This window comes from Xenorhabdus cabanillasii (assembly GCF_003386665.1).
Classification (GTDB): Bacteria; Pseudomonadota; Gammaproteobacteria; order Enterobacterales; family Enterobacteriaceae; genus Xenorhabdus; species Xenorhabdus cabanillasii.
Window position 1 is genome coordinate 2477565 of record NZ_QTUB01000001.1, and the last position, 57671, is coordinate 2535235.

At 43.5% G+C, this 57671-nt stretch carries 43 protein-coding genes and 1 pseudogene (2 of these 44 cut by a window edge); 34 read left to right on the plus strand and 10 right to left on the minus strand.

All coding sequences use genetic code 11. The features are described from left to right. Positions 1-564: the 5' portion of a long-chain fatty acid transporter FadL gene (fadL, locus tag BDD26_RS11995; RefSeq protein WP_038266876.1), read on the minus strand. Its footprint begins 780 nt before the window's first position; 564 of the gene's 1344 nt are visible here — the first part of the coding sequence; it begins with the start codon at positions 562-564; the stop codon falls past the left edge of the window. A gap of 789 nt (positions 565-1353) precedes the next feature. On the opposite strand from fadL, the gene fadI reads away from it, so the two are divergent. The 3 genes from fadI to sixA all read left to right on the plus strand — a co-directional run bounded on the left by fadI (position 1354) and on the right by sixA (position 5627). Beyond that, positions 1354-2664 carry an acetyl-CoA C-acyltransferase FadI gene (gene fadI, locus BDD26_RS12000; protein ID WP_115826649.1) on the plus strand — a complete coding sequence of 437 codons (1311 nt, stop codon included), beginning with the start codon at positions 1354-1356 and terminating at the stop codon, positions 2662-2664. Beyond that, the gene (fadJ, locus tag BDD26_RS12005) at positions 2664-4832 is read left to right on the plus strand and encodes a fatty acid oxidation complex subunit alpha FadJ (RefSeq protein WP_115826650.1); all 2169 of its coding nucleotides are present in this window, start codon (positions 2664-2666) and stop codon (positions 4830-4832) included. Before fadI ends, fadJ begins: the two co-directional genes overlap by 1 nt. Positions 4833-5129: 297 nt before the next feature. Further along, entirely contained in the window at positions 5130-5627 is a 498-nt protein-coding gene (gene sixA / locus BDD26_RS12010; protein ID WP_115826651.1) for a phosphohistidine phosphatase SixA, read from the plus strand. 37 nt (positions 5628-5664) lie between these two features. Here sixA and smrB read toward each other — a convergent pair whose 3' ends face one another. Both smrB and BDD26_RS12020 read right to left on the minus strand, forming a co-directional pair. Beyond that, on the minus strand, positions 5665-6207 hold the full coding sequence (gene smrB / locus BDD26_RS12015) for an endonuclease SmrB (protein WP_115826652.1): 543 nt from the start codon (positions 6205-6207) through the stop codon (positions 5665-5667). 91 nt (positions 6208-6298) lie between these two features. Beyond that, a complete protein-coding gene (locus tag BDD26_RS12020) occupies positions 6299-6919 on the minus strand; it encodes a hypothetical protein (RefSeq protein ID WP_170140400.1) in 621 nt (206 codons plus the stop codon). A gap of 111 nt (positions 6920-7030) precedes the next feature. Here BDD26_RS12020 and hutI point away from each other — a divergent pair, with 111 nt between their 5' ends. The 13 genes and pseudogenes from hutI (at position 7031) to BDD26_RS12085 (ending at position 20978) form a co-directional block, all read left to right on the plus strand. Continuing rightward, entirely contained in the window at positions 7031-8296 is a 1266-nt protein-coding gene (gene hutI / locus BDD26_RS12025) for an imidazolonepropionase (protein WP_115826654.1), read from the plus strand. Between the two features lie 60 nt (positions 8297-8356). After that, complete coding sequence (gene hutG / locus BDD26_RS12030) at positions 8357-9316, plus strand: formimidoylglutamase (RefSeq protein WP_115826655.1); 960 nt, start codon at positions 8357-8359, stop codon at positions 9314-9316. A gap of 51 nt (positions 9317-9367) precedes the next feature. Next, positions 9368-10099, plus strand: coding sequence for a histidine utilization transcriptional repressor HutC (gene hutC, locus BDD26_RS12035; RefSeq protein ID WP_425330424.1), 732 nt, complete (start codon positions 9368-9370; stop codon positions 10097-10099). A gap of 294 nt (positions 10100-10393) precedes the next feature. Beyond that, positions 10394-12118 carry a urocanate hydratase gene (gene hutU, locus BDD26_RS12040; protein ID WP_038266904.1) on the plus strand — a complete coding sequence of 575 codons (1725 nt, stop codon included), beginning with the start codon at positions 10394-10396 and terminating at the stop codon, positions 12116-12118. Between the two features lie 14 nt (positions 12119-12132). Then, positions 12133-13692, plus strand: a complete 1560-nt coding sequence (gene hutH, locus BDD26_RS12045; protein ID WP_115826657.1) for a histidine ammonia-lyase — start codon at positions 12133-12135, stop codon at positions 13690-13692. Between the two features lie 79 nt (positions 13693-13771). After that, positions 13772-15142, plus strand: a complete 1371-nt coding sequence (locus BDD26_RS12050; RefSeq protein ID WP_115826658.1) for an amino acid permease — start codon at positions 13772-13774, stop codon at positions 15140-15142. Between the two features lie 180 nt (positions 15143-15322). Further along, positions 15323-16255 (plus strand): 50S ribosomal protein L3 N(5)-glutamine methyltransferase, encoded by a 933-nt coding sequence (gene prmB / locus BDD26_RS12055; protein WP_115826659.1) that lies wholly within the window; start codon positions 15323-15325, stop codon positions 16253-16255. 162 nt (positions 16256-16417) lie between these two features. After that, positions 16418-17503, plus strand: a complete 1086-nt coding sequence (gene aroC / locus BDD26_RS12060) for a chorismate synthase (RefSeq protein ID WP_115826660.1) — start codon at positions 16418-16420, stop codon at positions 17501-17503. 104 nt (positions 17504-17607) lie between these two features. Further along, positions 17608-18409 (plus strand): annotated as a pseudogene (locus BDD26_RS12065) (sulfite exporter TauE/SafE family protein). A gap of 36 nt (positions 18410-18445) precedes the next feature. Then, a complete protein-coding gene (locus tag BDD26_RS12070; protein ID WP_038266918.1) occupies positions 18446-18997 on the plus strand; it encodes an elongation factor P hydroxylase in 552 nt (183 codons plus the stop codon). Positions 18998-19020: 23 nt separating this feature from the next. After that, the gene (locus tag BDD26_RS12075; RefSeq protein ID WP_038266921.1) at positions 19021-19308 is read left to right on the plus strand and encodes a YfcL family protein; all 288 of its coding nucleotides are present in this window, start codon (positions 19021-19023) and stop codon (positions 19306-19308) included. Between the two features lie 541 nt (positions 19309-19849). Continuing rightward, entirely contained in the window at positions 19850-20347 is a 498-nt protein-coding gene (locus tag BDD26_RS12080; RefSeq protein WP_147299016.1) for a hypothetical protein, read from the plus strand. 112 nt (positions 20348-20459) lie between these two features. Next, on the plus strand, positions 20460-20978 hold the full coding sequence (locus BDD26_RS12085; RefSeq protein WP_115826662.1) for a GNAT family N-acetyltransferase: 519 nt from the start codon (positions 20460-20462) through the stop codon (positions 20976-20978). 200 nt (positions 20979-21178) lie between these two features. Here the strand turns inward: BDD26_RS12085 and mnmC are convergent, their stop codons facing one another. Beyond that, positions 21179-23224 carry a bifunctional tRNA (5-methylaminomethyl-2-thiouridine)(34)-methyltransferase MnmC2/FAD-dependent 5-carboxymethylaminomethyl-2-thiouridine(34) oxidoreductase MnmC1 gene (mnmC, locus tag BDD26_RS12090; RefSeq protein WP_115827550.1) on the minus strand — a complete coding sequence of 682 codons (2046 nt, stop codon included), beginning with the start codon at positions 23222-23224 and terminating at the stop codon, positions 21179-21181. A gap of 215 nt (positions 23225-23439) precedes the next feature. Here mnmC and fabB point away from each other — a divergent pair, with 215 nt between their 5' ends. Then, positions 23440-24654 (plus strand): beta-ketoacyl-ACP synthase I, encoded by a 1215-nt coding sequence (gene fabB / locus BDD26_RS12095; RefSeq protein ID WP_038264653.1) that lies wholly within the window; start codon positions 23440-23442, stop codon positions 24652-24654. Positions 24655-24705: 51 nt separating this feature from the next. Here the strand turns inward: fabB and BDD26_RS12100 are convergent, their stop codons facing one another. Genes BDD26_RS12100 through BDD26_RS12110 form a run of 3 tightly spaced genes read right to left on the minus strand, consistent with a single transcriptional unit; the run spans position 24706 to position 27659 of the window. After that, positions 24706-26229, minus strand: a complete 1524-nt coding sequence (locus tag BDD26_RS12100; protein WP_038264649.1) for a tripartite tricarboxylate transporter permease — start codon at positions 26227-26229, stop codon at positions 24706-24708. Positions 26230-26239: 10 nt separating this feature from the next. Continuing rightward, complete coding sequence (locus tag BDD26_RS12105) at positions 26240-26671, minus strand: tripartite tricarboxylate transporter TctB family protein (protein ID WP_115826663.1); 432 nt, start codon at positions 26669-26671, stop codon at positions 26240-26242. A gap of 13 nt (positions 26672-26684) precedes the next feature. Then, positions 26685-27659 carry a Bug family tripartite tricarboxylate transporter substrate binding protein gene (locus BDD26_RS12110; protein ID WP_115826664.1) on the minus strand — a complete coding sequence of 325 codons (975 nt, stop codon included), beginning with the start codon at positions 27657-27659 and terminating at the stop codon, positions 26685-26687. A 478-nt stretch (positions 27660-28137) separates the two neighbouring features. Here BDD26_RS12110 and BDD26_RS12115 point away from each other — a divergent pair, with 478 nt between their 5' ends. Continuing rightward, positions 28138-29106: a hypothetical protein gene (locus BDD26_RS12115; protein WP_038264640.1), complete on the plus strand. Its 969-nt coding sequence runs from the start codon at positions 28138-28140 to the stop codon at positions 29104-29106. A 203-nt stretch (positions 29107-29309) separates the two neighbouring features. Here BDD26_RS12115 and BDD26_RS12120 read toward each other — a convergent pair whose 3' ends face one another. Beyond that, positions 29310-30212 carry a DMT family transporter gene (locus BDD26_RS12120; protein WP_115826665.1) on the minus strand — a complete coding sequence of 301 codons (903 nt, stop codon included), beginning with the start codon at positions 30210-30212 and terminating at the stop codon, positions 29310-29312. A 164-nt stretch (positions 30213-30376) separates the two neighbouring features. Between BDD26_RS12120 and BDD26_RS12125 the strand changes: the two genes are divergently transcribed. The 11 genes from BDD26_RS12125 to BDD26_RS12175 all read left to right on the plus strand — a co-directional run bounded on the left by BDD26_RS12125 (position 30377) and on the right by BDD26_RS12175 (position 40988). Beyond that, a complete protein-coding gene (locus BDD26_RS12125) occupies positions 30377-31135 on the plus strand; it encodes an AraC family transcriptional regulator (RefSeq protein WP_115827551.1) in 759 nt (252 codons plus the stop codon). A gap of 130 nt (positions 31136-31265) precedes the next feature. Continuing rightward, positions 31266-32393: a 4-phosphoerythronate dehydrogenase PdxB gene (gene pdxB, locus BDD26_RS12130; RefSeq protein ID WP_115826666.1), complete on the plus strand. Its 1128-nt coding sequence runs from the start codon at positions 31266-31268 to the stop codon at positions 32391-32393. Between the two features lie 72 nt (positions 32394-32465). Beyond that, positions 32466-33476: an aspartate-semialdehyde dehydrogenase gene (locus BDD26_RS12135; protein WP_115827552.1), complete on the plus strand. Its 1011-nt coding sequence runs from the start codon at positions 32466-32468 to the stop codon at positions 33474-33476. After that, on the plus strand, positions 33476-34315 hold the full coding sequence (gene truA / locus BDD26_RS12140) for a tRNA pseudouridine(38-40) synthase TruA (protein ID WP_038264866.1): 840 nt from the start codon (positions 33476-33478) through the stop codon (positions 34313-34315). The genes BDD26_RS12135 and truA overlap by 1 nt, the downstream gene beginning before the upstream one ends. Before the next feature lie 45 nt (positions 34316-34360). Then, positions 34361-35050 carry a DedA family protein gene (locus tag BDD26_RS12145; protein ID WP_370700442.1) on the plus strand — a complete coding sequence of 230 codons (690 nt, stop codon included), beginning with the start codon at positions 34361-34363 and terminating at the stop codon, positions 35048-35050. A gap of 152 nt (positions 35051-35202) precedes the next feature. Beyond that, positions 35203-36147 (plus strand): acetyl-CoA carboxylase, carboxyltransferase subunit beta, encoded by a 945-nt coding sequence (gene accD / locus BDD26_RS12150; protein WP_115826667.1) that lies wholly within the window; start codon positions 35203-35205, stop codon positions 36145-36147. Next, positions 36140-37453, plus strand: coding sequence for a bifunctional tetrahydrofolate synthase/dihydrofolate synthase (folC, locus tag BDD26_RS12155; RefSeq protein WP_115826668.1), 1314 nt, complete (start codon positions 36140-36142; stop codon positions 37451-37453). Before accD ends, folC begins: the two co-directional genes overlap by 8 nt. After that, complete coding sequence (gene dedD, locus BDD26_RS12160) at positions 37443-38126, plus strand: cell division protein DedD (protein WP_115826669.1); 684 nt, start codon at positions 37443-37445, stop codon at positions 38124-38126. The genes folC and dedD overlap by 11 nt, the downstream gene beginning before the upstream one ends. Positions 38127-38319: 193 nt before the next feature. Beyond that, a complete protein-coding gene (cvpA, locus tag BDD26_RS12165) occupies positions 38320-38808 on the plus strand; it encodes a colicin V production protein (protein WP_038264857.1) in 489 nt (162 codons plus the stop codon). A 32-nt stretch (positions 38809-38840) separates the two neighbouring features. Beyond that, entirely contained in the window at positions 38841-40358 is a 1518-nt protein-coding gene (gene purF / locus BDD26_RS12170; RefSeq protein WP_038264855.1) for an amidophosphoribosyltransferase, read from the plus strand. A 48-nt stretch (positions 40359-40406) separates the two neighbouring features. Continuing rightward, on the plus strand, positions 40407-40988 hold the full coding sequence (locus tag BDD26_RS12175) for a UbiX family flavin prenyltransferase (protein ID WP_038264852.1): 582 nt from the start codon (positions 40407-40409) through the stop codon (positions 40986-40988). Here BDD26_RS12175 and BDD26_RS12180 read toward each other — a convergent pair. After that, the gene (locus tag BDD26_RS12180; protein WP_038264849.1) at positions 40985-41899 is read right to left on the minus strand and encodes a TIGR01777 family oxidoreductase; all 915 of its coding nucleotides are present in this window, start codon (positions 41897-41899) and stop codon (positions 40985-40987) included. The genes BDD26_RS12175 and BDD26_RS12180 overlap by 4 nt on opposite strands. Before the next feature lie 196 nt (positions 41900-42095). Beyond that, positions 42096-42710 carry a glutathione binding-like protein gene (locus BDD26_RS12185; protein WP_115826670.1) on the minus strand — a complete coding sequence of 205 codons (615 nt, stop codon included), beginning with the start codon at positions 42708-42710 and terminating at the stop codon, positions 42096-42098. A gap of 212 nt (positions 42711-42922) precedes the next feature. Here BDD26_RS12185 and yfcD point away from each other — a divergent pair, with 212 nt between their 5' ends. The 5 genes from yfcD to BDD26_RS12210 form a co-directional block, all read left to right on the plus strand. Next, positions 42923-43444, plus strand: coding sequence for an NUDIX hydrolase YfcD (yfcD, locus tag BDD26_RS12190; protein ID WP_038264843.1), 522 nt, complete (start codon positions 42923-42925; stop codon positions 43442-43444). A gap of 471 nt (positions 43445-43915) precedes the next feature. Then, the gene (locus tag BDD26_RS12195; protein WP_038264840.1) at positions 43916-44926 is read left to right on the plus strand and encodes a DUF6347 domain-containing protein; all 1011 of its coding nucleotides are present in this window, start codon (positions 43916-43918) and stop codon (positions 44924-44926) included. Positions 44927-45117: 191 nt separating this feature from the next. Then, positions 45118-51171, plus strand: a complete 6054-nt coding sequence (locus BDD26_RS12200) for a type I polyketide synthase (RefSeq protein WP_115826671.1) — start codon at positions 45118-45120, stop codon at positions 51169-51171. A gap of 203 nt (positions 51172-51374) precedes the next feature. Next, complete coding sequence (locus BDD26_RS12205) at positions 51375-55835, plus strand: hotdog fold thioesterase (RefSeq protein WP_115826672.1); 4461 nt, start codon at positions 51375-51377, stop codon at positions 55833-55835. Then, positions 55832-57671, plus strand: the 5' portion of a protein-coding gene (locus BDD26_RS12210; RefSeq protein ID WP_038264834.1) for a PfaD family polyunsaturated fatty acid/polyketide biosynthesis protein. The gene runs 1196 nt beyond the window's last position; the window shows 1840 of its 3036 coding nt (coding positions 1-1840); the start codon lies at positions 55832-55834; its stop codon lies off the right edge, out of view. Before BDD26_RS12205 ends, BDD26_RS12210 begins: the two co-directional genes overlap by 4 nt.

The following is a 57671-nucleotide window of genomic DNA, read 5'->3' on the forward strand; positions in this document are numbered from 1 at the left end:
AATAATTTCAGCATCAGCATAAACTGCATTCACACCTAAACCAAAACTGAACTGATCATTCAGCTTATATGCACCGCCCAGATTAAAGTTCACCGTCTTGAGCGAGGTCTTCCCACCAAGCGAACCCGCAGTATAGTTATTACTGAAATTTGTGGCTAAGCCAAAGTTACTCGTGGCTGATGCACCAACAAACCATTGTTCAGTGATTGGTGTAATAAAATGCAGGTTTGGTATCGGAGCATTTGGCGCAATATTTTTTGCATCAGTGCTGTTGTATGTTTTAGTTGCCGGGTTAGGAATTGGAGATCTGCCCGTAATATCAACACTTGGTTTGACGTAAATAAGGCCGCCAGAAAATGATGGACGATCAAATAGGGTCATTGCTGCAGGGTTGCGGCTACCTTCAGAAGCATCTTCTGCAACGACCCCTGCTCCAGAAAATGCTCGGCCTAGTCCTGATGATGAATATTCATTCAATTGAAAACCGGCAGCACTAGCGTTGGATGAAATAATTGCAACCGCCACTGCTAATGCTGAACGTGTAAATAGGTTTTTCTGGTTCATAACCAAAACCTCATTGTTTAATTATTATTTAACATGCTACTCAATGTAGCTGAGAGCGCGGAATTGTAGAGTCAGTTTATCATAATGACAAATCAGACCAGTGTGGGAAGTATAGGCCCGATATCATAATGTGTTGCAAGAATGTTTTTAAAATATGATGAAATTGATTACAGAAATGGGACTTGCTTAACAAAAAAGAGACAACTCAGATTGATAAATTGTAAATAAAAGACCTTTGGCATGCTGAGATCAATAAATAGTGAGATAAATGATATTAAACAGTGTAATTACTGGTTATCCAAGGAAAAGATAACGTAAAATCGGTCGCAGATTTTCATAGTCGGAGAAATAAAATGACTGATGCAATTAAACGTTGTGATGCAGAAGAAACTACCGCCTGTTGCTGTGTCGATGATGTATTGTAACTGACAGTGGAGCTTACGTTTAGTTATCAGGCAGAAGTAATGATATTCCGGTCAGGATTGCGTTAGTTTTATCTTGAGTCAAAGTTTTGGGCAACTGTTTTCCACTGTAGTCTAAAGCAGTAGAAAAACTGACTCTTATCTGTGGGAATAAATGATTATTTCTTTATCTTTTCTTCACATGCTATCTGTTCAAGTTGTGTAGATTATAAATATATTAAAGTTGCGTTTGCTCGCATTTTTAGTTTATTCCTGTTTGCTATTCTCAAACATTGCGTTAACAATGCTTCATCAGGTCTGACCTCTTATGAGGTGAGTAAATATTTTTAATCAATTGATTTATTTAATGATTATTTCAGGAGTTGCTATGAGTCGTTCTTCAACAAAAGTGGCACAACAAAAGGAACGAGTGGCTATTGTCAGTGGGTTGCGCCTTCCTTTTGCGAAACAGGCGACTAACTACCACGGTATTCCGGCTGTTGATTTAGGAAAAGCTGTTGTCAGTGAGTTGGTTATCAGAAGTGGGCTGCCACCAGAGAAGATCGACCAATTGGTTTTTGGGCAAGTTGTTCAAATGCCGGAAGCACCGAATATTGCAAGGGAAATCGTATTAGGTGCTGGCTTAAGTGTCAGTACAGATGCGTATAGCGTTTCCCGGGCCTGTGCGACCAGTTTTCAGGCAATAGCGAATGTAGCAGAAAGCATTATGGCCGGGACAGTGAATGTGGGGATCGCGGGTGGTGCTGATTCTTCTTCAGTCTTGCCAATCGGGGTAACCAAATCATTGGCTCGCACGCTGGTTGATATGAACAAAGCTAAAAGCCTGTCACAACGCCTTAAATTACTTAGTAAATTGAAGTTAAAAGATTTACTGCCTGTATCACCTGCTGTTGCTGAGTATTCAACGGGGTTACGAATGGGAGATACGGCTGAGCAAATGGCGAAAACCTATCATATCAGTCGTAAAGAGCAGGACGAATTGGCTCACCGTTCTCATGTATTAGCTGCTAAAGCCTGGGAACAGGGATTATTGCGTAATGAAGTGATATCAGCACATTTTCCGCCATACCATGAATCTCTGCTGGAAGATAATAATATCCGAAAAAATTCAGAACTCACCTCTTACACTAAATTGCGTCCTGCCTTTGACCGCAAATATGGTTCAGTAACTGCCGCGAATAGTACACCGCTGACGGATGGTGCGGCGGCGGTTATTTTGATGAGTGAATCTGCGGCTAAAGAGCTTGGTATGACTCCGTTAGGTTATTTACGCAGTTACGCCTTCTCAGCAATTGATGTTTGGCAGGATATGTTATTGGGGCCATCTTATGCGACTCCGTTGGCGTTGGACAGAGCTGGTATTACTTTGAATGAACTTTCGCTCATAGATATGCATGAAGCGTTTGCTGCCCAAACCCTCACGAATTTAAAAATGTTTGCCAGTGACAAGTTTGCCCGCGAGAAATTAGGGCGCTCTCAGGCAATTGGTGAAGTGGATATGGATAAATTCAATGTATTGGGCGGTTCAATTGCTTATGGTCATCCGTTTGCTGCGACTGGGGCCAGAATGGTGACTCAGACACTGAATGAGTTGCGCCGTCGTGGTGGTGGGCTTGGATTGACAACAGCTTGTGCTGCCGGTGGATTGGGTGCAGCGATGGTATTGGAGGTAGAATAATGGCTCAGGCTGAAAAAGAAACAATCATGTCAGAGACACAATCGGTATTCAGTTTTTCTGTCAGAGATGACAAGATTGGTGTTATTACTATTGATGTCCCGGGTGAGAAGGTCAACACGCTGAAAGCGGAGTTTGTTGAACAATTTTTGACAGTTTTTGAGAAGGCACAACAAGTTTCCGGCTTAAAAGGTTTGGTCATTGTGTCCGGCAAACCCGATACATTTATCGCTGGCGCAGATATCACTATGATCGCAGGCTGCCAAACTCAACAAGAAGCAACGAAATTGGCTGAAAAAGGTCAGGAATTGTTTGCCCGGATTGCCAATTATTCTTTACCGATTGTTGCCGCCATTCATGGTGCATGCCTGGGGGGCGGGCTGGAGTTAGCATTAGCCTGCCATGCGCGTGTTTGTTCTCTGGATGATAAGACCCGTCTTGGTTTACCGGAAGTGCAGCTCGGGTTATTACCCGGTTCGGGGGGAACTCAGCGATTACCTCGTCTGATAGGTGTCAGCTCTGCTTTGGATATGATGCTGACAGGCCGCCAGCTGAAGGCAAATCAGGCAAAACGTCTGGGCGTTGTAGATGATGCGGTTCCCTTGGATATTTTGCTGGATGTCGCTGTTCAATATGTCAAAAAAGGAATAATTAAGCGTAAGCCGTTAGCATGGTCACAGCGTTTGTTGGCAAGTGCCTTGGGCAGGCCACTGTTGTTTCAGATGGTTCAACAAAAAACACGGGCAAAAACTCACGGTCATTATCCGGCACCAGAGCGGATTATTGATGTCGTTCGTACCGGACTGGAGAAAGGGCAAAAGACGGGTTTTCGGGCGGAGGCCAAAGCATTTGGTGAACTGGCTATGTCGCCAGAATCGGAAGCATTGCGTAGCCTGTTTTTTGCCGCTACTTCATTAAAAAACGAAACGGGTTCTTCAGAACAGCCAGCTAAGATCAAACATGTTGGGATTTTGGGTGGTGGTTTGATGGGGGGCGGAATTGCCAGTGTTACTGCAACTCGCGGTAATTTACCTGTTCGTATCAAAGATATTAATGAAAAAGGTATCAATCAGGCGCTTAAATATACATGGGATCTGCTTTCTAAACGAGTCAAACAACGGCGTTTGAAACCGTTGGAGTGTTCCCGTCAGATGTCTCTGCTTTCCGGATCAACTGATTATATTGGTTTTAAACAAGCTGATATCGTGGTAGAAGCCGTGTTTGAAGATCTGGTACTGAAACGTAAAATGGTTTCAGAAATTGAGACACACACAAAACCGGAAACTATTTTCGCCTCCAACACCTCTTCATTGCCAATTCACCAAATTGCAGAGGTTGCTAAACGCCCAGAGCAAGTTATCGGTCTCCACTATTTCAGTCCGGTTGATAAAATGCCGTTGGTGGAAGTGATCCCGCATGCAGGAACCAGTGAAAAAACAATTGCGACGGCGGTAGCGCTGGCGAAAAAACAGGGTAAAACAGCGATTGTTGTTGGTGATAAAGCAGGGTTCTATGTTAACCGAATTTTATCCCCTTATATCAATGAAGCAGGTTATTGTTTGGTAGAAGGTGAACCTGTTAACCATATCGATAAAGCTTTGGTTGATTTTGGTTTCCCGATTGGGCCAATCAATTTGCTGGATGAAGTTGGTATTGATGTTGGAACAAAAATAATTCCTGTCCTGGTAGAGCAGTTAGGTCGCCGATTTACTCCACCGGCAATTCTGGATGCAGTATTGAATGACAACCGTAAAGGCAAGAAAAACGGCCGGGGGTTTTATTCCTATGAGGTCAAAAAGAGTAGATTTTGGTCATTCGGAAAAAGCAGCAAAGAGGTTGACTCTTCCATCTATTCTCTGTTGAAAATTAAGCCCAATGCCAGGATATCTCCATCAGACATTGCTCAGCGTTGTTTAATGCCGATGTTAAATGAAGCTGTTCGCTGTTTGGATGAAGGTATCATCCGAAGCCCCCGTGATGGCGATATTGGCGCCGTATTTGGTATCGGCTTCCCGCCATTCCTGGGAGGACCATTCCGTTATATGGATAAACTAGGTAGTAATAAAGTTGTAGAAATTTTACGTCGCCTGGAGCAACAACATGGAGAAAGATTTGCACCTTGTGAACGCCTGGTTCAGATGGCTGAACAGAATGAAAAATTCTATGAATAATTTATAGTTTTTGTGGAATCAATTATATCGGCTCTTTTAATTCAAGAGCCGATTTTTTATGCTAAATAATTTCTTATTATTATAATATTTTTACTTGTTGGGTAAATGAAATAATAACAATCAAACAAGACATATATAATTCGTCATTAGTGATTTTATTTGTTTTTATTTTGAGGCAGAATGCCTATCAATCCTGATTGACTCCCTTTTGTTTAGGTGTAGTCAATAATATGATTTTGTTTTCATAATTAATTAGCTAAAAGCGATGTAATCTAAAATTTAACTCAACGGTGAATTATGTTCGTTTTTATTATGCGTCACGGTGATGCCGCTTTCGACTCAATCAGCGATGCAATGCGAGAATTAACACCACGTGGTTGTCAGGAATCACAAAAAATGGCTCTTTGGCTTGCGCAACAGTTGCCTGATATTGATTGTGTCTTAGTCAGCCCCTATATCCGGGCAGAGCAGACTCTGAAAGTCGTTCGTGAGAATCTGACATTGCCTGATAGTGAGGAAGTGTTAGAGGAATTAACACCAGCGGGTGACGCGGCACTGGTAGCAAGCTACTTACAAGTTTTGGCAATTCAGGGGAAAAAAGCAGTATTGTTAGTTTCCCATTTACCTTTGGTTGGTTATTTAGTGTCTGAGCTTTGTCCTGCACAAACTCCGCCTATGTTTACAACATCCGGCATTGCTTGTGTGGAGTTGGATCACCAGACAGAGAAAGGCCGCCTGTTATGGCAAACCTCTCCAGCACACTTAGTGACAAACAATATTAGTAATAAACAATAAGTAACAAAACCCTGGTTGATCAAAGGCGAGTTCACATTTAACGCTGTATAAACTCATCCTGTTCTACCAAAATGAGCAATGCAGCGTTTCCTCCCCACTCTTTGGGAGCTTGATGAAAAGCAATAATATCGGGATGTTGAGCGAGCCATAATGGTGTTTGTTGCTTAAGGATATGCTTACCGTGGCCATGCATAATACAGGCACAATAGACGTTTTCACGGCGACAGGCGGCGATCAAAGCCCCAATTTCCTGTTTAGCCTGCAACTGAGTTAATCCGTGTAAATCCAGAAAGAATTCAGGGGGATAATCCCCTCGGCGTAACTTCTTCAGTTCATAATGATTGGCTCCTTCACGTACATAACGGGTCGGGCCTTCCATATCGAGATTGGGCTGGAACTCATCAGAAAAATAGTAACTGGCATCGGCCTGTTCTTGCATCAGACGCTCAGGAGCAATCTGTCTGATTTTTTTTCTTCTGGGGGAGTGTAAGACTTTATCTTGAGCAATGCGACGGGTTCCCGCAACAGACGTTCTAAATAAGCTGATGTCTTCTTCATTTAATGTTATTTTCTTCTTCATTACATACTAATTTTATTAACAACTTTTGGTCAGTGTACCTGATTTTCTATCATTTTGCTTAAATGCTATTACATAATATAACCATGTATATTTAATGGTTATTTGTTGTTTTCTTCAATATGGCTTGCCAGTGTTTTAGTTTCTTTTGAAGAGCCTGTGGAAAATGTTTCTTTTCTCTGGCTCTGGGGAAAAGGCTATTGATCGTATTTTGATCGTGCTTCTCCCAAAGTGCGGGATTCTGGGTTAATCTTTCATACCACATTGGTTTATTGATAAGAACGTCTTTTTTGAAATCAGAAGGAAGGGCGAAAAGAAAGTTATCCATAAAATTTTTAGCCAAATTACTTGAGGGGTATTCTTTTAAGATAATGAGCTTATTTGAAAAAGTATTTTTTAAATAATTTTGCCATTCTTGCCTTTCGCCAAAAAAGGGTTCTATTGGTTTAGAGGACCAGTCAGTATTTTTGAACTGTATGATAGTCGGATCAAGAATAATTCTCTGGCCTTGATAGTAAGCTTCAATGACAAGATGAGTTGTAGGGCAACTATCATCCACGCCGCGCCAGACGAATACGCCAATTGCCCGATGTGGTATATGCACTCTATGAAGATATTCACTGACGTAATCGGCACATCTAAAACAGGCTGCTTTAGGTGATTTAATAAAATCTAATATATTTTCATCATTACGAATTTCATCTAAAAAATTCACAATTGCTCCTTTATTCATAAAATGGATTGACAAATTTTTTTGGTTATAAAATAAATGTATATACAACATATGAGCTGACATTGACAAGAAAAAAGTAACGGAGAAAAACTAATGTCAATTGGACTGAAAGAGAGTGATATTATTTGGCACAATGCCAGACTTGCCACAATGAACCCTACAATCAACAACATAGATGGTAAACACAATTACGGCATTCTGGAACGACATGATTTAATCATACGGGATGAAAAAATTCTGGCGATTTTACCAACAGAAAGTGTGCCGGCTAATCGTTGTAAGGTGATTGATGTAAAGCAACGATTAATCACTCCCGGCCTGATAGATTGTCATACTCACTTGGTTTTTGGTGGCAATCGGGCATCGGAATGGGAACAGCGTTTGAATGGCGTTTCTTATGCAGAAATCAGTGCTAAAGGTGGTGGAATTAACGCTACAGTCAATGCAACCAGACTAAGTTCAGCCCAACAATTGGAAATTGCCGCTCAAAAGCGACTTAATGCTTTAATATCTGAAGGTGTAACGACAATTGAGATGAAATCGGGTTATGGATTGGATCTGAAAAATGAAGAAAAACAATTGCAAGTTATTCAAACGCTAAAGCGAAAAAACCCCGTTGAAATCAGTCCGACTTTACTCTCAGCTCATGCAGTTCCTGCTGAATATAAACATAATCCTGATGCTTATATCGATTTAGTTTGCGATACCATTCTTCCTGCCCTTTGGCAAAATCAATTATTTGAATCTGTGGATGTTTTTTGTGAAACCGTTGGATTTAGTCTCCAGCAAACTAAGCGGGTCTTTGATACAGCCAAAAAACTCAATATTCCCGTCAGGGGCCATGTGGATCAGCTTTCTAATTTAGGCGGCTCTGAATTGGTGGCGGATTATCAAGGATTATCCGTTGATCATATTGAATATCTGGATGAAAAAGGAGTTGAAGCGATCAGCCGCAGTGGGACTGTCGCCGTATTATTGCCGGGAGCATTTTATTTCCTGAGAGAGACTAAACGCCCTCCTGTTGCCTTATTGCGTCAATATCGTGTACCGATGGCTATTTCGACGGATTTTAATCCGGGAACCAGCCCTTTTATATCTTTGCGTATGATGATGAATATGGCCTGTGTCCTGTTTGGTTTTACGCCAGAAGAAGCATGGCAGGGAGTGACTATCCATGCGGCACGTGCATTAGGGCGGGCAGATAGCCATGGTCAATTAACAGCAGGTTATATGGCTGATTTTGTTGTCTGGGATGCCAGGGAACCCGTTGATATATTGTATGAACTTGGACATAACCCATTGGTTTACCGTGTTTATCGTGGAGCAATCACACATAGCTCTATACATCGTGATTCATAAGTAGTATCGCTTGGAAAACAAAACATTATTTAGAGAACAATAAATAGTGAGGGGTATAACATGAAATTATGGCATCCGACATCAGAAAATATTTGGCAAGGACGGAATGATCTCGCAGAAGCAACCAATGCACTACGGGTATTCCAGACAATAAAACAACCCACCCATTTTTCTCCGGAACAATTTCCGAACCATATTGCATTGTTGGGATTTGAATGTGATGAAGGGGTAAAACTCAACCAAGGGCGACCGGGAGCTAAATTAGGGCCTGAATATCTGCGCCAGTCATTGGCAAATATGGCAAGTCATGATGGACACGAATGGCTGGTGGATTTGGGTAATATCCGGGCTAATAGTGGACAATTAAGTGAAGCCCAGAGTGCTCTGAGTGATGCTGTCTATGAGTGTCAGAATCAGAAAATGCGGACGTTAATTTTTGGCGGCGGACATGAAACGGCATTTGCTCATGGCATGGGTATTTATCGTGCGTTTCCAACTCAACGGGTAGGGATTATTAACTTTGATGCGCATCTGGATCTGCGGAATGCGTCACAGCCCACATCGGGAACCCCGTTTCGTCAGCTTGCTGATTATTGTCATCAGCAACAACGTCCATTTAATTACACTTGTGTAGGTGCCAGTCTGGCCTCGAATACGCAGGCTCTATTAGACGAAGCTAATCACCTTGATGTCACAATTATTTGGGATACTCAATGTATTGATTCCATGTTGGATAAAGTACAGCAACAAATACAAGATATTATTAATCAGGTTGAAATCATTTACATGACTATTGATTTGGATGTGTTGCCAATCTGGCAAATGCCATCAGTATCGGCTCCGGCTGCGTTGGGCGTTCCGTTAGAGCGCTTATTATCATTGATTCAACCCATTTGTCAGAGTAAGAAATTACAGTCTATTGATTTAGTTGAGCTTAATCCGTTGTATGATATTCAGGATATGGGCGGTAAAGCAGCGGCTCGTCTTGCATGGCAATTAGTGCATTGGTGGGATGGTTAATTCGTGAAATAGATAATTTGTGAAATAAATAGGAGTGAGAAGGAATTTATTGTGACCATTGATTTATCAGATAAAGCGGCTAAGCCTGTGCCTCTGTATGCAAAAGTTAAACAAGCAATTGTTGAAAAAATCTATACAGGAGAGTGGAAGCCACATGACAGGGTTCCTTCAGAATCTGAATTAGTTAAACAATTTAACTGTAGTCGCATGACAGCAAACAGGGCATTACGGGAGCTGACAGCAGAAGGATTTCTGTTCCGTTTGCAAGGGGTGGGTTCATTTGTTGCAGAGCCTAAAGGACAATCTGCCTTGTTTGAAATACACAGTATTGCTGATGAGATTGAGGCCCGATCCCACCGGCACAGTTGCAAGGTGCTGAAATTTGCAGAAGTGACGGCTAATATGACTCAGGCCGCAGAGTTGGCAATCGAGATTGGCGCACTTATTTATCATTCAATTATTGTTCATTATGAAAACGATATTCCTGTGCAAATTGAAGATCGTTATGTCAATGCGTTGGCGGTGCCAGAGTATCTGCGGCAGGATTTCAGTCAGCAAACTACTCATGATTATTTATCGATAGTGGCTCCTCTTACGGAAGGAGAGCACATTGTAGAAGCGGTTGCAGGTGATGCCCGCTCTTGCCGTTTGCTGCAAATAGAGGAAAACACGCCTTGTTTGTTGATCAGCCGACGAACCTGGTCGAAAGAGCATATTGTTTCCAGCGCTAAGTTATTATTTCCTGGTAACCGTTATAAACTGAAAGGGTGTTTTAGTTCGTGATTCGGAGCTTATGATTTGGTTAAGACATCTCCTCTTTGCTTTAGGCATAGAGGAGAGAAGAAAAAGTATGTTGTGACAACAATGTAAATAATATGTGATATAAAACACAAAACCAGCAAAAATACGCTTCTGCCAGCCTGAAAATAAATCATTATCATCTTATTGATCTTCCTAACAAAAGAAAACACACAAAATTATTGACTTTATCTTCGTCACATTTTTGCCTATTGAATATACATGTATATACAACTATACAATTAATAAATTTTCATAAAGGTGAAAAAGGAAAAAACCGTGACAACGCAAAATAATAAATTCAGTAACGCGGTCATTCGTGCTCCCAGAGGAACGCAACTCATAGCCAAAAGTTGGCTGACGGAAGCACCGCTCCGTATGTTGATGAATAATCTTGACCCTGACGTAGCAGAAAATCCCCATGAGCTGGTCGTTTATGGTGGAATTGGTCGTGCAGCCAGAAATTGGCAATGTTATGAAAAAATCGTTGAGACTCTGAAAAATCTGGAGAATAACGAAACATTACTGGTGCAATCAGGTAAGCCTGTCGGGGTTTTCAAAACTCATGAGAATGCGCCCCGTGTATTGATTGCAAATTCAAATTTGGTTCCACATTGGGCAACGTGGGAACACTTTAATGAACTGGATGCCAAAGGGTTAGCAATGTATGGCCAGATGACTGCCGGTAGTTGGATATACATCGGTAGTCAAGGAATTGTACAAGGCACTTATGAGACATTTGTTGAAGCCGGACGCCAGCATTATAACGGTGATCTGACAGGTCGCTGGGTATTGACTGCTGGTTTAGGTGGCATGGGAGGGGCACAACCTCTGGCAGCGACGTTGGCGGGGGCTTCATCACTCAATATTGAATGTCAGCAAAGCCGTATTGATTTTCGTCTGCGTACTAAATATGTGGATGAACAAGCAACTGATCTGGATGACGCACTGGCACGTATTAAGCGCTACACCGAGGAAGGTAAAGCGGTATCGATAGCATTGTGCTGTAACGCAGCAGAAATTTTGCCGGAGTTAGTTCGCCGCAATGTTCGTCCTGATATGGTAACAGATCAAACCAGCGCCCATGATCCATTACATGGTTATCTGCCAGCGGGTTGGACATGGGATGAATATTGTCGCCGTGCTGAAACAGAGCCAGAAGTGGTGATTCAGGCTGCGAAAGCTTCAATGGCAATACATGTTGAAGCGATGCTGGCTTTCCAGAAACAGGGTATTCCTACTTTTGATTACGGCAATAATATCCGGCAAATGGCAAAAGAAATGGGTGTTGAACATGCCTTTGATTTCCCCGGTTTTGTGCCTGCTTATATTCGTCCGCTCTTTTGCCGCGGGATTGGGCCTTTCCGTTGGGCTGCTCTTTCCGGTGATCCTGAAGATATTTACAAAACCGATGCCAAAGTCAAAGAGCTGCTGCCAGATGACACCCATTTACATCGTTGGCTGGATATGGCACGGGAACGTATCAGCTTCCAGGGCTTGCCTGCACGTATTTGTTGGGTTGGTCTGGGAGATCGGGCCAAATTAGGTTTGGCATTTAATGAAATGGTACGCAGTGGCGAACTTTCGGCACCAATCGTGATTGGGCGTGATCATCTCGATTCCGGTTCAGTGGCAAGTCCCAATCGTGAAACGGAATCAATGAAAGATGGTTCTGATGCTGTTTCTGACTGGCCATTACTCAATGCGCTATTAAATACAGCCAGTGGTGCAACATGGGTATCTCTGCATCATGGTGGTGGTGTGGGCATGGGATTTTCTCAACACTCAGGCATGGTGATTGTTTGTGATGGTTCGGATCAAGCAGCAGAACGTATTGCCCGGGTACTGCACAATGATCCGGCGACGGGGGTTATGCGTCATGCTGATGCGGGTTATGAACTGGCGGTTCAATGTGCAAAAGAGCAGGGATTGAACTTACCCATGCTGAATACACAAGCAGTAGAAAGTTCATCAATAGACACAAAAACAGCAGAAACGAAATAAGGAGCGTTATTGATATGAAACATATTATTATTCATCCGGGAAAAATGACGCTTGAAGAGTTACGCCATGTTTATCAGCATCCCGTACAAATAACTTTGGATACACAATGCTTCCCGGCTATTGAGAGCAGTGTTGAATGTGTTAACTGTATTATCAGCGAAAACAGAACCGCTTACGGAATTAATACGGGTTTCGGCTTGCTGGCAAATACCCGAATTGCAGAGCAGGATTTAGAAGAGTTGCAGCGCTCTATCGTAATGTCACATGCAGCAGGTGTTGGTGAGCCTTTATCGGATGAGATCGTTCGGCTGATTATGGTCTTGAAAATCAACAGCCTGGCTCGTGGTTATTCTGGTATTCGTTTGGAAGTTATTCAGGCACTGGTAACATTGGTAAATGCCGAAGTTTACCCTTGCATTCCAAGTAAAGGCTCGGTCGGAGCTTCTGGTGATTTGGCTCCACTGGCGCATATGAGTCTGTTATTGTTGGGAGAGGGCAAAGCCCGTTATCGTGGTGAATGGTTGCCGGCAAAAGAAGCCTTGGCAAAAGCCGGACTGAAGCCAATTCAACTGGTGGCAAAAGAGGGGCTGGCACTACTTAACGGTACACAAACCTCAACTGCATTTGCCTTGAAAGGGCTTTTTGCGGCGGAAGAGTTATTTGCATCTGCCATTGTTTGTGGTGCCCTGTCTGTTGAAGCGGCATTGGGGTCCCGCAAGCCATTTGATGCGCGTATTCATGAAGTGCGTGGGCAGCAAGGGCAAATTGATGTTGCAGCTTTATACCGTTTCGTACTGGAAGAACAAAGTGACATTTCTGCCTTCCACGAAAACTGCACGAAAGTGCAGGATACTTATTCGTTACGCTGTCAGCCACAGGTAATGGGAGCTTGTCTGACCCAAATTCGCCATGCTGCTGATGTCATTATGGTTGAGGCTAATGCTGTTTCTGACAATCCACTGGTCTTTACTGAACAGGATGAAGTGATTTCTGGTGGTAATTTCCATGCAGAGCCTGTCGCAATGGCATCGGATAATCTGGCTATCGCATTGGCGGAAATCGGCGCGTTGTCAGAACGCAGGATTGCTCTGCTGATGGATAGTAATATGTCTCAGTTACCCCCGTTTCTGGTCAAAAACAGCGGAGTTAATTCCGGTTTTATGATTGCTCAGGTGACCGCGGCTGCTCTGGCAAGTGAAAATAAAGCACTGGCACATCCTTCCAGTGTTGATAGCTTGCCGACCTCAGCGAATCAGGAAGATCATGTATCAATGGCACCGGCAGCAGGCCGTCGTTTGTGGGAAATGGCGGATAACGTCAGGGGAATTCTGGCGATTGAGTGGTTGACGGCTTGTCAGGGGATGGATTTTCGTGAAGGCTTAACGAGTAGCCCGATTCTGGAAAAAGCCCGCCATATTCTGCGTGAGAAAGTAACATATTACGATAAAGATCGTTTTTTCTCACCAGACATTGAAATGGCTATTCAATTGTTGGCAGAGCAACGACTTTCTGCACTGCTGCCGTCTGGTACGATCCTGTCGAATGGTAGTGTCCTGAAAAACCACATAAATTAAATTGTTCTTAGGCCGGTTTCCCGGCCTTCTCGTTGTATTTATCTTTCACATTTAATAATAAAAGAAATAAGGATAAATCATGCAAAACATCTCACAACTCAAGCGTGGGTTAAGTGTTCGTCATATTCGGTTTATGGCACTGGGGTCAGCAATTGGTACTGGGCTTTTTTATGGTTCTGCGGGAGCCATTCAAGCAGCAGGGCCTGCGGTATTGTTGGCATACGCTATTGGTGGTGTGGCAGTTTTTATGGTTATGCGTGCATTGGGGGAAATGGCTGTCCATAACCCTGTGCCGGGTTCTTTCTCCCATTATGCTAATCACTATCTGGGGCCACTGGCGGGTTTTCTGACCGGATGGACTTATGTATTTGAAATGTTGGTTGTCTGTCTGGCGGATGTCACCGCATTTGGCCTCTATATGAAACTTTGGTTTCCCCATGTTGACCAATGGATTTGGGTTCTCGGTATCGTTTTTTTCATCGGGGCGATAAATCTGTGTAACGTCAAAGTGTTTGGTGAAATGGAGTTTTGGCTTTCCATCATTAAAGTCGCAGCGATTGTTGCCATGATTATCGGTGGTTTCGCGATTATGATGTATGGGTTTGGTCAGGAAGCGGGCCATGTTACCGGGTTGTCAAACCTGTGGGAACATGGTGGTTTTATGCCGAATGGCATTGCAGGAGTGATTGCTTCATTTACAGTTGTGATGTTTGCATTTGGCGGTATTGAAGTTATCGGTATTACCGCCAGTGAAGCGAAAAATCCGGCACAATCCATTCCACGGGCAATTAATGCGGTGCCGCTGCGTATTTTGCTGTTTTATATTCTGACTTTGTTCGTGCTGATGTGTATTTATCCGTGGAATCAAGTTGGTCAGAATGGCAGTCCGTTTGTCCAGATTTTCTCCAGTCTGGGGATTAATTCCGCAGCTAATATCCTGAATATCGTCGTTATTACAGCCGCCATTTCAGCGATTAACAGTGATATTTTTGGTGCAGGGAGAATGATGTATGGCATGGCGCAGGAAAAACAGGCTCCCGCTTCTTTCACCAAACTGACGCAACATGGAGTACCGTGGATCACTGTATTGGCAATGTCAGTCATTTTGCTAATCGGTGTCGTTTTGAACTATCTGTTGCCTGAACAAATCTTTGTTATTATTGCTTCCATTGCAACATTTGCCACAGTGTGGGTATGGCTGATGATTTTGTTGTCACATTATATGATGCGCCGGAAAATGCCGGCGGAAGAGGCTAAACAGCTTAAATTTCCGGTTCCGTTGTGGCCAATAGCTCCAGCCCTGACAATTGCATTTATGGCATTTATCATCATGGTACTGGGCTATTTCCCCAATACACGTGTCGCACTGTTTGTTGGAATCGTGTGGATTGTGCTACTGACTGTCAGCTATTTTTTATGGGTAAAAAAATCGGGTAAGAAAACTGCCTGATAAATAAAATGGATAACGTCAATAAAAACCATCCTGTTAATGCAGGGTGGTTTTTATGTTTTTGTTACTCTGACATGAGCCTCTGAGCTTAAAATAATTCGCGCATTCAGATTGCTGATTTGTGGCATGGATCATGGCAAACTAATGCACTAATGACATTTTTGTGGTTTAGAGGTACTCGTGGATAAGATTTTTGTAGATGAAGCCGTCACAGAGCTGCATACCATTCAGGATATGCTGCGCTGGACAACCAGTCATTTCTGTGCAGCCAACATCTATTATGGTCATGGAACGGATAACCCGTGGGATGAGGCTTTGCAATTGGTTCTTCCAACACTGTATCTGCCTCTGGATATCCCAGAAAATATGATGACAGCCCGCCTGACAACCACAGAGCGCCATCGTATTGCCGAACGTGTTCTGCGTCGTATCAACGAGCGTATTCCGGTTGCTTATTTGACTAACCGGGCGTGGTTCTGTGGGCATGAATTTTATGTTGATGAGCGTGTTTTGGTGCCACGTTCGCCAATTGGTGAGTTGATTAACAATCAGTTTGCCGGGTTGATCCCACAGGAGCCATTGACCATTCTTGATTTGTGCACAGGAAGTGGCTGTATTGCAATTGCTTGTGCTCATGCCTTCCCTGAAGCGGAAGTTGATGCGGTTGATATTTCTGTTGATGCTTTGGCCGTTACTGAGCTCAATATTGAAAATCATGGACTTTTGCACCGTGTCATACCGATTCAGTCAGATTTATTCCGTGATATGCCTCCGATGAAATACGATCTGATTGTGACCAATCCGCCTTATGTGGATGAGGAAGATATGGGCGATCTGCCGGATGAATTCCACCGTGAGCCAGAGTTGGGGCTGGCAGCAGGAAGTGATGGATTGGATCTGGCGCGTCGTATTCTCGCCATAGCACCAGATTTCCTCACAGAAAAAGGGGTATTGATATGTGAAGTGGGTAACAGTATGGTTCATTTGATCGAACAATATCCTGATGTGCCATTCACATGGCTGGAGTTCGAGCATGGTGGAGATGGTGTTTTTATGCTGACACGCAAACAATTAACCGAATATCACGAATATTTCCGTCTATTTAAAGACTAATATTTTGTCATTGTGCTGATGGTTAAAGCGTTTTTTCATCAATTTAATTTAAATAAAGTTGATGAAATCAATTAGGCTTTAACCATGGGTTAGGTTATTGTTAGTCAATATCACATCATTAACATATATCTTTAACGCATAAAAAATAATGGCAGGATAGGAATGGCAGGAAACAGTATTGGTCAGTTTTTCCGTATCACAACATTTGGTGAATCTCACGGGGTTGCATTGGGGTGTATTGTTGATGGTGTTCCGCCTGGCATTGCCATTACAGAAGCCGATTTGCAAATCGATTTGGACAGACGTCGTCCGGGAACCTCCCGCTACACTACACAGCGCCGTGAACCTGATCAGGTACGAATTCTTTCTGGCGTTTTTGAAGGTGTGACAACAGGAACCAGTATTGGCTTATTAATTGAAAATACCGATCAACGTTCACAAGATTACAGTGCGATTAAAGACGTCTTTCGCCCCGGTCATGCAGATTATACCTATGAGCAAAAATATGGATTGCGTGATTATCGTGGTGGCGGCCGTTCATCTGCCCGTGAAACTGCGATGCGTGTTGCCGCTGGTGCGATTGCAAAAAAATACTTGTTTGAAAAGCATGCTATCCGTATCCGTGCCTGTTTGACCCAGATGGGAGATGTTCATTGTGAATTGAAAGATTGGGATCTCGTTGAGCAGAACCCGTTTTTCTGCCCTGATGAAAGTAAACTAACCCAACTCGATGAGTTATTGCGTGCTCTGAAAAAAGAGGGGGATTCTATTGGTGCTAAGGTGACGGTGGTTGCTGAGAATGTGCCAGCAGGATTGGGAGAGCCGGTTTTTGATCGTTTGGATGCAGATATCGCTCATGCTCTGATGAGCATTAATGCCGTGAAAGGGGTTGAAATTGGTGATGGTTTCGGCGTCGTTAACTTACGTGGCAGTGAAAATCGGGATGAAATCACTTCACAAGGTTTTACCAGTAACCATGCTGGCGGTATTCTGGGGGGGATCAGCAGCAGTCAGCCAATTATTGCCCACATTGCTCTGAAACCGACATCGAGCATTATGGTATCGGGTAAGACCATTAATCGTCAGGGCGAAGAGGTAGAAATGGTGACTCGCGGTCGACACGACCCTTGTGTTGGCATTCGGGCGGTTCCTATTGCAGAGGCCATGATGGCAATTGTACTGATGGATCATCTGCTGCGTCAAAGAGCTCAGTGTGCAGATGTAACATCTTCACTTCCGCGCTGGTAAATTGGTAACAGTTTTTCCGGGCTATATTTTCCGGGGTATAAGCATCTAATAATGCCAAAAGATATCCTGACGAACGGGTAAGTAATTTTCTGGTGAAATAAATAATGGAATGGTCATTACTGGGTTCGGAAGTTTATGGTTTTCTCTTTTTAGTTGCTCTGGTTGCAGGTTTTATCGATTCTATAGCAGGTGGAGGCGGATTATTGACGATTCCTGCTCTATTATCAGCAGGTGTTTCTCCCGTTCAGGCATTAGCGACAGGAAAACTTCAGTCCGTAGGTGGTTCGTTATCTGCCAGCCTGTATTTTATCCGTCGTGGTATAGTTAACCTGCGTTCTCAGCGATTTTCCATTGCTATGACTGTGCTAGGCGGCATGTCGGGGGCATTGCTGGTTCAGTTTGTATCACCAGATTTATTGCGTTATGCCCTGCCTATATTAGTGATGATTATCGGCCTTTACTTTCTGCTTGTACCTAATATTGGTGCAGAAGATCGGCAACATCGTTTGGGGCCGATTGCCTTTGGTTGTCTTGCGGGAGGCGGGATAGGTTTTTATGATGGTGTATTCGGGCCGGGAACCGGTTCTTTTCTGGCACTCTCTTACGTAACGCTCTGTGGTTACAATCTGGCGAAGGCAACAGCACATGCAAAAGTGTTAAACTGCGCAGCCAATCTCGGTGCATTAGGCTTCTTTATTCTTGGCGGGCAGGTTCTATGGCTGCTGGGTTTTTGTCATGCTGGCCGGTCAGATGATTGGTGCCCGTTTAGGCGCTGGTTTGGTATTGAGCAGGGGGCAAAAGTTGATCCGTCCAATGCTGGTGACTATCTCTTTTCTAATGAGTATCAAACTCCTCCATGATCAACATGGTGACACCATCCGTTCCTGGCTGGCATTTTATTTTTGATTTTAGGATATTAATTTTAGGATATTGTATTAATACATGGCTGGATATCACTATCAACAACTGATTGAAATTTTTGATAATTGCTTTAGCGATGACTATAACACCCGTTTGATAAAAGGTGATAATGAGCCGGTTTATCTGCCTGCAGATGAAGAAGTGGATTATAACCGGGTTGTGTTTGCCCATGGTTTTTACGCCAGTGGATTGCACGAAATTTCGCATTGGTGTATTGCGGGTAAAGAGCGTCGTAAATTGGTTGATTTTGGTTACTGGTATTGCCCTGACGGTCGTGATGCTCAGACTCAAGCGGAATTTGAGAAAGTCGAAGTTAAACCACAAGCATTAGAATGGTTATTTTGTGTAGCTGCTGGTTTTCCTTTCAACATCAGTTGCGATAATTTGGACGGCGATTTTGAGCCGGATCGTTTTGCTTTTCAGCGGAAAGTGCATGCGCAAGTCATAGCATATCTTGAAAACGGAATACCCACACGTGCAGCACACTTTATCCATGCGCTGCAATCGTTTTACAATACGCCCCCATTAAAAGCAGAACATTTCCCTTGCCCGGAAGATCCTTTTGCTAACTAATATTGATTTTTTGAGGAAAAACAATGCTCGCAGAGTTTGAAACACGCATTTTGGCATATATAGATGATATGGTTGAATATGCCAGTGATGACGAATTATTTGCTGGTGGATACCTCCGCGGGCATCTGACGCTGGCTGTTGCTGAATTGGAACAAGAAGGCGCTCATACTATAGAACAGCTTCACCAGCGTGTAGAAGAAAGTGTCCATAAAGCGATTAAGGTGGGAGAATTGACGCCACCAGATCAAGTTTTAGTTTTAACGACTTGGCAAAAACTATTGGCAAAACTACTGGATAGTGTGAAAGTGTGAGCTATTGACACTAAAATTATTTCTTGAGGGCTGTTTTGCAGCCCTTATTTTTTCTATGCAGATAAAGTAAATCTCAATGTTCGGTTACATAAAAATCCGCAATGGCTCGCAATAACTGTAATAAACTGAGAAGTATAAATCTTTATTGATCGTTTTATAGTGTATATAGATTAAGATAATGTGGTTAGCAGAATTACTTAGAGGGTTTTTAAATCAGACTTTGTGTGATGCCATTCTTTTTGAGGAGATTAAAATAATCATGTTATTAGTAGAACGCGTGATGATTAAAAAAATGAATAATGGTAAAGTTTAGGTCACTGTTTAGTAGATAATCAGGTGTTCTTTTAGTTGTATGTCTAATAACTTCTGGATTACCTTCAATGAAGGGGAAATATAGATTTTCTATCAGATTAATCGGAGAGGGAATTTAATCGTATGCAATGCGGTTAAATAATAGAAAATAAATACATAATTCATAATAAACAGGATGAGTTATCTGTGAAAGTTCAGAGTTGAAAAGGATATTTCAGGAGATAATGCCATGGGATTGGGAAGTTACTCTGTGCGAAGTGGATATGGGTTTTATACTGGTGATAAGATGTTTTTGTTACCTGAATCGATAAGTTTTAGTGCTTCGGGATGGAGGAGGAGACAAAATATGAACCCACAATTGGAAAAAAGATTTGACAATCTGGAATCAGATTTTTCTCTATTAAAGATGGATGTTTCTCAGTTAAAAATAGATGTTTCATTGTTGAAAGCAGATGTTTCATTGTTAAAAGAAGATGTCTCACTGTTAAAAACAGATGTCTCACAACTAAAAATAGATATGGAAGTTATAAAATCCAATTATGCGACAAAAGCTGATATTGAATCAGTAAAGGTACTTATTCATAATGAAATAACATCTGTAAATAAAGAAATGTCATCTGTACATAAGGAAGTATCAGATAAAATAGCGGCTCAGACCAAGTGGATGGTAACAATGATGTTTGGTTTTTCTGGTATTATTATTGCTGCAATGAAATTTATGCTTTGAATAGCTTTGCGAATCAATAAACTGACGTATTTTTAATTCTTATTTATTAGTGGAATATTTATTTTAATATTATTAATATGACCATCAAATAAATAAGTTGTCGGGATAAGTCATGTTTACTATCCGTCAAACACAAACATCCGATGTAAGTCAATTACCTGCAATTGAATATTCTGCTGCGCAGTTGTTTCGTTTTATACCTGATTTGGCCTGGATTGCTGATGGTCACGTACAAACGGAACAACAACATTTGGAATATATTGCTCAGGATAATAGCTGGGTAGCTTTGGCAGATAAAGAACTTCCGATAGGCTTTATGCTGGCTAAACCTTTGGGTGATGGACTGCATATCTTTGAACTGTCTGTGCATGGAGATTGGCAGAGAAAGGGAATAGGTAAGGCATTAATAGAAAAAGTTATTCAGGTTGCCAAACAGCGTAAATTACAGTCTGTGACTTTAACGACTTTCCGTCATGTCAGTTGGAATGCTCCCTTTTATCAAAGAATGGGATTTTCCATTTTAGACCTTCAGCAGATGAGTGAAGCATTGAAACAGATTTTACAAGATGAAATTAAATATGGGTTTTCAGCAGTTCAGCGTTGTGCAATGAAACGCTCAGTGATTGCATGAGAAAGTTACAATTGAGTTTTATACCGAATGGATTTCAAGATGCAACTTGAAAGACGACGGGTATAATCGTTTCAATTAATGCGAATTCAGTAGCATCAGACATGATTTTGTTAATGTCTGATGCAAATTGGGGCTTATTCGGTGAGTCGTAAAATCTCAGCCTTTACGATAGCCTCTTAGGGCGGTGAAGATGTGAAAAGTTAAGGCTTTTCTGTTTTCACTTTTTTACCACGTAACAGTTTTCTGACCCAGAAACGGTTCGGGTGCAAAGCCGCTAATGTTTCATCATCAAGTGGTAAGGCTTCATTAAGCATTTGTCCTGCAAGTAATTCAGCACTTAAAGGAGCAGAACACAAACCACGTGAACCTAATGCACCAATAACAAATAAATCAGGGTAACAAGGTGATTCGTCTATTTTCTCACCGGACTGTATCTGTTGAGGTAAATCGGTATATTTTGCCATAATTTCACTGAAAACAGGGACATTGCCGACCATTGGCATATGATCCCGAATCACACATCGGATCCCCTGACGGGATTTATCCTCTGAAATGTCAACTTGTTTTACCCAATCAACATCAGGGAAACACTTCAGGAGACGGTCGCGATTCTCCTGCTGTTCGGCAGAAGAGTACTGAGTATCTAATTGATTGCGTTGATAACTCGCACCAATACAGTGATGCTGATTTTTGGGATTAACAGGGGTCATATAACCATCGTAACACAGCACACTTTTTAGCTGGCTAAGCAGGTCAGTTGTTGGGATATGGCTGACTTGACCACGGACTGCGGTAACAGGAAATTTTTTGGTCTGTTCAAATTGAGCCAGGCAATACCCGTTGGCAATGATAACCACTTTGTGGTTTTTAAGTTGTGTTTGTCCCTGATGTTCAATGTGTAGTTGCCAACCGTTTTCATGTTGAACCAAACGCGTTATTTCATGGTTGAAATATGTCCTCATACCACGCTGTTGTGCAAGTTTGATAATTTCTTGAGTCAATTGAGCTGGGTATAACCATCCTCCCTGTGGATAATGGATACCATGATAGTTGACATCTAGCCCGCTGATTTGGCTCAATTGTTGACGATCCATTCCAACAGCAATATCTTCCGGCCATGCTGTTTGCAGCATATTGTCGATTTTCTTGTTACTTTTTTCATCATAGGCTATTTGACTAACACCACACCATTGATGCTCAAATAACACATTTTCATCAGTCAGTTCATCATATTGACGACGGGCAAAGGTGAATGCTGAGGTAAAGAAACGCTCTAATGGATCATGACGACCAGTTAGTAAAGGATAAATAGCACCTTGTTGGTTACCTGATGCACCTTGTGCGGGTTGTGTATCCTGGCAATATAGTGTGACTTTTGCGCCACGTCGCAGTAAAGCAAGAGCAGTGAATGCACTGGCAATACCTCCGCCAATAATTGCGATATCATCAGTATGATTTGTGCCAGGGCGGGCAAACCAGGGCATATCAGTTTTGGCGTTGTGAACAGAGGAAGGTAAAACGCCTGTCAGCATCTCTCTCTTACGCCCGAATCCCTTGACTTTTTTGACAGTAAAGCCTGCTGCTTGTAATCCACGGCGTACTAAACCTGCTGATGTGAATGTCGCAAATGTTCCTTCCGGACGAGAAAATTTTGCCATTGCAGTGAACAGTTGTTCACTCCACATTTGTGGGTTTTTGGCGGGAGCAAAACCATCTAAAAACCACGCATCAACTTTACCTGTCAGGCCGGAATTTACTTTGGGCAATAGTTCATTTACGTCTCCAAACCAGAGATCCAGAGTAATAGCACCATTATTCAGAATTAACCGATGGCAACCTGCGAGTGGTAAAGGCCATTGCTGACATAATTCTTCAGAAAACTTCTGAAGCTCTGGCCAGCGCTGATGTGCACTTTTTAGATCAGCGATTTTTAATGGATATTTTTCAAAACTAATGTAGTGCAGCCTTTTTAGCGTAGCATCTGGGTGTTGCTGTTTGAACTCTGAAAAAGATTGCCAGAGTGCAAGGAAATTTAACCCAGTACCGAATCCGGTTTCGGCAATAACACAATCAGAGCGGCAATGTGTGCTAAAACGTTGAGGAAAATGATTGCCGTTTAAAAATACATATATGGTTTCTTCTAACCCATCTTGATTTGAGAAATAAACATCATCAAATTGCTTAGAAATAGGTGTGCCCTGTTCATTCCAGCTTAGGGTTGCGCTATTGATAGCACTGTTTTGCACAATACTGTTGTTCAAAATAAGGCCTGTATTGTTGAGAAGAATAATAGGGGATTTTAACGGTCTTGAGGCTGTTACACCACTTATGAGCGATCTCAAAGTCTGGGTTATGATCAATTGTTCATGATTTTTATCCTGATCGGACTTGTTCAGCGTACAAGTGTACGCTAAAGTGCGAGAAGGAAATCCCGCGGATAAACATATTGATGAGGTAATTAATGAAGCGAGCAGTAATCACTGGTTTGGGCATTGTATCTAGTATTGGTAATAACCAGAAAGAGGTGCTGAAATCTCTGAAAGAAGGCCGTTCCGGGATAACTTTTTCCGAAGAATTCAAAGAAATGGGGCTTCGCAGTCACGTATGGGGGAATGTCAAACTGGATACAACAGGTTTGATTGACCGTAAAACACAGCGTTTTATGAGCGATGCTTCTGTTTATGCGTATCTGGCGATGGATGAGGCAATTAAAGATTCTGGCCTTTCCGGTGAGCAGGTTTCTAATTTACGTACAGGGCTGGTTGTCGGCTCTGGTGGGGGTTCTCCACACAATCAGGTTGTCTGTGCGGATGGTATGCGTGCCCGTGGCTTACGGGGAGTCGGGCCTTATATGGTGACACGGACAATGGCTTCCGGTGTTTCCGCTTGTCTGGCAACGCCGTTCAAAATTAAAGGCGTAAATTACTCTATCAGTTCCGCTTGTTCGACTTCTGCACACTGTATTGGTCATGCTGTTGAATTAATCCAGCTTGGTAAACAGGACGTTATTTTTGCCGGTGGTGGTGAAGAGCTGAGCTGGGAAATTGCCTGTGAATTTGATGCAATGGGCGCACTCTCTACCAAATATAATGAAATACCAGATCGTGCTTCCCGTACTTATGATCAAAACCGTGACGGCTTTGTTATTGCTGGCGGTGGCGGTATTGTCGTTGTTGAAGAATTAGAACACGCATTGGCTCGTGGTGCACATATATATGCTGAGGTTATTGGCTACGGAGCGAATTCAGATGGTTCGGACATGGTTGCACCTTCAGGTGAAGGAGCTGTGCGTTGTATGAAGATGGCTCTGGATGGTATTGAAGGTGAGGTGGATTATATTAACACTCATGGCACATCAACACCTGCTGGCGATTTGAAAGAGCTGGAAGCGATTAGAGAAGTATTTGGTGACAAGACACCAGCTATTTCAGCAACGAAGGCGATGACCGGGCATTCTTTGGGGGCAGCTGGTGCTCAGGAAGCAATTTACAGTTTATTGATGCTGGAGCATGGAATTATTGCACCAAGTATTAATATTGAAGAGCTGGATGAAAAAGCCCGTGGTATGGATATTATTACTGAACCTACCGAACGCGAGCTAAAGACGGTTATGTCTAATAGCTTCGGGTTCGGCGGTACAAATGCATCTCTGGTAATGCGCAAGTATCTGAACTGATTTTCCAAAACTGAAAAGTTTTACCAGCCTGCATAAAAGCCAATTCACCAGCTATGTGGATTGGCTGTAAATATTCTCATTTTTCTTACGTTTTTTATGAACTATCCGCAAGATAGGTGGAATGATAATAACCAGTGCAGCTAAGACCAACAAAGATTGAGCAATGGTACTGCTCCACAAGATACTGAAATTACCGTTACTGATTGAAAGTGCCCGTCTCAAATTTTGTTCCAGCATTTCACCTAATACAAACCCTAGAATGAGCGGCGACATTGGAAAATTCATTTTCCTGAGAATATAGCCGAACACCCCCAGACCAACCATCAGCATCAGATCGAATGTCGTACTGTGTACAGCATAAACTCCGACTGCTGAAACGGTGGCTATGGCTGGCACTAAGAACCACAGAGGGATACTCAACATACGGGTAAACAGCCCAATCATCGGAATATTCATGATGAGTAAAAGAATATTGGCGATAAATAGGGCTGCAATCAACCCCCAGACTATATCCGGTTGCTCCGTAAACATAGCAGGCCCCGGTGTGATGTTATAGAGCGTCAGTGCACCTATCATTACGGCGGTAGTACCTGAACCGGGGACACCCAGAGTAAGCATAGGAATGAATGAACCACATGCTGATGCATTATTGGCTGCTTCAGGTGCTGCCACACCACGGATATCACCTTTACCAAATGAATCGCTGTTTCCGCTAAGTCGTTTTTCTGTCATGTATGTGATTGCGCTGGCAATCGTTGCGCCGGCACCGGGTAGGATACCAACAAAGAAGCCAATGACTGAGGAGCGTAATATTGGCCCGGTACAGGTTTGGGCTTCTTTTTTGTTAAACAGTAATCGTCCGGTTTTACTTATTACTTTTTGTCCAGTGGAAGTATTCTCAAGCATCAGCAGAATTTCACTGACAGAGAACAGGCCGATCACAACGACAATAAACTGAATTCCATCAGAAAGATGGACACTATCAAACGTGAAGCGATAAACCCCAGTATTAGCATCGACTCCTACTGTCGCTAACCCTAACCCGATCAAAGCAGCCAATAGAGATTTGACAGGATTCTGGCTCATCATGCTGCCGAGACAGGCAATCGCAAACACCATCAGGGCAAAATATTCAGCAGGCCCGAACGCCAGAGACCATTTGGCCAGAAGAGGAGCAAACAAAATGATACCAATAATAGCTAAGAGTGAACCACAAAATGAGCTGATTGCTGAGATAGACAATGCAACACCAGCTTGCCCTTGTTTTGCCATTGGGTATCCATCAAGAGCGGTCATAATCGCGGCAGCATCTCCCGGCACATTCAGCAGAATTGAAGATATCCGACCTCCATATTCACAACCAATATAGACCGTTGCCAATAAAATTAAGGCGGATTCTGCGGGTAATTTCAAGGCAAAAGCTAACGGCAATAAAATGGCAACACCATTTATTGGGCCCAGACCGGGGAGCAAACCAACAACTGTACCAATAAAGCAGCCTATTAATGCGATAATCAAATTCTTAGGAATTAATGCGACTTCAAAACCTTGTATCAGGTATATCCAAGTATCCATTTTATTCTCCTTACCTGAACAGACTACCAATGGGTAGCGTGACATCTAACAGGCGATCAAATACAAAAAAGAGTGATATACCCAAGCTCACACCAGAAATAATTGCGGCGAGAAGTGAGGCGTTAAACAGCAATGCGATGCTGATGGTCAATAATGTCGTCGCCAGAGGAAAGCCTAACCACTCAAATGTTCCTGCGTAAAAGACTAGTGAAACTATCAGCAACAATAAGCGGCGCAGCACTTGTGGTGCAGGCCAATGAGTTATTTCAGTTTTTTTGAATAGCAGTAATAGTGCACATAGCGCCATTAATGAAATAATGGCAATCGGGAATGGCCGCGGCCCCAAAGGTTCATAGCTGTATTCGCTATGAATACCCCAGCCAATGACCAATCCTATACCACAAAGGGCTAACCAGATAACAGCAAAGATACGATCGCTCATGATGGTATTCCCGTTATTTTGCTAAACCAAAGGATTTAGCCATCTCATGGTATTGAGCAACCTGTTTTTGCACATAGTCATCCAACTCTTTACCTGTCATATTGAATTCAAAGAGGCCACGTAGTTCGCGCTGTTTCTTAAATTCATCTGTTTGTTGTAATTTGTTGAATGTATCCACCCACCATTGATATTGTTCATCAGAAACTTTGGGGCCCATGTAAAAACCACGAATAACCGGCCATACGATGTTGTAGCCTTGCTCTTTGGCTGTCGGGATATTTGCCAAAACACCGCCAAGCCTTTTATCGGCATAGACAGCAAGAACATGCAGCTTATCACTCGTCAGATAAGGCAGGGTTTCACTGATATCCCCAGAGAAAACCTGAATATGCTTACCTAGCAGAGCTGTGATTGCTTCCCCACCACCTTCAAAGGCGACATAGCGCATTTTGCGCGGATCAACATCAGCTTGTTTTGCCAGTAAGGCCGTTTTCATCCAATCCTGACCACCAATGGAAGCTCCGGCACCAAATACGATGCTGGTAGGATCTTTCTGGAATGTATCAATGAGATCTTTTAATGTCTTGTACTGAGAGTCTTTACGGACAGCAATCATACCATAATCAGTACCAACACTGGCCAGCCAGCGCACATCATTCACGTTATAGCGCCCGAATTTTCCTTGAGCAAGATTTAACAGAGAGCCACCAGAAAAGGCGACAATAGTGCCGGGGTCGGCAGGCCGTTGGGCAACAATAGCATTATAAGCAACGGCTCCGACGCCTCCGGGCATAAATGTTACCCGCATAGGTGAATCAATAGTTTTGGTATCCAGCAATGAGACTTGCACTAACTTGCAGGTTAAATCGAAGCCACCACCGGGTTTAGCAGGGGCAATACATTCAGTTCTGTCAGGAGCATCAATAGCAAAGGTATTGGTACAGAAAAGCAGGCCAGCAGTAGTTAATAATGTCTTGAGTATCTTCATTTTTTATTCCTCATATAGCACCAGTGATGATAACAACTTTATAAATTTCCGGTGTATTATTATTTATAGAACTGAAACGTTCTATTAACATAAAAAAGTGTCCAGATGTGACTTTAATCACTTAACTTAATTTGAATGATGTTGATTTTTTTAAATGCCTCAAGATTTTTTGAAGTTGTGTAATAGATATTGAAAGTGAAAATAAATAACTTTTATGATCCTTTAATATTTATTGAAACAAAAGGTTATGTAATATGAATATATACATATGATTGCTGAAAGTGATTTCGTATATTTGTAGTATTTTCAGAATATAAAAGTAATTTTAAAAATTAATGAAAATATATTTGTTTTAGATGCTTATCTAAATAATTTTGATATTAACAAAAATAACTTTATGGATTATAAATGTTTTTGTAATTCGTTATATTGATTTAGGGTGACAACATCCATACTAAAATTATATATGGGGCCTAGAATGATTAAAGTAACATTACTGACTTTTTCTGGACTGGAAGATTATTACTGGTATTACTATGATCTCGATTATGAAATGAACTCAAAATGGCTACTGGAGCTATTCAGGGATAATATTAAGGGAATTAACTTCGGAGAAACTTGTGGAAGACTTGGATTCTCTGGTTTTTTAATCGAAATTGATGGAACTGAACAGACAATAGCACATAGTTATGGATTGACCAATTCTTTTTATATATGTGATGGAAGAGCACCCGATCTTTATCAAAGCAGATATCTTGGTTTCGCTTTAATGGAGTCTTCTAACCAAAACAGTAACCTTAAAGCCGCAATATTTCAGGACATAACTAATCTTCAGCAAGATACTTCCGATTGTTCTGAGGGAGGTGATCCAGATGAAAATCTGCATAATGAAAAAAGAGATACTTTACACGATGCAAATAGTGATGAGCTCTACACAGTAAATATTATGAGTCCGAAAACGGGTAAATTGATTGCTGTACAAGCGGGCTTGTTCAATACAACTTTCTGGAATACACCTGAAAAGCAGAAATTACATAACTGTTATTCTTACGCCTGCAATTATGCAGGTGGGAGTCACTCTCAACCGGGAGGCAATACCGAGAAGCTTTTACAAGAACGTACTATGAAAGTTGTTATAGATGGCGCAATTTCAGATGGATTAGTTATGTTGGATGATTATAGAGATGAAAAATACTATCCGAACCATGTTGTAGCGCTTTTTGCTACTGACGATTATGCAGATGACTGGGACTACCATTGGTATAGACTGGTTTTAAATAATAAGCACGAACGTTGCCATATTTGGGCTCATAAACCGGGGAGAATGTCAGTCAGAAAAACGGATAATAATAATGAAATTATAAAAGATCCCCGCAATGCCGAGCGTGGAAAGTATACTCAGTTCGGAGGGTATTTTATAGTAAATAATCAAGTAAAGATAAGATAATCAATTAAAATGAGATTCCTGTATAAAATTAATTTGGATATTCAGTATCTGGTTGATTTTATTTTCAACAAAGAGACAACTTGAAAGACAAAGGGTATACCCATTTATAATTATCGCCCAGTGAAGCATTGGGCGATAATTGGTAAAAGTATTGTTGATAAAGTGCTATTTAAATTTTCTGACGATTAAATTCTCTATTTTGTTCAGTCTGTTTTGGCTGGATTTTTTTTCTGGCGAGATATTGGGATACGTAATTGTTGAGCAAGAATTACGCCAGCCAGCACAATACCTCCACCAATCAGATGATAGCTATACATTTTCTCATGGAGTACCGCGATGGCAATAATTGCGGTGAAAACCGGAACCAGATTCATAAAGATTGAGGTCATATTAGCTCCAAGACGAATAACCCCCTGTATCCAGAGATAAGGTGCAATAATTGAAGCCGGAATACCTGCAAACAGCACAAGAGAAATATTATTACTGGTTAACCGGACATCTTCTGTCATTATGAAGTTAGGCAAAAGTAATAATACCCCAAATCCGATTTGTATATAGAGTGATTGCCAGTTGGGTAACGGAATTGCCCAGCGTTTGGTCAGAACGCCGTACAGAGCATAGGCTGCTGATGCAATAAACATCATCATTTCTCCTGACCCTAATCCGTATTGTAACAAAGAAGCAGGTTCTCCTTTGCCAATTAACCATATAAGGCCGGACAGGGAAAAAACTGTACCAAGTATAATTCCAACTGTCGGGGCAACTCGCAGGACAAAAATACTGAGTATGACAGTCAACAATGGAATCAACGAAGTAAAGATCCCAATCAGTGTTGCACTGACAGTATGGGCAGCGTAGTAAACCAGACTTTGATTAAGAACCATACCGAGGGAGCCGAGGATCAATAACTTCCACCAATATTGGGTAAGCATTTTCCACTGTTTCAGTGCGGGTAATAAGACAAAAGGGGTTAAAGCCAAAAAGGCGATGAACCAGCGATAGAAAGCGATAGCAGCAGGTTCAATTGAAGTGGTGGAGGCTTTACTGACGACAGCGTTAATTGACCAAATGAGCACAGCAATAAGGGGGAAAAATAAATTCTTCATGGAGTTAAATTGGGTGTATCAGAATATGGTGTACTTAGTGTAACAATGACCGATTTATTTTATATATTGATAATCCGCCAATTGATGTGGCAATCAGGACAAGTTACAAATCCCCTTTGTTATTTGGAGTAAATATGAGCATTCGAAAATGTAGTAACCAGATTATGTTTCAGCCGCTGGAATTGGGCACGCCCGATTCTTTTATTTTTCGTGATGAAACATTGAATGCTGATACCGAATGTATGTTGCATTCCCACCCATTTGGACAATTGATTTATGTCGTGTGTGGAGTCATAGAGATGACCGTGGAAGGACAGCGTTTTCTTGCGCCACCAGAATTTTGTATCTGGGTTCCGAAGAATATGATTCATTCCAGTTACAACCGAAAAACGATGCGGTTTTGGATAATAGATATTTCATCGCAGTTAAGTGAATCTTTGCCTCAACAGCCGTGTATCATTCGATTAACTTCTATCTTCAATGCCATCATGATGGATTTTTATACCCGCAAGATAGTTCAGCCAGAGACAGAGAAAGATCAGCGTTTGGCTCAAATCCTGATTGATCAGGTTGAATTATCACCAGGTCAATGTACATATTTACCTTCATCAAGAGATAAGCTGCTTGCTCCGATATTAGAAGCATTAGAGCGTAACCCTGCGGATAATACCTCATTGGCGGAATGGGCGAAAAAACGCTACACCTCAGAAAGAACCTTATCGCGTCGCTGTCAGCAAGAATTGGGGATGTCTTTTGGAGAGTGGCGGCAGCGCCTGCGTTTTCTGCACGCAATTTCCTTATTGGAACAAGGTAAAAGCGTTTATGAGATTGCATTTGATGTTGGCTATAGTTCATCGTCAGCATTTATTTCTATGTTTCAGCAGCTAGCCGGGACAACTCCTGAACGTTTCAGGAAAGGATGAGCTGAAATTAAATAGATTTCGAGTGACTTCTAACAAAGAGGTAACTCGAAAGATAAAGGGGGATTAGGTATTATGCCGATTAAATGTCAGAATAGCGGATCACGCCCATTTAAGCTGTTGGATGAGAAAAGTGAAAATTTTAGTTGATGAAAATATGCCTTATGCTGAGCAACTCTTTAATCAATTAGGGGAAGTTCAGCCAATTCCGGGCCGCCCTGTGCCGGAGGGAGTTCTGGAACATGCAGATGCCTTTATGGTTCGCTCTGTCACTAAAGTTAATGAGTCCTTGCTAAAAGGCAGCCCGGTAAAATTTATCGGTACTGCTACTGCCGGAATAGATCATGTTGATCAGCAATGGTTGAAGCAGACAGGCATTGGTTTCTCTGCTGCTCCCGGATGTAATGCAATTGCTGTCGTTGAATATGTCTTTTCTGCATTGATGGTATTGGCAGAGCAGGATCAGTTTCAACTGAAAGATAAAACTGTCGGCATTGTTGGTGTCGGTAATGTCGGAGGACGTCTGGCTGACCGACTGGCTGCTTTGGGCGTGAAGACCTTACTGTGTGATCCACCTCGTGCCGATCGGGGAGATGAAGGCGAATTCTGGCCTTTGGAAAAGTTGGTCAGAGAAGCAGATATTCTGACGTTCCATACGCCGCTTAACACATCAGGCCTTTATCAAACTTATCATTTAGCAGATGCAAAATTACTCTCTTCTCTGCCGGACAACCGAATTTTAATCAATGCCAGCCGTGGCGAAGTGGTTGATAACCAGGCACTGTTATCAGCGCTGCAAAATGGGAAAAAATTACGTGTCGTACTTGATGTCTGGGAACCAGAGCCTAACCTTTCATTACCTTTGCTGGATTTGGTTGATATCGGTACACCGCATATTGCGGGATACACTCTGGAAGGTAAGGCTCGTGGTACAACTCAGGTTTTTGAGGCGTATTGTGAATTCCTGGGAAAACCACAGAAGACAGAATTGTCTGAGCTGTTGCCTGAGTCTGATTTCAGCCATATCACAGTTCATGGCGAAGTGACACAAAGCATTCTGAAGCGCTTGATGCATTTAGTGTATGATGTGCGCCGTGATGATACACCATTACGTCAGGCAGCCGGGCAGGATGGTGCTTTTGACCAGTTGCGGAGAAATTATCCGGAACGTCGGGAGTGGTCTTCCCTGACAGTATATTGTGACTCAGAAAGCAGTGCTCAATTACTATCCGAAATTGGGTTTAATGCTAAGTTGATTTAACGCAGGCAGAGGTTTTTGCCTGTTACCAAAATAAAAAAGCAGTGGAATAAAAAAGAAGTGGAGAAAACCAACATGTCAGAAGGTTGGAATATTGCGCTCTTGGGTGCAACGGGCGCAGTAGGTGAAGCGATATTGGCGTTATTGCAGGAACGCCAGTTTCCGGTTGGTGAACTGCATCTTCTTGCCAGTGAGCAAAGTGTCGGGAAAATCCAGCGTGTTAACGGCAAAAATGTCACTGTTCATAATGCCGCAGAATTTGACTGGTCACAGGTACAGCTCGCATTTTTTGCTGTGGGTATGGAAGTGACAGCACAATATATTACAACCGCGACAGAAGCGGGTTGTCTGGTTATTGACAGCAGTGGGTTGTTTGCGACAGAGCCGGATGTTCCGTTGGTTGTCCCGACAGTGAACCCGTATGCTTTAGCTGAATATCGTAACCGTAACATTATTGCAGTTGCCGATAGTGCTACAAGTCAGGTGCTGACGGCTATCAAGCCGTTAATTGATGCTGCGGGTATTGCTCGTTTACAGCTGACCAATATATTGCCTGTTTCCGTACATGGTAAAGCTGCCATTGAAGAGTTGGCAGGGCAAAGTGCTCGCTTATTGAATGGTATTCCGCCTGATGAAGGGCGTTTCAGTAAACAATTGGCTTTTAACTTGTTACCTCTATTGCCTGATGCTGAGGGCACGATACGCGAAGAGCGTCGTATCGTCGATCAAGTGCGCAGGATATTGCAGGATGAAGGTTTGCCTGTTTCAGTGAGTTGTGTTCAATCTTCCGTGTTTTACGGTATTGCCCAGATGGTTAATCTGGAAACACTGCGTCCGGTTGGTGTAGAAGAAGCGCGTGGAGAATTTGAACGTCTTGAAGAAATTCAGCTCTCGGAAGAGGGCGATTATCCGACTCAGGTTACAGATGCATCAGGTACTGATGGGTTGAGTATCGGTTGTTTGCGTAATGATTATGGAATGCCGGAGATGTTACAGTTCTGGTCTGTTACCGATAATATCCGCTTTGGCGGTGCTCTGATGGCGGTTGAAATCGCAGAAAAACTGATGCAGGAGCAATTTTACTGATGTCTGCTACAGAACTGAATCAGTCTGTGCCAGAAGCAAAAAAAGTGAAAATTGCACTGGGGATTGAATATGACGGCAGCCGCTATTATGGTTGGCAGCGTCAGCAAGAAGTCAGAAGTGTACAGGGATGTTTGGAAAAAGCACTGTCAAAAGTGGCAGATGAACCTGTTTCTGTTTTCTGTGCGGGCAGAACGGATGCAGGTGTTCACGCAACCGGGCAGGTAGTGCATTTTGAAACGTCAGCACAACGTAAAGATGCAGCATGGACAATGGGAGTTAATACTTATTTGCCGCCGGACATTGCCGTACGTTGGGTAAAAATGGTCGATGATGAATTTCATGCTCGTTTCAGTGCAACGGCACGTCGGTATCGGTATGTTATCTTCAACCATCGTTACCGTCCTGCGGTACTGGCGAAAGGTGTCACGCATTTTCACTACCCGCTGGACGAGAAAAAAATGCATGAAGCGGCACAATGTCTGCTGGGAGAGAATGACTTCACTTCTTTCAGGGCAGTACAGTGTCAGTCCAACTCGCCGTGGCGTAATTTGATGCATATTAATGTCAGTCGTCATGGGTATTATGTTGTTGTGGATATCAAGGCCAATGCTTTTGTTCATCATATGGTGCGCAATATTGTTGGCAGCTTGTTGGAAATTGGTTGTGGTAATCAGGGTATCCAATGGATGGCTGAATTGCTGGCGCTGAAAGATCGGACAAAAGCAGCCGCAACAGCTAAAGCTGAAGGGCTATATTTAGTCGCAGTGGATTATCCTGTTCATTTTGGCTTGCCTGAGCCTGTTATGGGGCCGTTGTTTTTGGCCGATGAATTAATCTGATACTTTCGAATGATGACAGGGATGTTGAGCATAACGAGGAATATTATGGAGTTGTTTACTCATTTTATTGATTTCGCGAAGTTCATTGTCGATTTTATTTTACACATTGATGCTCACTTGGCCGAATTAGTTGCTGATTATGGTTATTGGGTATACGGCATCTTATTTTTAATCGTATTTTGTGAGACGGGACTGGTGGTTACACCATTCCTGCCGGGAGATTCTCTGCTATTTGTAGCGGGAGCACTATCGGCATTAGATTCTAACGACCTTAACGTGCATATTATAGTCGCGTTGATCATCATTGCGGCCATTATTGGTGATGCCATAAACTATACTATTGGGCGTATTTTCGGTGAGAAATTGTTTAATAACCCGGATTCCAGGATTTTTCGCCGTAGCTATCTGGATAAAACCCATCAGTTTTATGAAAAACATGGTGGAAAAGCAATAATTCTGGCGCGATTTGTGCCAATAATCCGAACATTTGCGCCATTTGTTGCCGGGATGGGGAAAATGTCTTACCGCCATTTTGCTGCTTATAATGTCATTGGCGCATTTGTATGGGTATTATTGTTCACTTACGCTGGTTATTTGTTCGGTGATATGCCGATTGTTCAGAATAATCTGAAGCTATTGATTGTTGCAATTATCTTTATTTCTATTCTGCCTGGGGTTATTGAAATTTGGCGTCATCGCCGTGCTGCTTCTAAAAAAACGGTAGATAATAATTAGATAATCATCAAACAGGTTTGAGCAGTTTTTTGTCCACACTGTTATAGCATTGTGGTTTAATGGCACGTAAAACATAAAGCTGGCACATACCCAAGCATACCAAACATGCAGTGTTAAAAGTGTGTGCCAGAATCAGACGGAAAGGTTCATTAATGAGCTGGATTGAAAAAATTCTAAATAAAAGCAAAATAATGCAAACTCGTAAGGCTAGTATTCCTGAAGGAGTTTGGACAAAATGCGACAGTTGCAGTCAGGTACTTTACCGCGCTGAGTTAGAGCGTAATCTTGAAGTGTGTCCGAAATGTGACCACCATATGCGAATTTCTGCCCGTCAGCGTTTGCAGGCATTTCTGGATAAAGGAAACACAACAGAGTTAGGCAGTGAATTGGAGCCTAAAGATATCCTGAAATTCCGCGACATTAAAAAATACAAAGATCGTTTGGCTGCGGCTCAGAAGCAAACTCAGGAAAAAGATGCCCTGATCGTGATGAAAGGGACACTACACGATATGCCAGTGGTGGCTGGTGCATTTGAGTTTAACTTTATGGGAGGTTCAATGGGTTCAGTTGTGGGAGCACGTTTTGTTCGCGCAGTTGAACAGGCGTTGGAAGACAATTGCCCATTCGTCTGCTTTGCTTCCAGTGGTGGAGCACGTATGCAGGAAGCGCTGATGTCGCTGATGCAGATGGCAAAAACCAGTGCTGCGTTGGCGAAAATGCAGGATCGGGGTTTGCCTTATATCTGTGTTCTGACTAACCCGACAATGGGGGGAGTGACCGCCAGTATGGGGATGCTGGGCGATATCAATATAGCAGAGCCTAAGGCACTGATTGGTTTTGCAGGCCCACGGGTTATTGAACAAACCGTACGTGAAAAATTACCGGAAGGTTTCCAGCGCAGTGAGTTTCTGCTGGAAAAAGGAGCAATTGATATGATTGTACGTCGCCCGGAAATGCGGGAAAAAATTGCCAACCTGCTTGCAATGCTGACTCACCAGCCACAACCCGGTACGAAGACAGAGGCGACAAAAATTGTTGCCGAACCTGCTGACGTTGAAGTTGACACAAACATCAATCCTGATAAAGAAGATGTCTGATATTTTACAAACTCCTCAAGCCACGTCGTCATTGATGACGTGGCTTTCCTATCTTGGAAATCTGCATTCGAAAGCTATTGATATGGGGCTTGAACGTGTAGGTACACTCGCCAGGCAGTTGGATCTGTTACATCCGGCCCCGAAAGTTATTACGGTGTCCGGCACGAATGGCAAAGGTACAACCTGTCATACCCTTGAATCCATTTTTCTGGCTGCTGGTCTGAGAGTGGGGGTGTATAGTTCACCGCATTTGGTGCGTTATACCGAACGGGTACGTATTCAGGGTAATGAACCGACAGAGCAGGATTTTTGCCGTGTCTTTGCGGATATTGAAGCTCAGCGAGGTGATATTTCCTTAACCTATTTTGAATACGGTACATTGGCAGCATTGCAGCTTTTTAAAGAAGCTGACCTTGATATTGTGATCCTTGAAGTAGGCTTAGGTGGCCGTTTGGATGCGACTAATATTGTGGATGCTGATGTTGCGGCGATCACCAGTATTGCGCTGGATCATACAGACTGGCTCGGAGCAGATCGCGAACATATCGGGCGTGAGAAAGCGGGTATTTTCCGTCGTGATCACTTTGCTGTCGTCGGTGAACCTGATATGCCTCACTCCATTGCGGAAGTGGCTAATGAACTGGGCGCAAATTTGTTCCGTCGTGGTGTCGATTGGGACTTTTCACAGGATGACTGTTCACGGGATAAAGACAGTTGGCATTGGCAAACAGCGACCCAACAGTTTAAATCGTTGCCTATTCCTAATCTGCCATTGGCTAACGCAGCAACGGCAATGGGAGTGATCCACTGCTTGTTGCAGCAGAATGATAAAATCAGTCAGGCTATTGATGAACGCGCACTGCATGAAGGCTTAAAACGTGCCCAGTTGGCGGGGCGTTTTCAAATTATCAGGGAAAACCCACTGGTCATACTGGATGTGGCGCACAATCCTCATGCGGCCGATTATCTGACACAAAAACTGGCTGAATTACCCCGTTCACCGGACAGCAAAATACGGGGAGTTGTCGGTATGCTGCAAGACAAAGACATTGCGGGGACGCTTGCCTGTCTTTCCCGGCAAATTGACGAATGGTATTGTGCATCATTACATGAGCTCCGAGGTGCAGAAGCGGAGATGCTGGCTGAACATCTTCCTGGATCGCGGACATTCACGGAAGTGGAACAGGCATGGGATCAGGCCATGGAAGACGCATCAGAACAAGATATCATTGTGGTTTGTGGCTCTTTCCATACTGTCGCCCATGTTATGGAATCATTGGAGGAGATGAAGGGACGTGGCAAGTAAGTTTCAAAATCGTTTAATCGGAACCATCGTTCTTGCGGCACTGAGTGTCATCGTGCTGCCGATGCTGTTTGACGGCGATAAGAAATACAATGAAGAAAAATTCGCTTCTATTCCATTAGTGCCTAAGCCAGGTGATGAAGAGAATATTGATTCTATTCCGCCACTGACTCAAAGTATGCCATCTACACCGCCGGAAGGTGCGGCTGAGGCGATGCAGGCACAAACTGAGGAGCAGCAATCAGGAACAGACATGCTGTCTGGTTCTTCAGCGTCGGAATCTGAGCCGCTGGTTCTACCTCCTGCCACAATCACTAAAGATCCCAGACAGACAAAACCTGAATCTTCCTCTATGCAGAAAGTGGAAACTAAGCCAGAAAGCCGTCCTGCAAGCCGGCCAGAAGCGAAGCCTCAACCTGTAGAGCAGGCACCACAAGCAGTAGCCTATGTTGTCCAGCTTGGTGCGTTAAAAAATGCAGATAAGGTAAATGAGATAGTGGCCAGGCTGCGTCTGTCGGGGCATCAGGTTTATACTATCCCTTCTTCTCCGGTACAGGGGCAATTGACCCGGATTTATATCGGGCCTAACGCCTCAAGGCAGGCTTTGGCATTTGTTTTACCTGAATTGAAAGAGTTAACGGGTTTGCAGGGACAAATCAAAAATTACAAACCATAACAAAAATTGATCTTTCATGCGGAGCTGGAGTCTTCCGTGGAAGATCAAAAATCTGATTATAGAGCTGATAAAGGTTAGGATGATAGATTCCTTAATTATTTTTAGCACAGTGATAAATCTGCTACGCAAACGTTTTCGTTTTCTGTTAGAATGCGCCCGGCCTGAGTGTCGGGAGCCTATTTTGGATTAAAATATGGTCTGGATTGATTATACAATTATTGCCATTATTGGTTTCTCTGCACTGGTTAGCTTGATTCGCGGCTTTGTTCGTGAAGCACTTTCTCTGATTACTTGGGGATGTGCTTTCTTTGTTGCAAGCCACTTTTATACTTATCTGGCGGTTTATTTCACTCGCCTTGAAGATGAGTTGGTGCGTAATGGAGTAGCGATTGCTATCTTATTCATTGCAACACTGATCGTTGGCGCAGTAGTAAACTATGTCATTGGTTCACTTGTTCAGCGAACAGGCTTATCAGGTACAGATCGGGTTCTGGGGATCTGTTTTGGGGCATTGCGTGGCGTGTTAATTGTTTCTGCCATTCTATTTATTGCGGATTCTTTTACACCACTTCCCAAAAGTGCAGACTGGCAGCAGTCACAACTGATCCCACAGTTCAGCCAAATTATCAGGTGGTTTTTTGACTACCTGCAAAATGCGTCGAGTTTCCTACCGGAGAAATAATCCTCTCCGCCTGACTGATGAGGAAAGACTACATGTGCGGTATTGTTGGTATCGTTGGTTTTACATCGGTTAACCAGTCGATTTATGATGCATTAACGGTGCTTCAGCACCGTGGACAAGATGCAGCAGGTATTGCGACTATTGATGGTAATAATAAGTTCCGTTTACGTAAGGCCAATGGTTTGGTTAAAGATGTGTTTGAAACACGACATATGTTACGTTTACAGGGGACAATCGGAATAGGGCATGTCCGTTACCCGACAGCGGGTAGTTCCAGTGCTTCTGAAGCACAGCCTTTCTATGTGAATTCTCCTTTTGGTATTACATTGGCACATAATGGCAATCTGACAAACTCCCATGAATTGAAAAAAATCCTGTTTGAAAATGCCCGCCGCCATGTTAATACCACTTCTGATTCTGAAATCCTGTTGAATGTTTTTGCTGATGAATTAACCAAATTCCCGCATTTCCCATTAGAGCCAGATAATATTTTCGCGGCAGTAGCGGCAATGCACCGGAAAATTCGTGGTGCTTATGCCTGTGTTGCTATGATTATTGGGCATGGTCTGGTGGCTTTCCGCGATCCGAACGGTATCCGGCCTCTGGTATTGGGGAAACGCACACTGGCAGATGGGCGCAGTGAATATATGGTGGCATCAGAAAGTGTGGCACTTGATACCTTAGGGTTTGAGTTCCTGCGGGATGTCGCTTCTGGCGAAGCCATTTATATCACTGAGCAGGGGCAATTATTTACTCGTCAGTGTGCAGATAATCCGTCATTAACACCTTGCCTGTTCGAATTTGTTTATCTTGCCCGTCCTGATTCCTTTATTGACAAAATTTCTGTCTATAACGCACGGTTACGCATGGGCAGGAAACTGGGTGAAAAAATTGCCCGTGAGTGGGAAGACTTACAGATAGATGTTGTGATCCCTGTTCCTGAAACATCTTGTGATGTAGCACTGGAGATTGCCCATATTCTGGATAAACCTTACCGTCAGGGATTTGTTAAAAACCGTTATGTCGGACGCACTTTTATTATGCCCGGTCAGCAGGAGCGTCGGAAATCAGTCCGGCGTAAACTGAATGCCAACCGCGCAGAATTCCGGGGTAAAAATGTATTGCTGGTGGATGATTCCATTGTCCGTGGCACGACTTCAGAACAGATTGTGGAATTGGCGCGTGAAGCGGGTGCTAAGAAAGTCTATTTTGCTTCGGCTGCGCCTGAAGTCCGTTTCCCGAATGTGTATGGGATCGACATGCCAAATGCTAATGAATTAATTGCTCATGGCAGGGAAATCAATGAAATCCGCCAGCTCATTGGTGCTGATGCGTTGATATACCAAGATCTCGCTGATCTGATCGCTGCGGTGCGTGAAGAAAATCCGGATATTGAAAGATTTGAAGGTTCAGTTTTTGATGGTATCTATATCACAAAAGACATTGATCAGATTTATCTCGATTATCTGGAAAATCTGCGTAAGGATGATGCCATGAAATTACGCGGACAGAGCGAAATTGAGAGTTTAGAAATATATAATGAAGGATGATTATATTCCTATTATCATTGAGTTATTTCTAGTATCTCAGAGGGACACATGAAAAAACTGATCGTCGGGCTGACAGGAGCAAGTGGTGCGATTTATGGTATCCGGTTACTGCAAGTCTTACAGCCTGTAGAAGATATTGAAACACATTTAGTGATCAGCCAATCAGCCCGACAAACATTGGCACTGGAGACTGACTATACTTTGCGGGAAGTTCAGGCTCTTGCCGATGTTGTGCACGATAACCGTAATATCGCTGCCTCTATCTCTTCGGGATCATTTAAGACATCAGGGATGGTGATTTTACCTTGTTCTATCAAAACATTATCGGGTATTGTGCATAGCTACACGGATGGCTTAATCACCCGTGCCGCAGATGTTGTCTTGAAAGAAGGGCGTAAATTGGTGTTGGGAGTCAGAGAAACACCATTGCATTTGGGGCACTTAAGGTTAATGACTCAGGTTGCTGAAATAGGGGCAGTGATAATGCCGCCAGTTCCTGCGTTTTATCACCGCCCTGAGTGTATTCAGGATATTATTGATCAGACAGTTAACCGTGTACTTGATCAGTTTGATATTGAATTGCCAGAGGATTTATTCAATCGTTGGCAGGGGGCGAAACTTACTGATTAATGCTGGTTAGCATTTTCCTTTAATAAACTTTTTAAGGCTTCTTCTAATTCAAAATAGCGGAAGCCGAATCCAGCTTCTTCCAACCGCTTGGGCACAGCTTGTTGTCCACCTAAAACCAGTTCTGCCGCTGTTCCCATTGCGATTCTTAATACAAAAGCAGGTATACGTATAAAAGCGGGGCGATGCAGGACTCTTGCCAATATCGCACTGAACTGATCATTATGAACAGGATAGGGCGCAGTCATATTGAAAGGGCCGTCCAGTTCTGGAGAAACCAGCAAGTAATAGATGCCACTGACCATATCATCAATATGGATCCACGGCATATATTGTTTGCCACTTCCTATCGCTCCTCCAAACCCCAAACGGAATAGAGGCAGCATTTTTTTCAGTGCTCCCCCATTACTGGCTAAGACGATACCTGTTCGTAACAGGCATACACGGGTCTTTTCGCTTTTAGCTTGTAATGCCAGTTTTTCCCAGCGTTCACAGAGCTGGTGAGAGAATTCATCATGGGGAGGATCATTTTCTGAGATAACGGCTTGTCCCTGATCACCATAATACCCAACGGCTGAACCGGAAATAAAAACAGAAGGAGGAGACTCACCAGCCCGAATTAAAGTGCTTAGCTTTTCAGTTAATTGCCAACGACTCTGGCAAAGTTTATTTTTTTGTTCTGGTGTCCAGCGCTTATCAGCGATAGGTTCACCAGCAAGATTGATAACTGCATCAAAATTGTCCAGATTGCTCTGTTCATTCAATGTCGTCCAGCATTCCACCTTATCACTGAATAAAGAGTAAACCTTTTGCGGAGAACGGCTCAAAATGGTAATGGAGTGGGAGAGTGAAAGCAATTGATAGATTAGCTTGTGACCTATCAGCCCTGTTCCTCCCGTAACTAAAATATGCATAACCACCCCCTGTGACCAAAAGTGGATATACTCTTGTCTCTCAAGTTTCAGCTTTGTTAGCTGCAACCTGAAATCCATCGGTATAATCATTGATGACTATAGCAAGGGATGGTTTATACAGCAGCGAAATATGTTGTTATCTGTTATCAACATCAAGTTTTAGTGAAAAGTTTCGTTGCTCAACGAATTTCCATCATTATTTGTATGCTGCCTTTGTTGCCGGCCGTTGACCGATATTTTCGAGCCATTTTTCAACAGCAGGGTAATCCTGCAAATTAATTTTTTGATATTCATAACACAGCGCCCACGGATAGGTGGCGATATCAGCGATACTGTATTCATTGCCGCCAAGATACGGTGTTTTTTCCAATTGGGTATTCAGTACCTTGTATAAACGCTGAGTTTCTGTCACATAGCGGTTTATCGCATAGGGTACGACTTCTGGGGCATAACGATTGAAATGGTGGTTTTGCCCAAGCATCGGGCCGAATCCGGCCACTTGCCAGAATAGCCATTGTTGCTGTTGAATGCGTTCCCGTTCATTCTGGCTCAGAAATTTCCCGGTTTTTTCTGCCAGATAGAGCAAGATAGCTCCTGATTCGAAAATAGATATAGGCTCCCCTCCATCAGCAGGCTCATGATCGACAATTGCAGGGATCTTGTTATTGGGTGAGATGGCTAAAAATTCCGGGGTAAATTGTTCGTCAGCACCAATATTGACCGGATGAGTGGTATAAGGGAGACCTGTTTCTTCAAGGAACAGTGAAATTTTATAGCCGTTAGGTGTAGGAGCGTAGTATAGATCTATCATATAACCTCTAGTAATAATAATGTTAGGATAAATGTTAATTTCATTACATTAGCATTGATTTTGTTTGGCTGTAAAATGCCATCGATCCTCCATAGCTGTGTGAGTGGATTTATTTTTCCGGTCAGGTGCGATCCATGATTTTAAAAGTTGTTGATAGAAAGGCCGTCACAGCAGGAGTTAGGCTCATAGATTATTTAGTAAAGGTTTCTAGGATGACTCAGGAAAAATCAGTAAATATTGAGTGGGTTGATATCGTTAATGCAGAGAATGAAGTCATCGCGCAGGCAACTCGCCAGCAAATGCGTAGCCAAAACTTGAGACATCGGGCAACTTACATTGTTGTACATGATGGAATGGGGAAGATATTGGTTCAGCATCGCACAGAAACAAAAGATTTTTATCCAGGTAAATTGGATGCAACTGCTGGTGGTGTGGTGGTGGTGGGTGAAAGTATGCTTGAATCTGCTCGCCGCGAAGCTGAAGAAGAGTTGGGAATTTCCGGAGTTCCTTTTGCGGAACATGGGCTTTTCTATTATGAGGAAGATATCTGCCGTACATGGGGAGGGTTATTCAGCTGTGTCAGCCACGGGCCATTCGCGTTACAGGAAGAAGAAGTTTCCGCGGTTTACTGGCTGTCACCTGAAGAAATTACTGCCCGTTGCGATGAATTTACGCCTGACTCTTTGAAGGCGCTTTCTCTATGGTTGGATCGCAATAAAAAAGATGTTAGCTGAGATCCGTAATTGAAAAGATAACGTTTACAGGCTCCTCATTCTGAAGAGCCTTTTATGTTTTTCATCTTTCCATTGCCGCTTTATTGACTGCAATTTGAAATTCATAGGATGTATATTATTTTTTTTATATACCACTCAATAATTAATCTTTTAATATAGGTAAAGTTGCATTAATTATTTGTTTTTAAATGATTAATTAGCTTTCTTTCTTAAATTGAGTCAATTTTTTTACATTGAAACTATAGTCAATTAGATGTATACAAGACGCTATTACGGAAAATATCAGTCGCATATATTTATAGTGGTAAGAATTATAAAATTTATAACATAGAAAATAATAAATATACTCAATAGGTTTCAAGTTACAATTTGAGTAAAAAAAATAAAAATAGCCGATAATGCGTTGACTTGAAAGATAAAAGGTATCAGTGATAATTATTTATAGTAAGTCAGATTTACAAGGGGAGTGTCATGGTTGCATTAAACCTTAAGCAAGGTCTGACAATGGCTGATTTTTCCAATGCTGTTGTGCGTGCTTTTATTGATATTACTATTATTGGTGGGATCTACTTTTTTCTTTGTAGTATATGGGGAGAGCCGCCTTCAGTAGGTGTTTACCTTATTATTTATCCACTGATTTCTATCATTACAGTTTCTTTTGAAATTATTTATGATAATGTCAAAGCCAATTCTGATAAATATACTCATCGGGCTTTGTTAAATAAAGTTGGAGAATCAAGTGTTCTGATCAGTGGGCGTGGAAGTGCTTATCAATTATGGGGGATGATTACCCTCTATGCCTTAATGTTTTATATTATATTACTACTTCCCTTTTATTTTTTATTACAGAATAACTTACTTTCATCGCAATTAAACATTTGGTTAGCATTAATTATAAGTTTTTTATTGGTAGTGTTTTCAAGTTGTTTAATTGTATCCAGACTTAAGCATTACGCTATTGAGTCATATGGGAAACTATTTTCCATAAAAAAAGTTGAGGTAAGAAAAGAAGACAGTGACTTACATATAATATTTAATTATTTTTTACCTTGGGCAATTATTGCCGGTGCGATTGCAGGCTTACTGGCATATGGTTATTTTCGGGAAGAAAGTGGTAATTTTACAGAGGTAATTACCGTTTCAGTGGTGGCTTTTAGTTCAGGAGGAACATCCTATATTATTTCTTTATGGATAGCTTATGTGACACAGAAACAAACTATCCTTGATATCAAAGCAAATTTATTACACTTTGAAAAAGATGATAAGCTTGATGAAAGCTCAATGTATTTTTTAATTCATGTTTTTAGTGCATGTGTCATAGCATTAATTTTTATCGTGACGCATTTTTTATCTATTGATCATCTTTCTCCAATACAAATAACAGTTATTGAAACTGTAGTTGGAGCCACATCCGCCGTGGCAGGTTCATTAGCCGGGTTATTGAGAGGGAGAGCAAAAGTTTTATCCCAAAAATATAAGTAACATTCTTGTCAGAATATCTTACCAATCTACCTTGACTTATGTGTATTCGAATAAATTTCGAAAGCATATTTAATAGGTTAATAATGATCTCCCTGACAGCGGATGACAGTGAATGACAGTGAAAACACTCAATGCAGTGCATTAAATATGTGCTGGATACGAGACTGTTTTGTTCAAAACGCGAGGAATGTATGACCAAGACGTATTTTTTGCATGATAGGAAAATTAGTGGGGATATTGCGATCGTTGGGATGGCAACTCATTTCCCGGATGCACCGAATTTATATAAGTTCTGGGAAAATATCATAGGCAAAAAGGATTCGCTGATCGATATCACTGAGATGTCAAAGGAAGAATATTGGAAAAAAGAAGACTTTTACCATCCAGACCCAACAGCCGCGGATAAAACTTATGGTCATCGTGCTGGTTTTGTGCCTGCTATTGATTTTGACCCTGTGGAGTTCAAAATTCCGCCCGCCATTCTCGATTCGCTCAGTACAGCCCAGTTATTTGCTCTGTATGTTGCCAGGCAGGCGATGCAGGATGCCGGTTTGTTGGATCAGAAAAACAGTCAAGTTGATCGTGAGCGTATTGGTGTAATTTTGGGGGGAGGCGGTAATGGTAATACATCATTCTCGCTGGCTGCCCGTCAGCAGGCCCCTTACTTGCGCGAAATCATGATGAAGTCAGGTCTTTCCGAAGAAGTGGCGAGCGATATTATTGAACGCGCACACGGAATGTACCTTGAGTGGAATGAAGACAGCTTCCCGGGGTTTTTGGGCAATGTTGCCTGCGGCAGAATTGCCAGTTATTTTGACCTTGGTGGCACATCTTATATGGTGGATGCTGCCTGTGCCAGCAGTCTTGCTGCAATCAAAGCCGCAATTGGTGAGTTACATTCTGGTAGCTGTGATGCGGTTTTAACAGGTGGTGTCAACCTGGAAAACTCCATTTTTTCTTTCCTGTGTTTCAGCAAAACTCCTGCATTATCGCGAAATAATGTATCCCGTCCCTTCGATCAGAGTGCTGATGGCATGATGTTGGGGGATGGTGTGGGTATGTTGGTTTTGAAGCGTCTTGAAGATGCTGAACTGGATGGTGATAAGATCTATGCAATCATAAAATCTGTCGAAGCCTCCAGTGATGGCCGTGCTAAAAGTATTTTTGCTCCCCGTCTGGAAGGGCAGGTAAAAGCTCTGAAACGGGCCTATGCTAGTGCGGGGATTATGCCGGGTGATATTCAGCTGGTTGAAGCACACGGTACAGGGACAGCATCAGGTGATGATACAGAACTTAAGAGCCTGCATGCTGTGTTTGGCGAATTTCAGATCCCCCCGAAATCAGTGGCGATCGGTAGTATCAAATCCCAGATTGGACATACCCGTTGTGCAGCCGGCGCTGCTTCTATGATCAAAGTTGCATTGGCGTTACACCATAAGGTATTGCCACCAACTATTAATGTGAAAAAGCCTACCGATCTGTTGATGTCAGAAAACAGTCCTTTTTATGTCAACAGTGAAGCCAGACCGTGGCTACGTTCATTCAGCAATGCACCACGCCGGGCGGCATTAAGTGCCTTTGGTTTTGGTGGTACTAACTTCCACGCTATTCTGGAAGAGTATGAAAAACAGACACACGGCCGTTATCGGTTGAATGAATCACCTTGGATCATGTTGTTTAAAGGTGAAAATCCCGCGGACTTGCTTTCACAGTGTGAGGCAGCTTTATCCCGTTTCACGGGTGATTTACCGGAAAATGCCATTCGTCGGCATCTGGAGTTACAAGACATTGAGGACTTACAGCCGCATCAGGCCAGAGTTTTGTTTGTTTCTCAATCTGTGGCACAAACAGTGGAATTACTTTCTGTCGCTGTTAATCAGTTACAGCAAAATAGCACCAGTGGATGGGAACATCCTCGCGGGATCTATTATCAGCCTAAAGGAAAAGCACTGGCTGGCAAGATTGTTGCTCTGTTCCCTGGTCAGGGTTCACAGTATGTCAATATGGCGCGGGATATTGCCAATGATTATCCTGAAATGCGTCAATCACTGGAAGCGCTGGATGATGTCGCTATCAGTCAGTCAGGTCATGAATTGTCCCCTGTTATTTATCCCGTACCTGCCTTTTCAGAAGAAGAACATACGAAACAGCAGCAGCGGCTGACAGACACTGCCAATGCCCAGCCTGCATTGGGGGCAATCAGTGCGGGTTATTTCAATATATTAAAAAATATGGGCTTCCGGCCTGATTTTGTCGCGGGCCATAGTTATGGCGAAGTCACAGCACTCTGGGCTGCGGGAGTACTTTCCGAGAAAGATTTCCACCGCGTTTCTCTGGCAAGGGGATGGGCCGCTGCATCAGCTAGTCAGCTCTGTGGTACTGATTCGGAGGCTGGTGCGATGCTGGCAGCTTCGTTGACCCATGCACAACGTGAAGAAATTCTGCAACGTTATACAGGTATTGTCATTGCTAATGATAACTCTGAGCAGCAAGTGGTCTTTGGAGGAGAAACTGACCAGATTAATCAGCTACATGATGAGTTGAAAAAACAGAATATTCATTGCCGTATTCTGCCTGTTTCTGCCGCCTTCCATACGAAATTTATTCAGCCGGCCTATCAGCCTTACCGTGAGTGCCTGACTGATATCCATTTCCAGCCACCAGAGTGCAAATTATTCTCCAGTGCAACAGCAGAACCCTATGACAATTCACCACGGGTAATTCGGGAATTGTTGGCAGAACAACTGATAAAACCAGTTAAATTCCGTCAGACCATAGAGGCAATTTACCAGCAGGGAGGGCGCTTATTTGTTGAGTTCGGGCCGAAAGGTGTCTTAGGCAAATTAGTGTCTGATATTCTGAAAAACCGGGAACATACCGTGATTTCAACCAACCCCAGTGATAAAGGGGAAGAGAGATTACAGTTAGCCCGTGCTCAGGCCAAATTACTGGCAGAAGGTATCAGGCTGTCGGATATAAACCAGCATGTCCGCCCCCAGCCAGTGGAAGAAGATAAAGGTAAGCGTCTGACATTCAGACTAAGCGGCGGTTTCTTCTTATCCGAGAAGAATAAAGCGCGACGTCAACATGCTTTACGTGATGGTGATCATACTGTTGTTGAGCGGTTTATCGCAGGATCATTGCCACAGCCAGAAAAGGCAGTATTGACAGAAATTGAAAGTCACCCTGTACATGAAGTTGAAAGCGGCGTCGTCGATAACGTCGAAGATGCCGTTGAAAGTTACATTGAAAACGAGATTGAAAGCAAGATTGAAAAGAAGACTGAAAAGGTGATTGAACACAAGCAACCTGTTTCAGCCGAATTTCTCCAACAGAACGTTCTGACAATTATTCAAAGACGAGATAACCCTATGGAACAGAATAATAAATTGAGCGAAAGCCAAAATGCTGACACATTAAATGGACTGTTGCAGGCTCAACAGGTAATGAGTCAACTACATCAGCAATTTCAGACGAATCAAAAAGAGTACATCCAGTTGCTGAGTATGTTACTGGAGAAACAATACAGTTTGCTGGAAAGTTGCAAAGATCACCAGAACCTGCCAACGATGCTCTCCAGTTTGAGTCAAAGCGTTCAACTGTTGGACAAAAACCTCGAATTATACCATACCAATCATGAACGCTATTTTATGACGCAACAAAGCCTGTTCCAGTCCGGGCAGGTAGCACCTGTTATGGCATCGGTTAGCCGTCTGACTCAATCTGTTGTCGAATATTCTGCTCCGGTAAAACCTGCTGAATCTATTTCTGCCCCTGTACCTAACATGCAGCCGGTAGAAATGGTGGAAAAAGTTGAGGTTGAGGCAGTGCGTCCAATGATGCCAGAGATGCCAGAAATGCCAGAAATAGCGGAAATACCTAAGACTGAGGAAGTTCCGGTTACGCCAGTGGTATCAATGGCTGCTTCTGAATCTGCTAATGAACCGATTAAGCCTGAGCCAGAACCGGAAAAAGCGGTCGTCAAAGTGCAGGTGAAAGTACTTGATCCTGAAGTGGAAAAGCTGATCAAACATCTTGAGCGGATCACTGAAGAAAGCATCATCAGCCAATTGATCAACATTGTCAGTGAAAGAACCGGTTATCCGCAGGATATGATCAGCCCAGAGATGGATCTGGAAGCGGATCTGGGTATTGATTCCATTAAGCGGCTGGAAATCTTCGGGGCGATGTTTGATGCGTTCTCTGCGAACATGGGGCTTCACAGTGAGGCAGCAAGAAATAAAGATATGGAAAACTTCGAAGTCGATTCGTTGAGCACTATCGCCAGGATGAGTGACTTCTTTAAACAAATGATCGATGAAGCAGTGAGTGCCTTGTATAACAAGGGACTCGGATCTGAGACAGAACAGGTGCAGCCATCTGTAGAACATCATAAAAAAGAGCAAGTTGTTGTTGCGGAAAGCAGTGGAGGGGCAGCCGATAAATTGCGGTCATTGGGATTTGTCACCTCGACAACGGCTTCATCTGAGGGCTACAGCGTAAAAAAGCCGCTAGCTGAATCGCAACGGGTGGTGTCCTCTGCGGTTCAGCCTGAACTGAATCATAAAATTGCACTAAATAAAGAAGATGAAGAAAAGCTTTTTGCAGATTCGCCCGTTTCCCGTTTTGCAGTGGTGAAACAACCTCTGCCAATGCCGGATTGTTTGCAGGATGTCTTTTCATCTCCCAAACGCTGGCTGGTGGTGGATGAGGCAATAACCAGTGTGGATAACCTGGGCGCAGAAAATACGGTCGTAGAGAACATCGTAGAAGCACTGGAACGGCAGGGACAGCAAGTGGTCGTTTTGTCACTGAAGCAAAATCAGGCTGCAATGGGTGATGAATCTGTGCTGGATGCTGTACTGACAAATATTGAACAGCAACATGGCACTATTGAAGGAGTCATCTACTTGCAGGCTCTGAAACAGGAAGTCAAGGCGTTGGCTGATGTATTCAATGAGCAGGATTACCGCTCAGTTGAAACTACTTTCCTGTTGGCAAAACGTCTGCAAAGCAGCCTTACCCGTGACGGGAAACAGCCGGGATACTTTATGGTAATTATGCGGGGGGATGGTGAACTGCTGACTTCCGGGCGTGAATACTTACCGATTGTTTCTGCGGGCATCACTGGATTGACCAAATCGCTGAATATCGAATGGGGGAATGTCTTCTGCCGCACCGTAGACATTGATGCCAGAATGAAAGACAGCGACGTGGCAAAGATAGTGATAGAAGAGCTTCAGGATAGCCGGACTGATGTGGCAGAAATTGGACGCAGTGTAACTGGTGAACGCATGACATTGGCGCTGAAGGAAGAAAAAGTATTACCAGTGGCATCAGCTATGCAGGTCAGCCCTCATGATGTACTGGTTGTGACAGGGGGAGCCCGTGGTATTACAGCACACTGTGTTATTGAACTGGCAAAACAGAGTCAGGCGGCTTTTATTCTGCTCGGACGTACCGATATGACTGCACCGTTACCGGAATGGTCTGTAGGCAAAACAACCCTGGCTGAACGCAAAACGGCAGCTATTGCCCATCTGCAAAGACAAGGGATTCAGCCGACACCGGTTAAGGTTAATAATATGTTGAGCCGCCTGATCAATATTGATGAAATCAATGCCACATTACAGGCGATCAGGCAAGCGGGGGCGCGGGTTATATATCTGCATTGTGATATCACTGTTCAGGAACAGGTGAAGAGGGTATTGGAGCAAGCCCGGCAGCAGTTTGGGCCGATAACAGGTTTAATTCATGGTGCCGGAAATCTGGCGGATAAGCGGATCGAAAAGAAAACGCTGGCGGATTTACATTCGGTGTTTAATGCCAAAGTCAAAGGGCTTGAAAACGTATGTCGTGGGTTGGATTGCACATCTCTGCGCCACATCATGCTGTTTTCATCAGTTTCCGGCTTCTTTGGTAACGCGGGGCAAACCGATTATTCACTGGCAAACGAGACGCTGAATAAATTTGCCTGTCTGCCGTTCGGTGGCAAAAACAGCCAGATAATCCGTTCAGTGAACTGGGGGCCGTGGGATGGTGGTATGGTCAGCGATGTTCTCAAACGGGCTTATGAGGCTCAGAACATGGTGATTATTCCGCTTGACGAAGGAACAAAACGTTTTGTACGTGAGTTTAGTGATCCCCGTTCACGTCAGATTACCATTGGAGGGAAAACTTATATGGCTCCGAAAAAAACGATACCTAATAAATTACGGAATGTAATCAATAACGCTGCAATTTGAAAAGTGAAAGTATAAAAATCATAAAAGAATGACTCCATTAAATAATGGAGTCATTAAATAATTAAGAAATTAAATAGTGAAAAAATTATGCTGAATAATGAAAAATAATCATGAGTTATAAATAATAAAAGTCAGGTTGCTAATATACCTGAGCGAAAATATTCGCTCAGGGGAACGCTATCATATTAAGGAGTCTCTCCTTTATGGAACATATTGCAATTGTTGGGGTCGGGTGTTTATTTCCCGGAGCAGATACCCCTGAAAAATATTGGGATAATCTGTTACGCGAAAAGGATTGTTCCACACCTTTATCGGCTCTGGAATTGGGGGTTGATCCGGCCTGTTATTATTCTCCGGTTGCCGGTACACCTGACACCATTAATTATGTCAATAATGGACACGTCCGTGATTTTCATTTTGATGGCAAAGGATATAACTTGCCGGAAGAAGAATTAAATACACTGGATGATCTATTTAAATGGACAATCTATGCGGCAGATCAGGCATTAAACGACAGTGGCTATCGCCAGCATAAAAATGTATTGCAAAAAACGGGATTAATTCTCGGTAGTATCGGTATGCCGACTCATTCAACTAAGAAATTAATGAGCCCGTTCTATCACAAAATATTACAACCCTATATTCAAAAATTAATTGGACAACCGGATTTCCGATTTAATCATTTCTGGCCACAGGCTAATCATTCTGACCAGAATTTAATAACCGGCGGACACAATGCCACAATTGCTGCATTGGCACTTGGACTGGCAGGTCCCCGTTATTGCCTTGATGCCGCATGTGCGTCGGCGCTGTATGCCATCAAACTGGGCGCTGATTATCTTCTCAGCCACAAGGCAGACATGATGCTGGTTGGGTCAATTTGCCATGTGGACCATATCTATATCGATCACGGATTTAATATATTGCAGGTCTTCCCTGAAAAGGGAGAGTCTATTCCTTTTGACAAAGCATCCAAAGGCGTAAAAGCCGGTGAGGGTGTTGGCATTGTTGCTATCAAGCGTTACGCCGATGCTGTCCGTGATAACGATAAAATCTATGGCATAGTTGAATCTATTGGCTTGTCCAACGATGCGGGTACTAAGCATTTGTTAGTACCCGATCAGCAAGGGCAGAACGTTGCATTGGAACGCGCCTACCGGAATAGTTCGCGGAATATCGATTACATTGAGTGTCATGCAACCGGCACTAATATCGGGGATCAAATCGAGCTATCGACTATCGAAACCTTTTTTGGTGAACATGAGCTTGATGGACAGGGAAAAATTCCATTAATTGGTGCTAATAAAGCTATCAATGGTCACATGCTCACTGCATCTGGTATGGGGAGTCTGCTGAAAGTCTTGTTAGCTATGCAGCATAATCTGATCCCTGCCACGCCACGGGTCAATCAACTGGTTTCAACGCCCAAAGGGAAGCTCAATATCGATCATATTGTACGGAAAACCAGACCCTGGCCCGAAAGTCAGCGGCCTAAACGCGCGGGTATTAATGCCTTTGGTTTCGGTGGCGTTAACGGGCATATGGTCGTCAGTGAAGATACCCCTGAACGACGGGCCGCTTGTATACCATTCCAGTCAGAAAAAACGCAGAAAACTGATCCGCTGGCCATTGTCGGTATCGGCGTACATATGGCGAAAACTGAGGATAATCAGACGCTGGATCAGGCATTACAACAAGGCATTCAGCACTTCTATCCACTGCCGAAAACCCGTTGGATTGGCATGGAGAAACGCTCTGATGTACTGGCAATGCGTGGAGTGAGTCAGCCACCTTTAGGCTCCTATATCGAAACATTTGAATTTGACTGTAAGAAATTCAAATTGCCACCGAATGTTGTCGGAGCACATTTAAGTTGTCACCTGTTCCTGTTGCCTATCGCGGAACGTGCATTTCTTGATGCCGGTTATCAATTGGATGGCAGTAAGCGCAATATTGCGGTAATTGTGGCGGGAGGTATCGACTATAGCTGTCTGCGTTACCAGGTACGCAATGAAATTAGCTGGCAATTGAAACAGAGCCTGAGTAGTCACGGTATTCAATTGTCGGCAGAAGATACCCTTGCTTTGCAGGAGATCGTAAAGGATAGCCTGTTCCCGAAACCTTATCCCGAAGGTATTACCGGGGGAATTGGTAATATTGTGGCGAGCCGTCTGGCGGCACATTTGAAACTGAATGGTCCGGCATTTACGCTCTATGGTGAAGAAAACTCTCCGTTTAAGGCACTGGAACTGGCCCAGTTTATGCTGACCAGACAACATGTGGATGCGGTGATGGTTGCCTGTAGCAGTTTCGGCGGCACTCTGGAAAATGTGTTGTGGGATCACCAGTCTGAGCACGGAAATCAGGTAGTCGGGGATGGTGGCGGAGTGATTGTTCTCAAACGCGAACAGGATGCCATTAGTGACAATACACCGATTTATGCCGTGCTGGATGGGATTGGTACTTGTTATCTGCCTGATCACTCCCTTGATTTCACAGTAAATGAAGATGCCATTGTGGCAGCCGCGCAATCAAGCCTGACCGCAGCCGGTTGTAGCGCAGATCAGGTCGGTTATATTGAGTTGTATGCGGGCGGAAAATCCGGGGAGATTGCGACTGAATTGTCTGCGTTGGGGCGGGTTTATGGTGTGACAGACGGGCAACCAACGAAGGCTATCGGCACCCTGAAAGCCAATTACGGACATCTGTCTGCATCTGCTGGCCTGTTCGGCATTATAAAATCGGCCCTGCAACTGACACAGCGGTACTTGCCGGTATTGCCGGATTACCCCCATCGTCAGGAGTTGGCACATTATGCAGAGGGGAGATTCCACTTACCAGTACAAACTCAGGTGTGGCCAGCGCCAGTCAAAGCCCCTCGTCGTGCCGCAATCAGTCACCTGGGTATCGACCGCTCTTACAATCATGTGATTTTAAGTGAACCCCGGAACGGAAAACGTGCGCGTCCAACCAGGCTACCGGCGTCAGATCAGCCCGGACTGAAAGTGACGGTCTATGTTGCGAGAGAAAAAACAGTAGAGGAATTCATTCTCAACGCCCAGACTATGGATCGTTTCGCAGCGCTGGCTGTGGCTGCCGTATCGTCAAACGAGCCGGACAAGGCAGAACTAAACAAGGCAGAAACAACTCAGAAAATGCCGCTGTCAATGGAAGTTAACCATTTCATCCGTAATGCCAATACTCAACTGCGTTATCTGCAATTGGAACAGACATTTTATCAATTGATAAAACAGCATTTGGCAGAAATGCCAGGCACACCGTCAATAAATTCGGAATCCATGACAGTTACCGATCCTGCTGTTACAAAGGTTATGCCGGAAAAATCAGAGATAACTTTGCCGGTAATTTTTGACGAACAACAATTACTGGAATTAACCGACGGCAGCGTGGAGAAGATTCTGGGAGCTGCTTATGCGGAAGTGGACAGCTATCCGATACGTACCCGCATGCCATCGCCACCGTTTATGTTTGTTTCCCGTATTACCGCGCTTTCTGCTGTAAAAGACAAACTGGAACCCTGCTACATTGAGTGGGAGTACGATATCCCTGAAGATGCATGGTATGTCGTGAATGGTCGTATTCCTTCCTTTGTCGCGCTGGAGTCATCTCATGCGATGATCGTGGCGTTTACAGTTATAGGCTGTGACATGATGTTCAAAGGACAGCTTTGCTACCGGGCAGTGGATTGCAGCACGACAATTTACAGCGAAATGCCAAAGGCAGGCGAAGTATTGCGCGGACGCGTCAATATTACCTCAGTCATACGGATAGGTGGCCGCTTTCTGGCGAACTATGAGTACTTCTGCTACGTGGGGGAACGTCTGGTATTCAGACTGGCAGCGACTTCCGGTTTCTTCAGCCGTAAAGAAATTGAGCAAGCGGGGGAATTTGATACCAGAGCCTATCTTACCAGAGCCAAACCAGACGGAGCGGTAAAACCGTTCACGCTGTTATCAAAAAACAGACAATCACAACATGAGCCGTCATATGCCGAATTCTTACATAAGGAATTGCTGCATTGTGGCCGGACAACATTCACCGAGCAGGACATCACCTACGTGATGAATGGTGATCTGACAGCCTGTTTCGGTTCCCAATATGGTCGTATCCATGGCGAAAACCTGTGTACACCTGATACCCGTATGTTAAGCAGGATCCTCAGTGTTGACACAACAGGGGGAATGTTTGGTCTGGGGCAAATAGTGGGTGAGTTTGATATCGATCCAGAACACTGGGCATTTAAGGCGCATTTCAAAAATGATCCTGTTATGCCGGGAACCCTGCTGGTGGAAGGTTCGGAACAATTGATGAAATTCTACCTGTTCTATCTTGGGTTAAATTCCCTGCCTGATCTGGAAGTGCAGACGCTGACCGATCATACAACCAATGCCAAATTCCGTGGTGAAGTGCAATGTGAGCGGAATGTGCTGCAATACCGGCTGACCTGTAAATCCATTGAAGCCCGCTATACGGACATAAACGACAAACTGGAATCTGTCACTCTGTTTTTCATTACAGAAACTTTATACCGCGGCAGTGTGGTCGGGATCAGTGACAACATGGGAGTACGGTATGTCCGTCGTCAGTCACAGCAAAAGACCGGAGCAGGTGTAGCAGAACGGGAACAGGATGCGACAAAATGAATCAGCATTTATCTGTCAATTTATCGGGTCACCAACCAAAAGCACATCTGTTGATGGAAAGTCTCTCCCGTTTGCAAGATTTGGCTGCCGAACTGCGGGTTGTAAAATCCGGCTTATCCGTTTCACTGTTACCAGCAGATGAGCCGGTGGCAGAACAGGCTTCTGTTCTGGGCAACCTGCCGGCAATAACGGCAGGCAGTTTAGGAGATGCCGGCTTCATGGCAGATTATGGTGTGGATTATGCCTATTATGCTGGTGCCATGGCTAACGGTATCCACTCGGAAGAGATGGTTATCGCATTAGGCAAACAGCGCATTCTGGGGATCTTTGGTTCCGGTGGCTTGCGTATTCAGCGGATTGCAGAAGCAATTGCACGTATCCGGCAGGCATTGCCGGAAGGGCCATTCGGCGTCAATTTGCTGCATAACCCCGGCAATCCTGAATGGGAAATGGCTTGTGTGCGTCTGTGTATAGAAAATCAGGTGCGAGTAGTTGAAGCATCGGCTTATATCAATCTCAGTCCGGCGCTGGTCTATTACCGTGTCAGTGGTCTGGCCCAACAGTCTGATGGCACAATCCTGCGTCACCATCGCCTGATTGCCAAAGTTTCCCGCCGGGAAGTGGCACAGCACTTCCTGCGTCCGGCTCCCGAAAACATGCTGCAAAAATTACTGGCAGACGGGCTTATTACCCCGGAACAGGCAGAGCTGGCACGACAAGTTTCAATGGCAGATGACATCACCGTAGAAGGCGATTCCGGCGGGCATACCGATCAAGGTGTTCTGGCCTGTATTTTCCGTTCCGTTGTACAGCTACGGGATGAAATCGCAGATGAAACCCAAAACGGAGCCCATCATCACTGTCAGGTACGGATTGGCGCTGCGGGTGGTCTGGGAACACCTCATGCCATTCTGGCAGCTTTTGCACTGGGAGCCGCTTATGTTGTCACTGGTTCAATCAACCAGAGCTGTGTGGAAGCGGGAACATCTGATGCTGTGAAAAAAATGCTGGCACAAGCCCGGATCAATGATGTTGCCACTGCACCGTCAGCGGATATGTTTGAACTGGGTGCCAAAGTACAGGTGCTGAAACAAGGTAGTATGTACGCTGTGCGGGCGCAGAAACTGTACAACCTATATAAACAATATGACAGTCTGGATGAGATACCTGAACAAGAAATTACCCTGCTGGAAAAACAGGTATTTCATAAGCCACTGTCAGACATCTGGCAGGAAACTATCCATTATTTCCGTACCCTCAACCAGCCCGACACCATTACTAAAGCAGAAAAACAGCCGAAGAAAAAAATGGCGCTGGTCTTCCAGTGGTATCTCGGTCAATCGTCCCGTTGGGCGATTACCGGTGATTCTGTACGCAATATGGATTACCAAATCTGGTGTGGTGCGGCCATGGGGGCCATGAACGAATGGCTGAAAGGCACTCCATTTGAAGCGGTTGAAAACAGATATGTCAGTGACATCGCCAAGTTATTGATGAATGGGGCGGCCTGTCTGACCCGTATAGCATTACTCGAATTACTCAATGTTGTTGTACCTGAACAAGTGAAACGGCATGTGTTGCTTAATCACAAACTGTCTGATCAAAAACAATCCGATCACGAACAACCCGACCAAAAATATGAGCAAGAATCAAAGGTGAGGAGTAAAGAATCTATGGATGCTTCAACAAAATTATGTCTGGACAATTCAAAAGGCTTTTATAAAAAATGCTGGGATCTGATGCCCGGCGGATCACACTATAACTTTGGTGATCCTGAGCGTCCGTTGGTGATCCCGTTTAATCGCGGGGAAAGATCCCGTGTGTGGGATCTGGATG

What these genes read in the sequence shown, in the direction of transcription:
- hutG (WP_115826655.1), top strand. Translation starts at nt 8,357, where the DNA reads ATGAAATTATGGCATCCGACATCAGAAAATATTTGGCAAGGACGGAAT.
- BDD26_RS12125 (WP_115827551.1), top strand. Translation starts at nt 30,377, where the DNA reads ATGTTTCAGCCGCTGGAATTGGGCACGCCCGATTCTTTTATTTTTCGT.
- aroC (WP_115826660.1), top strand. Translation starts at nt 16,418, where the DNA reads ATGGCAGGAAACAGTATTGGTCAGTTTTTCCGTATCACAACATTTGGT.
- BDD26_RS12105 (WP_115826663.1), bottom strand. Translation starts at nt 26,671, where the DNA reads ATGAGCGATCGTATCTTTGCTGTTATCTGGTTAGCCCTTTGTGGTATA.
- accD (WP_115826667.1), top strand. Translation starts at nt 35,203, where the DNA reads ATGAGCTGGATTGAAAAAATTCTAAATAAAAGCAAAATAATGCAAACT.
- BDD26_RS12120 (WP_115826665.1), bottom strand. Translation starts at nt 30,212, where the DNA reads ATGAAGAATTTATTTTTCCCCCTTATTGCTGTGCTCATTTGGTCAATT.
- purF (WP_038264855.1), top strand. Translation starts at nt 38,841, where the DNA reads ATGTGCGGTATTGTTGGTATCGTTGGTTTTACATCGGTTAACCAGTCG.
- sixA (WP_115826651.1), top strand. Translation starts at nt 5,130, where the DNA reads ATGTTCGTTTTTATTATGCGTCACGGTGATGCCGCTTTCGACTCAATC.
- hutI (WP_115826654.1), top strand. Translation starts at nt 7,031, where the DNA reads ATGTCAATTGGACTGAAAGAGAGTGATATTATTTGGCACAATGCCAGA.
- BDD26_RS12070 (WP_038266918.1), top strand. Translation starts at nt 18,446, where the DNA reads ATGGCTGGATATCACTATCAACAACTGATTGAAATTTTTGATAATTGC.
- fabB (WP_038264653.1), top strand. Translation starts at nt 23,440, where the DNA reads ATGAAGCGAGCAGTAATCACTGGTTTGGGCATTGTATCTAGTATTGGT.
- BDD26_RS12100 (WP_038264649.1), bottom strand. Translation starts at nt 26,229, where the DNA reads ATGGATACTTGGATATACCTGATACAAGGTTTTGAAGTCGCATTAATT.
- BDD26_RS12145 (WP_370700442.1), top strand. Translation starts at nt 34,361, where the DNA reads ATGGAGTTGTTTACTCATTTTATTGATTTCGCGAAGTTCATTGTCGAT.
- BDD26_RS12080 (WP_147299016.1), top strand. Translation starts at nt 19,850, where the DNA reads ATGGGATTGGGAAGTTACTCTGTGCGAAGTGGATATGGGTTTTATACT.
- fadJ (WP_115826650.1), top strand. Translation starts at nt 2,664, where the DNA reads ATGGCTCAGGCTGAAAAAGAAACAATCATGTCAGAGACACAATCGGTA.
- BDD26_RS12110 (WP_115826664.1), bottom strand. Translation starts at nt 27,659, where the DNA reads ATGAAGATACTCAAGACATTATTAACTACTGCTGGCCTGCTTTTCTGT.
- smrB (WP_115826652.1), bottom strand. Translation starts at nt 6,207, where the DNA reads ATGAAGAAGAAAATAACATTAAATGAAGAAGACATCAGCTTATTTAGA.
- BDD26_RS12175 (WP_038264852.1), top strand. Translation starts at nt 40,407, where the DNA reads ATGAAAAAACTGATCGTCGGGCTGACAGGAGCAAGTGGTGCGATTTAT.
- folC (WP_115826668.1), top strand. Translation starts at nt 36,140, where the DNA reads ATGTCTGATATTTTACAAACTCCTCAAGCCACGTCGTCATTGATGACG.
- BDD26_RS12135 (WP_115827552.1), top strand. Translation starts at nt 32,466, where the DNA reads ATGTCAGAAGGTTGGAATATTGCGCTCTTGGGTGCAACGGGCGCAGTA.
- cvpA (WP_038264857.1), top strand. Translation starts at nt 38,320, where the DNA reads ATGGTCTGGATTGATTATACAATTATTGCCATTATTGGTTTCTCTGCA.
- hutH (WP_115826657.1), top strand. Translation starts at nt 12,133, where the DNA reads ATGAAACATATTATTATTCATCCGGGAAAAATGACGCTTGAAGAGTTA.
- BDD26_RS12075 (WP_038266921.1), top strand. Translation starts at nt 19,021, where the DNA reads ATGCTCGCAGAGTTTGAAACACGCATTTTGGCATATATAGATGATATG.
- BDD26_RS12195 (WP_038264840.1), top strand. Translation starts at nt 43,916, where the DNA reads ATGGTTGCATTAAACCTTAAGCAAGGTCTGACAATGGCTGATTTTTCC.
- fadI (WP_115826649.1), top strand. Translation starts at nt 1,354, where the DNA reads ATGAGTCGTTCTTCAACAAAAGTGGCACAACAAAAGGAACGAGTGGCT.
- BDD26_RS12200 (WP_115826671.1), top strand. Translation starts at nt 45,118, where the DNA reads ATGACCAAGACGTATTTTTTGCATGATAGGAAAATTAGTGGGGATATT.
- BDD26_RS12050 (WP_115826658.1), top strand. Translation starts at nt 13,772, where the DNA reads ATGCAAAACATCTCACAACTCAAGCGTGGGTTAAGTGTTCGTCATATT.
- BDD26_RS12085 (WP_115826662.1), top strand. Translation starts at nt 20,460, where the DNA reads ATGTTTACTATCCGTCAAACACAAACATCCGATGTAAGTCAATTACCT.
- BDD26_RS12185 (WP_115826670.1), bottom strand. Translation starts at nt 42,710, where the DNA reads ATGATAGATCTATACTACGCTCCTACACCTAACGGCTATAAAATTTCA.
- BDD26_RS12115 (WP_038264640.1), top strand. Translation starts at nt 28,138, where the DNA reads ATGATTAAAGTAACATTACTGACTTTTTCTGGACTGGAAGATTATTAC.
- truA (WP_038264866.1), top strand. Translation starts at nt 33,476, where the DNA reads ATGTCTGCTACAGAACTGAATCAGTCTGTGCCAGAAGCAAAAAAAGTG.
- BDD26_RS12180 (WP_038264849.1), bottom strand. Translation starts at nt 41,899, where the DNA reads ATGCATATTTTAGTTACGGGAGGAACAGGGCTGATAGGTCACAAGCTA.
- BDD26_RS12205 (WP_115826672.1), top strand. Translation starts at nt 51,375, where the DNA reads ATGGAACATATTGCAATTGTTGGGGTCGGGTGTTTATTTCCCGGAGCA.
- yfcD (WP_038264843.1), top strand. Translation starts at nt 42,923, where the DNA reads ATGACTCAGGAAAAATCAGTAAATATTGAGTGGGTTGATATCGTTAAT.